Raw genomic sequence first — 43377 nt, 5'->3', positions numbered from 1 at the left:
AGACTGTCACTCCTTTTACATGTTCCAAGTGTGGCTTAAGCCATGATGCAGTGTCGAAATACGAGATATATTGTTGAATTTATCCCCAAACCCCCGCAGGTCGAAAACAAAAAAAGTATGAACAACGGAAAATTGTTCACAACTTTATCCACAGGCTGTTGATAATATTATGGGTCAGATCACATATTCACATCCAAAAGTAATACAATCATAGCAAAAGAAACCCCGCATTTCAACGTATCGCGTGATTTTATCCACAAATTCAATAACTTGTGTATAATTTTTAGTCACAACACAATATATTGTTTATAAACTGTTTAATTTTCGACAGAATGACCCAAAAACCAAAAATGTTTTATACACAGGTTATCCGTCAAATGATGCCAAATTGTGTGTAAAAGTATTCTTCGTTTGTGAATAACCTGTCTGTGGATAACCGTGAAGTGAAAATGAAGCATGATCAAGATCGGAAAAAGAGCGACCTCTCACTCTCGTGTTTTTCTTGCCAATGGGGCGATGATGAAAGCGACAAATTCAGTGTCGGGATGAGAGACGGAGAGGGGAGTAAACTCATGCCTTTAATTGAACAAGATCAGTGGTGTATTTTCTGGGCAGATGGTAATTCTGTGATGGCAATGTATAAGAATAATGGACCAAGAGGACTTCATTTTAAGACATATGTAATGTGAATTATCCGGAATTAAGAGGTAAGGTGATAATCAAATATGGAGGTTGAAGTATATGATTTTATAATATGAATTCAAAGGATAGATTATGCGTGTATAGCAAAAGAGGGTGTCGCCCAAAACCGATTTCTGGTTTTGGGCGACACCCTCTTTTTTTGGTGCAGACACGAACTATGGATTGATGATTTAGAGACGGGGAAGGGACATTTTACGCTGGAATTCAGCGATATCTGCGTATTCCTCTTCCAGTTTGCGAGAGATCCGAATAAAGATGGGCAGCAGCTCCTGGTAGAGAACAGCATTCTCTTTGACAGGGGTATGCCGATGCGTTGTACCCACCATGGAAGAAACGGCATGAAGCGATTGGATTCGCCCTGTAGCGTACAAACCAAGCACGACGGCACCCAGACAGGAACTTTCGAAGCTCTCGGGTACAACCACTTCCTGATTGAAGATATCGGACATCATCTGGCGCCAGAGAGGAGATCGCGCAAACCCACCTGTGGCTTGAATGGAGGTAGGTTGCCCAATCTGTTCTTCCATGGCGAGCAGTACCGTATATAGGTTGAAAATAACCCCTTCCAGAACAGCACGGATCATATGCTCTTTCTGGTGATGGAGTGTTAAGCCAAAAAAGGAACCACGGGCATCCGGATTCCACAATGGGGCACGTTCGCCCGAAAGGTACGGATGAAACAGAAGTCCTTCCGATCCCGGGCGGACACGTTCCGCAATTTTGGTTAGAACATCATAGGAATTGATGCCAAGTCGCTTCGCTGTCTCCACTTCAGACGCGGCGAATTCATCCCGCACCCAGCGAAACAACATGCCACCGTTATTCACAGGCCCACCAATAACCCAAAGATTCTCTGTAAGGGCGTAACAGAACGTACGACCTTTGGGATCGGTAACCGGACGGTCCACGACTGTACGAATGGCCCCGCTGGTTCCGATGGTTGCTGCGACAACACCAGGTTCAATGGCGTTTACGCCGAGATTGGATAAAACCCCGTCACTTGCGCCAATAACAAAGGGCGTGGAGGGGGAGAGAGCCATTTTTTCAGCCGATTCGTGATTCATTCCTTCTAATATATGTGTTGTGGGTACGAGCTTCGATAGATGGTCGGGTGTAATGCCTGCAATCTCAAGGGCTTCTGCGTCCCAGTCCAGTTGTTCCAGATTGAGCAAGCCCGTGCAGGAAGCGATGGAATGGTCGACGACATATTGTCCGAATAGACGGAAGAACAGATATTCTTTAATCGAAATAAATTTGGCGGTACGCTCAAAAAGATCAGGTTCATCGTGGCGCAGCCACATTAATTTGGTCAGCGGTGACATGGGATGGATCGGTGTACCTGTGCGCAGATAGATGCGATGGCCCAATCCATTCTCTTGCAACTGGGCAGAAAATGCCGCACTTCGATTATCCGCCCAGGTAATGCAACGGGTTATGGGTGTGTTGTCCTGTCCCATGGCAATGACACTATGCATAGCTGAGCTGCAGGATACAAACAGGATCTGCTCGGCAGCAACGCCGCTCTGATCCATGACTCCTCGGACAGAGCGGAGGGCCGCTTGTACAATCTCTTCAGGGTCCTGCTCGGCAACATCTGGTGCAGGGGTATACAAAGGGTATTCCTGCGTTGAGGTACTGACGACGGAGCCTTGCTCGGTAAATAATACGGATTTGGTACTGGTGGTACCAATATCGATCCCAATCATGTAGTTGTTCATATATTTAATCCTTCTTTCTCCAGAAAGCGATGAGATTTTAATTTCTTTCTACTATATAGAGTCCATTTATACCACTGTGCTCAGGAGCAAAATAAAGATCAGTCCCACCACGGATAATAGTGTTTCCATAACGGTCCACGTTTTCAATGTCTGGGAAACGCTCATATTAAAGAATTCTTTGATCATCCAGAATCCCGCATCGTTCACATGGGACAAGATGAGTGACCCTGCACCTGTGGCGAGTACAACCAGCTCAATATTGGCACCTGGTGTGAGTGCAAGCACTGGAGCGACAATGCCGGCAGCAGTTGTCATAGCTACGGTTGCTGAACCGGTAGCTACACGAATGAGCGCAGCGACAAGCCAGGCAAACAGGATCACGTTGATGTTAGCATGGGTAGCGACATCAGCAATGGCGTTGCCCACACCACTATTGATCAATACCTGTTTGAAGGCACCGCCTCCGCCAATAATGAGAATGATGGTCGCCGTAGGCGCCAGACATTCACTGGTGAAGCGAGAAATATCGTGTTTGGTGAATCCACGTGCAAAGCCGAGTGAAAAGAGGGCAAATACAACTGAAATCAGCAGAGCAATGATCTCATGACCGATAAATTCACTGAAAACGGTGAAGCCGCTTGTTGCATTTGGGTCAATGATGCTTGCTATGGAACCAATCAACATCAAAATAACCGGCAGCAATATGGTAAACAAGGTAATACCAAACCCAGGCATGTTGCTGTTTGTTTTGGTTGCGAATTGTTCAGCCAGTTCAGCTGGCGGTTCGGTGTGTATTCTTTTGCCAATAAATTTACCAAACAAAGGACCTGCAATAATCGCTGTAGGAATACCAACAATAAGGGAGTACAAAATGGTTTTACCCAAATCCGCGCTGTAGGCTTCAATCGCTATCATTGGCGCTGGGTGGGGTGGAACCAAACCGTGTACAGTCGACAGACCTGCCAAAATGGGAATACCAATCTGCAGCAGAGACATATTGGTTTTACGTGCAACGGTGAAAATGATGGGAATCATCAAAATCACGCCGACTTCGAAGAAAACAGGAATACCAACGATAAATCCAACAATCATCATGGCCCAGTGCACACGTTTCACACCAAACCGATCAACCAATGTAGTTGCAATGCGCTCGGCACCGCCAGATTCGGCCATCATCTTACCAAGCATCGTACCGAGAGCAATAACAATTGCAATGGTTCCAAGTGTGCCGCCAAGTCCCCCGGTAATGGAAGAGATTACATCGGCAGGTTTCATGCCTGTAAGCAAACCGAGCATTAATGCGGACAACAGCAGGGTGATGAAGGGATTCCATTTATACTTGGAAATCAAGACGATCAGAAAAACGATCGCAATTAACGTCCAAACCAATAATGTTGCGTTGTGGGATAGTCCAAAAAGAGTGCTCATGATGTTATGTGCTCCTTTATTTCTGATATAGAACGCTTACAAGTGAAATTATCGTCAACAATTGAATTCGTGCAGGTACTGAAAAAGAGGTGTTGGCGAGAAATGTAGTTTTATCATGCCCAAAATGAAAACAAAACGCATTTTGTATACTTGTCGACAAGTTAAGCCGCAATCATTCACGATGGATATGATTGCAAACGCCTTGCTCCTTTAGGAATCAAAGCTTTCGTGCAGTGTTTTACCAGAATCTTGAAAATACGTGCGGACTCCAGCCTGAATGAGCATTTTGTCACCAGACTCCAGTGCTTCAACAAGCAAACGGTGTTTCTCAATTACAGCGCTTACTTTCTGCTCGCCTTGAACGAATACTCTGCGCGTTGTGAGCAGCATAACGGTCATCACAACATATCGAATACTCTTCCATAGATGTGAAATACGGGAATGCTGAGCAGCTTCAATGATGGTCTCGTGGAAAATGAGATCCTGATAGGCGAATTCGACGGCGTCCTGATGCCGTCCAGCAAGTTGCATTTTGTCGATCACGTTACGCAGCTGGGTGATTAATGATTCTGGGACATCACCAGCGAGTCGCTGCTGCACAAAACTTTCAATCAGGAAACGGACATCATACAATTCCTCGACATCCTTGATTCGTAGTCCAATGACAACGACACCCATACGTTCAAGTCGAATAAGTCCTTCATTGGACAAAGTTCGTAACGCTTCACGGACAGGTGAACGACTGCTGTCAAAATCAGCCGCAATTCGATTTTCCGACAAAATCTCTCCAGGTCGAAGGGTACCGCTGATGATCCGCAGCCTTAATTCGCAGGCAATGGCTTCACCACGAGAAGCCCCTTGAAGCCAGGAAGAAGGAAATAACATATGGCTAACGCTCCTATTAATAAGTAATCAGTCCATTACTGATCATAGCATAACTATTTTGCGGACTGGACATTCAGTTCAATCCATAGTCTGTAGCTACAAGCTAACGGCTAATGTTTTTTTCAAAGGACTACTAAAGGCGGGTAAGTAAATCAGCTTCATCCATATACTTGTATACAAGATGTGATGTTTATCCTACACCTTTCTCAAAAGCTTGTAAACCTTAATTGAAGCGGATACAACCTGATTAGAATTCGACGATATTTATAGCCTATAATCATTATCCACATGTGAATAACTTTAAACAGGATGTAATGAAGGAGATAACAGGCATTGGAGGTTGTGGATAACTATAAATGCTGAAATATGGCGATCTGATCAGGGTCTGGGGATAACTTTCAGAACTCTCTTCGGGGCTTGGTAATGGTATTCTAGTGAACGGACTGTGGTCATTACTTTGAGTGGGATGGAGAGTGTATATAAAAGAGGGAGAAGCCTTGCGCCTTGCAGTTGACTTTTCCAGGTGATCATGGTTAAATATATAAAGGTGTTTTCTGTGAAGATGAAAGTGATTCATCACATAAGTATTTCCTTGTGAGGAGGTGCAATACATTGAGACCTACATTCAAACCGAACGTTAGCAAACGTAAAAAAGTTCATGGTTTCCGGAAAAGAATGAGCACGAGCAACGGCCGTAAAATTTTGGCCGCACGTCGCCTTAAAGGCCGTAAAAACCTGAGTGCTTAATGCATTGAAGACCACCGAGGTGGTCTTTTTTTTCTTAATTAGCTCAAATCAGACTGGATGCTGCTACAGATCAGGTCTGAATGGTCTGCGAAAAAGTGCTGAACACATATGATGTATGTTGAGTGAGTTTTCCATTTTTCGAAAACTTACCTTATATAATGATGAATCGTTGATAGGTTTAAAATAGCCAATCAACATTCATCCCGGATGAATGCGGATCAGTTCAAGTAGCTGGTTAACAATCATCCCAAATGAAGTTGTCGCCAAGACGGTTTACCGTCATTCAAGAAAGCCTATACTAAATCAGTAATGAGGCCTCCGTCAATAACATTGGTGGAGAACAGCAAGGAGAAGCGCCGTGTATAAAAGACTGCGTCTACGAAACCGGGCGGACTTTAGCCGCGTATACCGGTATGGGAAATCGTTTGCCAATCATCAATTCGTGGTGTATGGCTGTCGCCGTAAAGATACGGAACAATTTCGGGTCGGCGTATCATGCAGCAAGAAAATCGGAAACGCTGTCGTACGCAACCGGATGAGACGCATGATCAAGGAAATTGTTCGTCATCATGAGCATGAGATCGTCACGCAGATGGATCTGATTTTTATCGTCAGAAAAGGTGCACTGGACATGCCCTATAAGGAAATGGAAAAAAGCCTGCTACATGCGATGCGAAAGGGCTCTCTTTTGAAGTCGAGCAAGCGGTAAGCTTCGGTTTATTTGTCCTCCTAATTATGGTATGATTTACGGTGGAATGGAATGGTTAAGAGAGGGGTTATGAAGTGTCGCGATTGAAGACATCAAAGGGGAAGTGGATTCTCCTCATTGCAGTCATTGCAATGGTCACTGTACTCGCCGGATGTACTCCACAAGGAGCCGGGGTTACTACGGAAGATCTAAAGAATAGTGATTCTTTTTGGCAAGCCAATGTTGTGTACTGGTTCTCACTGGCGCTGGATACATTCGCCAACTGGTTCAAAGGTGAATATGGACTGGCCGTCCTCGTGATGGTGCTTATTGTACGGACATTGATTTTACCATTAACAATGAAACAAGTCCGTAGCTCCAAAGCTATGCAGGCCATTCAGCCGCAGCTGAAGGAGATTCAAGCCAAGTTTAAAGATACACCTGAGAAAGTTCAGCAAGAAACAATGAAGTTGTTTCAGGAGAACAAAGTTAATCCGATGGCGGGTTGTCTGCCACTTCTGATTCAGATGCCGATTTACATCGCACTTTATAACTCAATTTACGGAAACTCCAGTCTGAGAACACATGATTTCTTGTGGCTTCAGCTCGGGGAACCGGATCACCTGTTTATTTTGCCAGTGCTGGCTGCCATCACAACATTCATTCAAACATGGATGATGATGCGTATGAATCCTGCACAGCAAGTTGGTCCGATGCAGTTTATGCTATGGGTATACCCAATTTTGATCTTTGTGATGTCTTACCAGTTCCCGTCAGCACTTCCGCTGTACTGGTTCTACAGTAACATCTACACGATCGTGCAAAACTATTTCCTTTACCGGAATAATGATAAAATCGTGGCTGAGGTCAACGTGAAGCAGAATAGCTCTTCCAAAAATGGAGCTAAACGCAAAAACGGTGGCAAAGCGACCGTCTCTGGAAAAGGGTCGAAAGGGGCCAAAAAATCGAAATGACCAAAGTCATTACGTCAGGAAAAACCGTTGAAGATGCTGTAAACCAAGGATTGACCGAGCTTGGCGTAAGTCGGGACAAGGTCGAGATACAAGTGTTAGAGCAGCCGTCAAAAGGATTCCTGGGTTTGTTCGGGGTGAGGGCGGCCAAAGTTGAAGTGAAATTATTGCCTGTGCCGGAAGTTGTTCCACAGCCGATCAAGCCAGCTGCATACAAACCTGAAGTAGATGCATTACTTGAGGATGTTGCAGCTAAAAATCCCTATGAAGAAGCGGCTGCTTTCTTGAAAGAGGTCGCAGCAGGTATGGGACTGGATGTTGAAGTGCATATCAAAAAACAGCGGGATGGACATATCTTCAATATTGCCGGTGAAGATCTGGGCATGATTATTGGCAGACGTGGACAGACGCTGGATGCGCTTCAGTATCTAACGAACATTGTAGCGAACCGATATTCGGAAAGCTTCGTTCGAATTGTGCTCGACGCGGAGAATTTCCGTCAACGTCGGCGGAAGACGCTGGAGGACTTGGCTGAAAGGTTGGCTGGACAAGCAATCCGTACCGGCAAGGAAGTTGTACTGGAACCAATGCCTCCGCTCGAACGAAAAGTCATTCATGCAAAACTGCAAAACCACCCGCAGATTAAGACGTTAAGTAAGGGTGAAGAGCCTAATCGGCGTGTGGTTATTACGACGAAATAACACGAAATTGAAGACGCAATGGCTTCCTGCCCGGTGCAGAAGCCATTGCTTTTTTCGTACAGAAGCAATTTGGTAAGCTGCATAGAGCAAGTGAAGAGCGAGTAAAGAGTGAACTTAATACGATTAGTGGCATGTCATATGTTATATCATTAATAGATTTGAAAATGGATATGGCGTCCCCCTGAGGGGCGGCAATTTTAAAATAGAGCAAGGAGAGATAACCATGATCAGTGATACGATCACAGCGATATCAACAGCTGTTGGAGAGGCGGGTATCGCCGTGATCCGGGTCAGCGGCCCGGATGCAGTGTCGGAGACGGAAAAGATTTTTCGCAGCAAAACCCCTTTAACTCAGGCGGCATCTCACACAGTTCATTATGGTCATATCATAGATCCCGTTAATGGGGAAAAGATTGAGGAAGTACTGGTTACGGTAATGCGAGCACCACGCTCGTTCACAACAGAAGATGTCGTGGAGATCAGTGCGCATGGCGGTGTAGTGTCTGTAAAACGGGTCATGGACCTGCTATTACAGCTTGATATTCGTCTGGCTGAACCCGGTGAATTCACGAAGCGTGCTTTCCTTAATGGGCGGATTGACCTGTCTCAGGCGGAAGGTGTCATGGATCTTATTCGTTCCAAATCGGACAGAGCTTTCTCGGTTGCATTGAAACAGGTTGAAGGCAAACTATCCTCCAAATTGCGTGATCTACGATATACACTGGTGGAAACACTGGCTCATATTGAAGTAAATATCGATTACCCTGAGCATGATGTGGAGTCGTTAACGTCTGATTTTATTAAAGAAAAGTCCAGTCAGGTTATGACTGAAATTGATAAATTGCTGACTACAGCAGAGCAAGGTAAGATCCTGCGAGAAGGTATCACGACGGCTATTGTTGGACGACCTAACGTAGGCAAATCCTCATTGATGAATACACTTGCCCAAGACAATCGGGCCATCGTCACGGACATTCCAGGAACAACTCGTGATGTGATCGAGGAGTTCATTACGATTAATAATATCCCGCTGAAATTGCTGGATACGGCAGGAATCCGGGAAACAATGGACGTTGTAGAGAAGATCGGGGTAGAACGCTCTCGCTCTGCGGTAAGTGAAGCCGATCTGATCTTAATGGTTGTGAATGCTGCGGAGCCACTTCATCCCGATGAGATTGAATTATTGGAACAAATCCGCGGTAGACAATCAATAATCATTATGAATAAAATGGACTTAACGCCACAGGTAGAACGTGACGTGCTGCTTCGTTACATTCCGGAAGAACGACTTGTACCGATGTCGGTGAAAGATGATCTGGGTGTGGATCGACTGGAAGATGCCATCTCTACGCTATTCTTCAGTGGTAAACTGGAGTCCGCAGATCTGACCTATGTCAGCAATGTGCGTCATATTGCTTTGCTCAAAAAAGCGAAGCAGTCCCTCGTGGATGCCTATGAAGCAGCAGAGCAGTTCATTCCGATCGATATGATTCAGATTGATGTTCGTTTGGCGTGGGAGCATTTGGGCGAGATTGTTGGAGATACGGCACATGATGCATTAATTGATCAGATTTTCTCCCAGTTCTGTCTAGGAAAGTAAAAAAAATATACTGCGGATTGACTTGAATCGTAGTGTATGATGGAAAGGTACAATTTCTGCCTGTTGTCAAAGGATGGAATGATGTTGTAGCCATTACGTGTTGGTTTCATATAGATAGGAATGCAAGTTCCGATGAACGGTTAGAAGTAGTTTCATTATTGTAGAACATGATCCGTCTGTGTGAGTTACACCAAATGCAGCGGAATAAGGAGGTAAACGGGAATGGCTTTTGATGGCGGCAGTTATGATGTAATCGTCGTTGGTGCAGGACATGCTGGTGTGGAATCCGCGCTGGCCGCAGCTCGTATGGGGTCCAAAACACTAATGATTACGATCAATCTGGATATGGTGGCCTTTATGCCTTGTAACCCATCTATTGGGGGACCGGCCAAAGGACATGTTGTTCGTGAGATTGATGCTCTTGGTGGAGAAATGGGACGGAATATCGATAAAACCTTTATTCAGATGCGGATGCTCAACACAGGTAAAGGCCCTGCTGTTCACGCGCTTCGTGCTCAGGCAGATAAATTCTCCTACCAGCACAAAATGAAGGAAACGATGGAGAATGAACGTAATCTGACGATGCGTCAGGGTATGGTTGATCGCCTGATCGTTGAAGACGGAAAATGTGTAGGCGTTGTGACTCAGACCGGAACAGAGTATCGGGCTAAAGCGGTTGTTCTGACAACAGGCACATACTTGCGCGGTAAAGTGATCATGGGTGAGTTGATGTATGAGAGTGGACCAAACAATCAACAACCATCTCTTAAATTGTCAGAGCATCTGCGTGAACTTGGCTTTGATCTGGTTCGTTTCAAAACAGGTACACCACCACGTGTGCACAAGGATACGATTGATTTTAGCAAAACTGAAATTCAGCCTGGCGATGATGAGCCGAAGTTCTTTTCCTATGAAACAGAATCTTCTGATAATGAGCAGCTGCCTTGCTGGTTGACGTATACATCCGTGGAAACACATCAGATTATTAATGATAATCTGCATCGTGCACCGATGTTTTCCGGTGTAATTGAAGGGACTGGACCGCGTTATTGTCCATCCATTGAGGATAAAATTGTCCGGTTTAGCGACAAACCGAAACATCAGATTTTCCTGGAGCCGGAAGGCAAAAATACATCCGAGTATTATGTGCAGGGACTATCTACAAGTCTGCCAGAAGATGTTCAACTTGCGGTTCTGCGCTCCATTCCGGGTATGGAAAAAGTGGAAATGATGCGTAACGGTTATGCGATTGAATACGATGCGATGGTACCTACACAATTGTGGCCATCACTTGAAACCAAACGTCTGCCAGGTCTGTTCACAGCAGGTCAGATTAATGGTACTTCCGGTTACGAAGAAGCGGCTGGACAAGGCGTTATGGCCGGCATTAATGCAGCACGGAAAGTACAAGATAAAGAGCCGATTGTGCTTGATCGTTCCCAAGGTTATATTGGTGTGCTGATTGATGATTTGGTAACGAAGGGTACTAATGAGCCATATCGTCTGTTGACTTCACGCGCTGAATATCGTCTGTTGCTTCGCCATGATAATGCAGATATGCGTTTGACGGAAATCGGACATGACATTGGCCTGATCCCTGAAGATCGTTATGCGAAATTCCTGGATAAAAAGGCAAAAGTCGAGCAGGAAGTCGCGCGTCTGAAAGTGGCTAAAGCTCGCCCAGTTGAAGTGAACGCCAAGCTGGAAGAGTATGGATCTACACCTATTCAGGATGGCAGTACGTTGCTTACCTTGCTGCGTCGCCCGGAGCTGGGGTATGAACTGATTGAACAGATCTCACCATCTGAGGTAGAACTGACAGCAGATATGAAAGAACAAGTCGAAATACAAATTAAATATGCGGGTTATATTGAGAAACAATTGATCCACGTGGAACGTTTGCAAAAGATGGAGAAAAAGAAAATTCCGGACACTATCGTATATGATGAGATTCATGGTCTTGCTATGGAAGCCAAACAGAAGCTCGCTACGATTCGTCCAATCTCGATTGGTCAGGCTTCTCGTATTGCTGGAGTTACTCCTGCCGACATCTCCATTCTGCTGGTCTACTTGGAGCATTATAACCGTGTAACCGCAGCAAGGGGACAATAATGGACGATATTCAACAGCAACTGCAGCGGCGCTTAAAGAAACATGGATTAGAGCTGGGAGAACTCCAATTGGAGCAATTCGAACTGTATTATCAGGAGCTGGTATCATGGAATGAAAAGATGAATCTGACGGGCATAACGGATCGGGAGCAAGTGTATACCAAACATTTCTATGATTCGGTATCACTGGCTTTTTATACTGACATGACCAAAGTGAATATGCTTGCTGACATTGGATCAGGAGCGGGTTTTCCGGGATTGCCACTGAAGATCTGTTTCCCGCATATTAAGCTTACGATCATTGATTCATTAAATAAACGTATTGGCTTTCTACAGCATGTGGTAGATATCCTTGGCCTGACTGATGTGGAATTGGTCCATGGACGTGCTGAAGAGATTGGACGCAAAGAAGGGTATCGTGACAGCTACGATCTCGTTACGGCGCGTGCAGTAGCCAAGCTGGCTGTGCTGAATGAATTCTGCCTTCCGTTTGTTCGTAAAAGTGGAATATTCGCTGCCATGAAGGGCGGAGACCCGCGTGAAGAAATGAAGGAAGCGGAGTTCAGCTTCAATCAGCTGAAAGGACGGGTTAAGGCCGTTCATCCTTTCCAGCTGCCGGTTGAAGAATCAGAGCGTCACATCATTCTGATTCAGAAATTTGATAAGACACCATATAAGTATCCGCGTAAACCAGGTACTCCAATGAAGACTCCGCTGATATAGTTGCGTGATGGTTTTGAAGTGAGTCAAAACAAAATAGAAATTTAGACATAGATAAAGAGGATGTTTCACGTGAAACATTCTCTTTTTTGTTTTCTGAAATGGAGGACTGGATCAACATTGCGGATACTCCGTATTACATATCTCTTAAAGAAACTATAATGATGAATTTCACGCACAGTAACTCATGGACAATTTCATTAATTGAATGTGTGCAAGTCGTCATATTTCCAATATTCACAAAGAAAAAGCAGGAAAATTAGCAGAGTTTAAAGAATAGGTAAGCATAGGATTATGATAGAAAAGATGATAGAATAGAAGTATCCGATCTTGGGTCACAGCGATCATAGATTATATGTATAGATAGATGGATATGCGTTCGATGTTGCATGACAGAAAGCATTATGAAAGGCAAAACTTATTCCAAGAACGATGCATGTGAAAGGTCGCTTATTGAATAAGAAGCACCTGCAAAGACTGTGGGAGCTATTACGAAACTAGGTGGTAATCTGCGGAATGAAAGAACAATTTTCGAAGTTGTTTGGTTTGGCGGAGCGCAATAACGGAGATGAGATCAAACAGATTCCGGTCAATGAAATTGTGAGCAGCCCATATCAACCCCGTACTATTTTTGATGATGATAAAATTGATGAGTTGTTGCAGACGATCAAAACACATGGCGTAATTCAGCCTATTGTCGTTCGCGTGCGAAATGGATCATATGAGATTATTGCCGGGGAACGTCGCTGGCGTGCAGTTCGAAAACTGGGTTTGGATACGATTCCGGCTATTGTGCGTGAATTCAACGATTCTCAGGCCGCATCCATTGCACTGATTGAGAACTTGCAGCGTGAAGGATTGACTTCAATTGAAGAAGCTGTCGCTTATCAGAAGCTGATCGACTTGCATCAATTGACACAGGAAAGTCTGGCACAACGACTCGGCAAAAGCCAGTCAACCATCGCGAACAAAATTCGATTGTTACAGCTTCCAGAAGGTATTAAGGCCGCATTGATGGAACGAAAAATTTCTGAACGGCATGCAAGAGCATTACTTTCTCTCGATACGGAAGAACTGCAGATGAAGTTGCTCGGTGAGATTATTGAAAAAGAATTGAACGTCAAACAGACAGAGGCGCGTGTTGCCTTTTATAAGGAATCTTCCAAAATCAAAAAATCCAAACGTGTTTCCTTTACCAAGGATGTAAGACTTGCACTTAATACGATTCGCCAATCCATTGATATGGTAACTGGCTCAGGTCTGGACATCAAAACAAAAGAAGCAGACCATGAGGATCATTATGAGATCGTTATCCATATTCCAAAACGCAAATAATTGAAGCTTATGGCGGCAATGGGCCGCTTTTTATGTCTATAAATCAAGTTAGGTCTGACATTTTTAAAGAACAGTCGGTATATTGATGGAACGGTAGTTGTTGTTTGTGTGGACGATAGCCGCCTGCTTTTTGTTAACAATATCTCACAACCTACAAGAAAAGACTCCTATTTTATTTGAGGTGAAGTAATTGTCTAAGATTATGGCCGTAGCAAATCAAAAGGGCGGTGTGGGGAAAACGACGACATCTGTTAACTTGGGTGCAGGACTGGCTTCACTCGGGAAAAGAGTATTGCTTGTCGATATTGACCCTCAGGGGAATACAACCAGCGGAGTCGGAATCAATAAAGCAGATGTGGCTAATTGTATATATGATGTCATTATTAATGAGGTTCCTCCTCAAGAAGCGATTGTGGAGACTCAGATTGAAGGCCTTCATATCATACCTGCAACGATTCAGCTTGCCGGAGCCGAGATCGAATTGGTGTCCACGATATCACGGGAAGTTCGCTTGAAAAAATCACTCGCCATGGTGAAAAAAAACTATGATTACATACTGATCGATTGTCCACCATCCCTTGGTATGTTAACGATTAATTCGTTGACTGCTTCCGATTCGGTGATCATTCCGATTCAGTGTGAGTATTATGCACTTGAAGGATTAAGCCAGTTGCTTAATACGGTTCGTCTGGTACAGAAACATCTGAATACATCCCTGCAGATTGAAGGGGTATTGCTGACGATGTTTGATGCGCGGACCAATCTGGGAATTCAGGTTATTGAAGAAGTGAAAAAGTATTTTCAACAAAAAGTATATCAAACAATTATTCCGCGTAATGTACGGCTTAGTGAAGCACCATCTCATGGTCAATCCATTATCACGTATGACCCTCGTTCAAGAGGGGCGGAAGTGTATTTAGAGCTCGCAAAGGAAGTGATTTCTTATGAGTAAGCGGCTTGGAAAAGGTCTTGATGCCCTCATTCCTTCGCTTTCAATTAATGACGATGATAAAGTCGTAGAAATCCCGATTAGTCAACTGCGGGCTAACCCCTATCAACCACGTAAAGTATTTGATGAGGGCGCAATACATGAACTGGCTGAGTCTATTCGTCAGCATGGTGTCATACAACCCATTATTGTTCGTCCGGTGTTACGAGGTTATGAGATTATTGCCGGAGAACGACGGTTTAGAGCTTCGCAATATTGTGGTAATGCCACCGTACCGGCTGTAGTCCGTAACTTCAGTGATCAGCAGGTAATGGAGATTGCGTTGATTGAGAACCTGCAGCGGGAGAATCTGAACGCCATGGAAGTTGCAGTTGCTTATCAGGGGTTAATGGATCAATTCGCGTTGACTCAGGAAGAGTTGTCTGTAAAAGTAGGTAAATCACGTTCTCACATTGCTAACTTCTTGCGTCTGTTATCATTGCCAGATGAAGTTAAAGACCATGTTTCACGTGGAACATTATCTATGGGACATGCACGTGCCATCGTGGGTGTGAAGGACGAGGTTATGGTGAAGCAACTTGCAAAACAAACCATTGATCAGCAATGGAGTGTACGTGAGTTGGAGGAAGCTGTTCAACAATTGGATCGATCCAAAACAGGTGAGGCTAAAGCCAAATCGAAGTTAAAAAAGAAAGATCCATTCATTGATACATTGGAAGAATCTCTTCGTGAACGTTTCAAAACAACAGTGAAAATCAAGCACAATAAAGATAAAGGTAAAATTGAGCTCAACTACTACAGTCAACAGGATCTGGAACGGCTATTGGAATTGTTACAATAACAGTCGGGTCTATGATTCATTAACAACATGCGGGGCTTACTCATGTCATGACATATCGCCTCTGTACCATGGAGAAACGATATGTCATTCTTTGTTTATAGGGTTATATGTGCGATATGTGCAGGCGAATTATTAATTTATGGGACAGAGGTGGTTGTGAGGTGGAGGGAGTTATCTATCTAGATCATGCAGCAACATCTTGGCCCAAACCACCTGCTGTCGGTGATGCGATGTTGAGTGCATTGGAGATTGCCGGAGCCAATCCTGGCAGAGGAAGTCACCGCATGGCTGTTCAGGCAAGTCGTGTATTGTTCGAGGCGAGAAAATCCTTATCCGATATTTTTGGAATCAAAAATGCGAACGATATTGCATTCGGATCAAATACGACAGAAGCGCTAAATCTAGCTATTCAAGGCTCGCTTAGAGAGGGCGACCATGTGATTGCCACCATGGCTGAACATAACTCAGTCAGACGACCACTGGAGTACATGCGAAGACTCCGAAATGTAGAGATTGATTATGTACCTGTTAATGCTGCGGGAGCCATTGATCTGATGCAAATGGAACGTATGTTTCGTTCGAATACCAGATTGGTGGTATGTACACATAGTTCCAATCTGCTTGGCAGTATTCTTCCTATTGGAGAAATTTCGCTCCTGTGTCGTAAACATCGGGCGATCTTATTGGTAGATGCGGCTCAGAGTGCTGGGGTTATGCCTGTGAATGTACAACAATTGGGCATTGATATGTTGGCTTTTCCAGGGCATAAAGGACTGCTTGGTCCTCAGGGTACAGGGGGCTTGTACATTGCGCCAGAGCTCGATATAGAGCCTTTACTTCATGGAGGAACAGGAAGTCAGTCAGAAGCTCTGGAGCAGCCAAAGGTGCGTCCTGATCGGTATGAAGCGGGGACGCCGAATACAGTCGGGATCGCAGGGCTGAATGCGGGTGTGAAGCATGTACTTGAGATGACACCCGCGTTCATCTACCAACACGATTGGGAACTGACCCAACACATAATGGATGGGCTGTCATCCGTTAAAGGCATTCGAATGCTTGGTCCAGAGATTGGACAGCCTCGTACCGGATTAGTATCTTTTACTGTAGATGGGTATGATTCGGCGCAACTCGCCTTCCGATTAGATCGGAATTATGGGATTGCGGTACGCTCCGGTTTTCATTGTACACCGCTTGCACACGAATCTGCTGGTACAACCGCTACCGGAGCAGTAAGGGCCAGTGTGGGATACAATTCAACTAGAGTACATGTGGAAGCACTCGTTAAGGCAGTGTTGGAATTGACTGGGGCAGACTAGATTAGAGTTGAAATGATGAACTCATTTGATACAGGATTGCTTGATTAAGCTTATGGATATCGGGTTGATTTATAATGAATGATAATATTACAGGACAGACGTTAATCTGATCAAAAATATAGAGGGGTAGTTGCAATTACATGGCTGAATTAAACGAGCTGATTCTGGAGCAGCTGTTATGGATTATTGGCGGAATGGCATTACTTACGGTGATCTTGCTGATTGTGAGTATTGTTCAAGGGGCAAAGTTACGAAAGTTTAAACGTAAATATGAAGCCATGATGGCTGGCAGTGGAGTAGAGGACCTGGAATCGTTGCTGATTAATCTGAAAATTCAGATGGACAGCATTGAGGATGAACACAAACTGCAAACGAATCAGCTGCAAGTTGTCATGCAAAAGCTGACCCGCATTCAAGGTAAAGTTGGCGTGAAAAGATACAATGCTTATGGAGAGCGTGGCAGTGATCTGAGCTTCTCAATGGCCATGATTAATGATAGCCAGGATGGCATGATCCTTACGGGGATATATAACCGTGACGGTTCTTACGTATATGCCAAACCTCTTAAAGGGGGAGAGTCCACGTATACTCTGTCCCCAGAGGAAAAGGAAGCTATTACTCTGGCACAGCAAGCAGAGTAGAACGTGTATGCCATTCCCGAATGGCCGAGTACAGACTGCTGGATATAATCTCGGACATGCGCATAACAAGACTGAGCCGTGTGTTCTGTAGAACAAAGTATTCCATAAAGCCGCCGACGTTAACGATACCTGTCAGATGGATATCGCCGACCGGCGGTAATTCTTTATTTACCCCCGCACCCGGCTTGAGTGGACCATTTACAACTTGAATGCATCCCACACTGGATGATTGTCCGAGACAGGCATCAATGCCAATCACATAAGGGTTATGGTGTGTTTTCTGTATGTTGTGGAGTGTATCTTGCAGGTTCATCGCATGGACTGGTTCATCCAAGGTACCATATAGATGGAATAAAGGGCTGTCCCACTTGGAAAGGGCTGATCCGACCAGAGGACCAAGGCAGTCGCCTGTTGAGCGATCTGTGCCGATGCAGACAATCACTACATTTTGCAGAGAATGGGCTTTATAGAGATGGAACATTAAACGATGGGTAATGGCCGAGTGAATACCTGGATCGGTATGGGGGATTTTCAAACTGGTCATGTCTTGTGATGAAAAGGAACGCGAAGTAGGATTCATAGGATCTATCCTTTCCCTTGGAATAGTAGTAACAGTATATGGAAAGGTAGAGCGTTTTATACTTCACGAGGACAAGCTTTTTCTCTAGGGTTGGACGTATGGCGAAAGGAGACGAACATGGACGAATGGATTAACGATTGGATGCTGATTGCATTTGATTCAACCCAGCAGGCACTGCGTGCTGAAATGCTGCTGGAGTTTGCCGAGATAGAAATTGATTTGTTCCCTACGCCAAAAGAAATTACAGCAGGGTGTGCGCTATGTATCCAGTTTCCAAAAGAGGATCTGGAGCGAGTGCAAAAGATCATTCGTAACGAGTTCGTAGAGATCCGAGGCCTCTATTTCAAAACAGAAGACAGCTATGATAACATACCGATGTAGAGGAGGCATGATGAATGTTGTCATTTCAGTTTGCTCAAGGGGATGAGACCGGTGCTGCTGGTGCTGTAAATGAAGCCCTTCGTTGGACGGATAAAGTCTGGAACAAAATTGCAGATCCGGATATGTGGCTTAACATTATGTTCAGCTCAATTCGGATTATCATTATTTTTATCATCACCCGTATTGTCATTAAGGTGGTATATCGGATTATAGATCGTTCCATGGAACGCAAGCAGGAAGGCAAGATTCGCGTGAATCCGCGCAGATTCGTAACCGTAGGGGAACTGTTGAAAAATGCGACCTCCATAACATGTAATTTTATTATGATTCTGCTACTGTTATCTGAGATCAATATCCAAGTTGGGCCGCTACTCGCGAGTGCCGGTGTGCTCGGGCTTGCCATTGGTTTCGGTGCACAGGGTTTGGTCAAGGATGTTATTACGGGTTTCTTCATTATATTGGAGGATCAATTCGCTGTGGGGGATGTTATTCAGACGGGAACCTACAAGGGAACGGTTGAGGTGATTGGTCTTAGAACTACCAAACTGGTCAGCTGGCAAGGTGAGGTGCACATTATCCCGAACGGGGCGATTGCAAGTGTAACGAACTACTCCATGTCAAATTCGCTGGCTGTAGTGGATATTCCGATGAAGGCGGACTTGAGTCTCGATGAGTCTGTACACCTGGTGAAGAAGTCTTTGGTTGGGATTGAAGAGCGTGATCTAAATATTGTGAAGGTACCGGATGTACTCGGTATACAGTCGATGTCTACGTCAGAGTATGTGGTTCGAATTGTAGCCGAATGTATGCCTAACTCTCGTGCGTCTGTGGAACGTCAGATTCAGGGCGATGTGAAGAAAACGCTGGAGTATCATGAGATGAGTCATCAAGCAGCATTGGAACAGGCAGTAGCTTTGGAGAAAGATGAGGGGGATGGCACAGGTGGAGCGTAAAAGTTTCCAGCTTGGGGATATCGTGCAGATGAAGAAGCAGCATCCCTGTGGCAGCAATGAGATGGAGATCATTCGTATGGGTATGGATATTCGGATCAAGTGTGTCGGATGTAAACATAGCGTGTTGATTCCAAGAGCGAAATTTGAGAAAAACATGAAGAAGGTATTGCGCTCAGCCGAAGATTCCACTGAATCCTGATCTTGCAATAATTCGGTATGCAGTACGCGTAATAACGTTTACATGTAGGCTCCGTAGGAGTATTGCGTTCTGTAAATGATCATGCTATAATCAATATTGCTGCGGAAAGGTACCCAAGAGGCCCAAGGGGGCTGACTCGAAATCAGTTAGGCGTGTCACAGCGTGCGTGGGTTCGAATCCCACCCTTTCCGCCACTTCAATTGTAACTTACTCAATACACATTGAGCTTAATAAAAAGATCGATAAGAAGACTTTCCATTAGGAAAGTCTTTTTTTGTATAACGTTTTATTGAACATGTATTGAACATGTAGCCATATCAAAGGCATCATTAATGACCAAAACAAAAAATAAAGAGCCCCTAAGGGCTCTTTATCCGGCGGTGCATTTGTTTGTTAGGAAACAATCGGTCGTAACAATCAGAAACTTGGTGTACTGCACGTAGCAATACGCGTGCTTCAGACGAAGGGCCTTACAACACATAACCACTTGCTTCTTAGATTACGTGATGAATCTCCAACAGCGAATGATCGGCTTCGTTGTCCAACGGAACCACACCTCTCTCGTGCACCGCCTGATTGTATTATGTGCTTTATTTCGTTTTATATACATGGATCGTAAAAAGTATTGCGATTAATGGACGCGGGCTTTGGTCAGTTTCTTCCACTTGCGATTATGATTGCTTGTTTCGGGAAAAGCTTCACCTTTTTGCAGCGTTACCCGCTTAGGGTTCTGAATTTCCGTGACAAAGCTTTTTTCCCCAACTTCCGTGTACTCTCCATCGTTTGGGGCTTTGTCTCCTGGTTCAAACTCGGTTTTTTCACCCATGATAAAACCTCCTCTGCAGATTATGTTACTTTGTTGCTTCTGTAGTGTGCTCCATAGCCGGGCTGATCATGTGCCAATATGTACAGGGAACGTTTGCTTGCACTTTAACTCGGTATTTGTTATATTAATATAGTTCGAGTTTGTGCTCGTTCCTTGCTCTCAACCTAGATTGAGGGCCAGAGTCCATAAGGAGGTGAAAATTATGCGCAAATATGAAGTGATGTACATTATTCGTCCTGACATTGAGCAAGAAGTTGTTCAAGCTACAGTCGATAAATTCCAAGGCATCATCTCCAACGGCGGTGGTGAAGTTACAGCTCACGACGTTATGGGTAAACGCCGTCTTGCGTATGAGATCAAGAAATTCCGTGATGGTTTTTATGTTCTGGTACATTTCACTGCTGAACCAGCAGTTGTAACTGAACTTGAGCGTCTCATGAAGATTTCTGACGAAGTAATTCGTTATCTCATTACCAACGACGTTAAGTCTGCTTAAGACTACTCGTGATTAACGCACCAATACGCTCTGAAGGAGGGGATTACATTGTTGAACCGTGTCATTCTGATCGGCCGGTTAACCCGGGATCCTGAGTTGCGTTACACTCCAGCAGGAGTGGCAGTTACGCAATTTACTTTGGCAGTGGACAGACCGTTTACAAGCCAAGGGGGAGAAAAGGAAGCCGATTTCATTCCGGTCGTAACCTGGAGACAGCTTGCCGAGACCTGTGCGAACTACTTGCGCAAAGGACGCCTGGCTGCAGTCGAAGGACGCATTCAAGTACGGAACTACGAGAATAACGAAGGAAAACGTGTATACGTGACCGAAGTCATTGCCGATAATGTCCGTTTCTTGGAGTCAGCTAACCGTGATAATAGCGGTGGCGGCGGTGGGCAACCAATGCGTGAAGAGCCTTCTTATGGAGGCGGCGGACGCGCGAACAATAACAATAATTCGCGTAGCAACAATCAGGATCCTTTTTCCGATGACGGAAAACCGATTGATATATCGGATGATGATTTGCCATTTTAACATGAACTGATACTCTTAGGAGATATGGGTTACATGATAGGAAAGGACTGAAAAGCATGGGCTTCAAGCAAAGAGAAGGCGGAGACAACGATAAAAGACCGGCACGTCGTGGCGGCCGTAATAAACGTCGTAAAGTGTGCTTCTTCACAGCTAACAAAATTACTCACATCGATTATAAAGATACGGACTTGCTTCGTAAATTTATCAGCGAACGTGGAAAAATTTTGCCACGCCGTGTAACAGGTACTAGCGCTAAATATCAACGCATGCTGACGATTGCAATCAAACGCTCCCGTCAAATCGCATTATTGCCATACACAACTGAGTAGTTTTTACTCAGCTTGCATACGAAGCAGTCGGCTTATAGCCGGCTGCTTTTTTGTATATATCAATAGAAGTAATAGAAATAATAGATTCACTCTAACAAATGGAAGAATTCAATACTATGGTGATAGAAGCATTCAAGGCTCAAATGAATTATAATAGAGTCTAATCTACTGAAAAGGTTCAGGCAGCAGGAATAGCTGTTTATTTCAGAATAAACACCAGGAGTGGATATGAATACATCAAAACGTAAAGGCAAACAGAGAAAAAAGAGCAGTCTGAAAACCTGGATTATAGCTACTCTTTTACTTTCCATTATATATGTATGGTTACAGCAAAAAGGTGATATAGATAACATGTGGCCCGGGACAACAATCCAAGAAGCTCTGCCAATTACCGGCCTACATCCTGTGGTAGCAGAGAATGAGAGTTTATTGGTACGTAAGGCAGCCAGACGTGGAATAGAGATTATCATCACCCACGGCTATCGAAGTTCCGAGGAACAAGATGCACTATTCAACCAAGGACGCTCAAGCGCAGGCAATATCGTTACTAATGCACGTGGTGGTGAGTCATATCATAACTACGGATTAGCAATTGATTTTGCACTGAGGACGCCTGACGGTGATGTGGTGTGGGATATGGAACGTGATGATAACGGGAATGGCAAGGCAGACTGGATGGAAGTTGTGGATCTCGCCAAAGAGTTAGGTTTCACTTGGGGGGGAGACTGGGCAAACTTTCCGGACTATCCTCACTTGCAGATGGATTTTGGCTTGAGTATCAATGAGTTAAAACGTGGTAAAAGACCTCCTGATTCTCAGTAAAGAGTATTTTATATACATTTAAATGAATAATTATTAGATAAGCTCTGCATTTTGCAGGGCTTTTTTCTTTCTTTTGTAAAATAAATGATAAAAGATGACAATTTGGTCTTTACATTAGCAAATAAATAAAACTATACTAGATTAACTAGATTTTTTACTTTGCTCGCACAGATTATTTCATTTGTAAGCATAATGGCTCCGATTAAATAAAATTCAGCTATAGATCGAGATATAATCACCACTCATATATGTAACATTTACCTCACGCAAAATTAAGAATGTCTACTTAAATTAAAACATACACATACACTAGATGTAACCACTATGTTATGTATATGTTATTTTGACCAATTGCCTATGTCCACCTCCCAGCCAAAAACAAGATAACACCTCTCAAAATCCCTGCTATATGCCTTTATAGTATTACTAATATCCAAATCTGTAGTATAAAAAACATTTATACCAAAAATCTCAAAATAAGCATTGACGTTAGCTAAAATTACACGTATGATTACATTAATTATTTTGATATATAATTCCGCTAGGAATTATCAACATTAATTGACCAATGGTCTAAATATAAGTCTCTTAAACTTGTTTCTCCTAACAATTTGGTATTTTGTATAAGCTATTGTTCGTTATCTTCAAGAACTTGGAAATATACAGTGGATGCATTCCTCTACACACGAATACAATCTACGGAAATTATGGGGTTAGGGTGATTGATTTGAATACAGAGCTATTGGAAGTCAGAAATCTAACAACATCATTCAGAATTGAAGATGACTATTATGCAGCAGTGGATCACGTTAACCTTACGGTGAAGAAAAATGAAGTGTTGGCGATTGTAGGTGAATCCGGGTCAGGTAAAAGTGCTTTTGCATTCTCTCTTATGGGTTTGCATAACAAAGCAAAAATCGAAGGCCAGATTCTCTATAAAGGACAAGATATTGCCAACATCTCCCCAAGCAAGTTGAACAAGCTACGCGGCAAAGAAATGGGTATGATTTTTCAGGACCCATTGTCCGCACTAAATCCTCTAATGATTATTGGTGAACAGATTGAAGAGATTCTCACACTTCATCAGTCCAAGCTGTCTTCCAGAGAGAAGAGAGAAAAGGTCATTCACTTATTGAATCAGGTAGGGATTCCACGTCCCGAACAAATATACAAGCAGTATCCCCACGAATTATCTGGTGGTATGAGACAGAGAATTGTTATCGCCATTGCGATTGCCAACAAACCGGAACTACTTATAGCCGATGAACCAACGACGGCGCTTGACGTTACGATTCAACTACAGATTCTGGAGCTGATCCGTGATCTGAAGAATGAAATTAACGCAGGCATTATTCTGATTACACATGATCTGGGTGTCGTAGCTGAGATGGCTGATCGCGTTGCAGTTATGTATGCAGGCGAAATTGTTGAGATCGCAGATATCTTCACATTGATGAACGATGCGAAGCATCCATATACCCGCTCACTGTTGAATTCTATTCCCACCCTGTCTGAAGAAAGATCCAAATTGCATGTCATCCAAGGTATTGTACCATCGCTCAAAAATCTTCCTCGCAAAGGGTGCAGATTCAAAGCCCGAATTCCATGGATTACTGAATCGGCTCATGAAGAGAACCCACAGATGCATGAAATTGCACCAGGTCACTTTGTACGGTGTACCTGTTACCAGCACTTTCATTTCCCTGACCAAAGCTGAGGAGGAATAACATAATGGCATTACTCGAAGTAGAAGGGCTCAAGATACACTTTCCGATTCGCGGTGGATTGCTTAAACGGGAAATTGGCAGTGTAAAGGCTGTTGATGATGTTAGTTTCTCCATTGAACAAGGGCAGACCTATGGTCTGGTTGGCGAATCAGGTTCAGGTAAGACAACAACAGGCAGAGCCATTATTGGGCTAAACCATGTCACTGACGGAAAGATACTGTTTAACGGCAAAAATCTGGCTACGGAGCGACGTAAGAACAGGCAGCTCCAACGGGATGTACAAATGATTTTTCAAGACCCATATTCATCACTGAATCCAAAGAAGCGGGTTATCGATATTATCGCTGAGCCGTTTCGTAACTATGAGCGTCTGACAGCTACTGAGGAGAAAAGACAAGTAAGAGAATTACTTGAAAAGGTTGGCTTGAGTCCGGAATCAATCTATAAATATCCGCATGAATTCTCCGGCGGACAGCGTCAACGGATTGGCATTGCACGGGCTATTGCACTGAAGCCGAAGCTAATTATCGCGGATGAACCTGTATCTGCACTCGATGTATCGGTACAGGCCCAGGTACTCAACTTCATGCAGGAAATTCAAAAAGAATTAAATCTGACCTATCTGTTCATCAGTCACGATCTGGGCATCATCCGTCATATGTGTGATCAGATTGGAATTATGTATAAAGGTCGATATGTGGAACAGGGCACAACAAATGATATTTTTGAGAATCCACAACACATCTATACCAAACGTCTCATTGCAGCCATTCCGGATATGGACCCAACCAAACGAGAGGAAATGGTAGCCTTCCGTCAACAGGTCAAATCCGAGTATGAACATTCATACCGAAATTTCTTTGATGAGGAAGGGCTTGCATACTCGCTCAAATCCATTTCCGATACTCACCGAGTAGCTCTACCTCAGAAAGGTTGAAGGCCATATGTGGAAAACGATAGTACGCAGAATTATCATAATGATCCCTCAGATCTTTTTACTAAGTCTTTTGGTCTTTCTGATGGCCAAGGCCATGCCGGGCGACGCGCTAACCGGATTGCTTGATCCAAGCGTTGATCCCAAAGCATTGGAAGCCCAGCGAGAGAGACTGGGATTGAATAATCCCTGGTACGTGCAATATTGGGACTGGATCAAAAACGCCGTCCAAGGTGATTTTGGACAATCCTTCCGTTTCAAAATGCCGGTTACCGACTTGATCGGTCAGCGTGTAGCAAATACATTCTGGCTGGCACTGGCGACACTTGTACTGACTTACCTGATCGCTATTCCGCTGGGTATCATCAGTGGTCGTTACAACGATACCTGGTCTGATCGGTTGATCACGGGATACACCTACCTGGGCTTTGCCGCACCATTGTTCATTTTCGCACTGGTGATGGTATGGATCTTCGGATTTCACTTCGGCTGGTTCCCGACAGGAGGTAGCGTTGCGCCAGGACTTACACCAGGCACATTCAGCTACATAATGAGTAAGTTCTATCATCTATTATTGCCGGCACTATCCATGGCACTGATTACTACGGTATCAACGGTTCAATATTTGCGTAGTGAAATCATTGATATCAAGCATAAGGAATTTGTTATTACTGCCAGAGCCAAAGGTGCCTCGGAATCCCGGATATACAACAGGCATATCTTGAGGAATTCACTATTACCTATCGCCGCGTTCTTTGGATATGAGATCACAGGACTTATCGGAGGTACGGTATTTATTGAAAGTATATTCAGTTATCCAGGTATGGGGCAGTTGTTCCTGAGTTCCATCTCATTGCGTGACTTCAGCGTTGTGACTGCACTCGTATTGTTGTATGGCGTAGCTTCCATTCTCGGGGCATTGCTGTCTGACATAATTCTAGGAATTGTAGATCCACGTATACGGATCAAGTAAGAACTTGAAGATTTCGGGGTGAAAACAAGATGAGCAAGGCCAACGAGGTAGTTGTAACTTCACAAAAGGTTGATAAAAGCCCCTCCAGCTTGAGTATTTTATGGAGGGAGCTTGTCAGAGATAAGGTGGCACTAATCTCGCTCATTTTCTTGGGCTTGGTCATGTTGCTAGTATATGGCACGTCTCTCATTCTGAATCAGGATGATATCGTACGCGTGGATCTGTTTGCCTTATATGAACCACCATCCGCGAAATATTGGTTAGGAACGGACTATGGAGGTCGCGATGTATTTGGCCAGCTGGTCATCGGTACACGTAACTCCCTGACCATTGGAATTATCGTAACGTTAATGACTGGCTTCATAGGTATCTTAATTGGCCTTTTATCCGGTTATTTCGGTGGAATGATAGACAACCTGTTTATGCGTGTTGTTGATTTCTTCATGATCCTTCCGATGTTGATGATTGTTATCGCGTTTGTTACCGCAGTACCGAAATACAATATCATCTCGTTCTCTCTAATCATGACGGCATTTCTTTGGATGGGTATCGCCAGATTGATTCGCTCCAAAGCATTACAGGAACGGGAACTGGATTATGTAAAAGCTTCAAAAACATTGGGCTCTTCTCATCTGAAGATTATGCTCTCACAGGTTCTTCCAAATCTGAGCTCCATTATCATCGTAACGATGACCTTAAATCTCGCTGCCAACATTGGCCTCGAATCAGGGTTATCTTTCCTTGGATTTGGTTTTCCGGAAAGTACGCCTAGTCTTGGAACACTCGTAAGTTATGCACGTAATCCGCAAACCCTGGAATCCAGATGGTGGATATGGCTACCCGCATCGGTACTGATTCTGGTATTGATGTTGAGTATAAATAATGTCGGTCAAGCCCTAAAGCGTGCGACTGATGCAAGACAAAGAAGAGGTTAAAAAAAGGGAGGAAAGGTTCATGAAAAAGGGATTATTTTCACGGGGACTATTTTTCACGATGATGTTGGTCTTTGTATTGGTGCTCGCAGCGTGCTCTGAGAAAGAAGCAGCTACTCCAGCTCCAGCTTCCAACACAGAAGAGGGAAAAACGGAGGAAAAACCTGCTAATGAAGAGGGCGTTTACTCCATTGAAGACTTCAACAATGTCAAAACGAATGAGGGTACTGCGATCGAGGGTGGATCGATTACATTCGGACTTGTATCGGATACTGCTTTTGAAGGTACACTGAACTACAATTTCTATTCCGGTAATCCGGATGTACAGGTTCTTCAATGGTTCGATGAAGGCTTGCTGACTTGGGATAAAGACTATGTGTATACCAACGATGGTGCGGCAACGTATGAGACATCTGAAGATGGCAAAACGTTCACACTGACCATTCGTGACAATGTGAACTGGCATGATGGTAAGCCAGTAACGGCTGAAGATCTGCAATTTGCTTATGAAGTAATCGGTAGTAAAGGCTATGATGGTCCTCGTTACGACTCCAACTTCACTAGTGTAGTAGGTATGGACGAGTATCATGCTGGAAAAGCAAAAACAATCTCTGGTATTAAAGTGCTGAGCGACAAACAAATCAGCATTACGTATAAAGAATCTACTCCGTCCCTGCTGACAGGTGGCGTATGGACGTATCCACTGGCTAAACATATCTTCGGAGATATGGATGTAGCAAAAATGTCTTCTTCCAAAGAAGTACGTGAAAAACCAATTGGTTTTGGTCCATTTAAAGTGGATGTCATCACTCCGGGTGAGTCTGTAACTTATGTTAAGAACGAAGACTACTGGCGTGGAGCTCCTAAACTGGACAAAGTGACTCTGAAAGTTATCAACCCGACAACGGTTGTTCAAGAACTGAAATCTGGCGGGGTAGACCTCGTGGATGCATTCCCGACAGATCAATACAAAGATAATGCTAACCTGTCCAATGTAGAATTCCTGGGCGCAATCGATCGTGCTTATACGTACATCGGTTTCAAACTGGGTACGTGGGATGAAGAGAACGGAAAAGTTGTAAGCAATGCCGAAGCAAAAATGGGCGACAAAAACTTGCGTAAAGCAATGTGGATGGCTGTAGATAACGATCAAGTAGGTAAACGTTTCTATAATGGCCTCCGTTGGAATGCAACAACCCTGATTCCACCATCTCACCCAGAATTCCATGATTCCAACAATCCGGGTGTAGCATATGATCCAGAAGCAGCGAAAGCATTGCTCGACGAAGCTGGTTACAAACTGGATGGTGAATTCCGTACGAATCCGGATGGAACACCACTCGAAATCAACTTTGTATCCATGACAGGTGGCGACACAGCTGAACCATTGGCTCGTTATTATGTTCAATCATGGGCAGCTATTGGTTTGAAAGTAAACCTGGAAATGGTTGAGTTCAACAGCTTCTATGACCGTGTAGGTAACACAGGTAAAGATGATCCAAACATTGATGTGTATCAAGCCGCATGGGGCGTTGGTATTGACGTAGATCCATCTGGTCTGTATGGTCGTGATGCACTCTACAACTTCTCCAGATTCTCCAGCGAAGAGAATGACAAATTGCTGGCACAAGGTATCTCTGCTGAAGCATTCGATGTAGACAAGCGTAAAGAGATCTACAATCAATGGCAGCAATACATGGTAGATGAAGTGCCTGTATTCCCTACACTGTATCGTGCAGTTGTAGCGCCAGTTAACAAACGTGTAATGAACTATGCGATTGGTGATGGAACAGGCGTTTACCTGAGCGACCTGCAAGTTAATGCAGACAAAGCAGTTGTAGCTCAGTAAAACATTCTTAAATTAGCAGCTGTAAGGATTGGGGTCCTTTAAGAAGCCGGTTGCTAGATTATAATGAAGAAATCTCCTGGGAAATTGAAAAAAGTGTCTTTAAAAACATGGATTCTGTACACTCTGGCATGGGTGTATGGGGTTCATGTTTTTTTTGTAACCAAAAAATAAAAAAAATTTAACTTTTTTTCAAAAAAGTGCAGACAAAATGCCTCTTTACTTCGTCTATATAGGTAAGAGGTGATCATCTTATGAAAAAATGGTGGAAACGGGCAGGAATGCTGCTGGCTCTGCTGCTCATTATATATTTGGGTGTGAAACCGGACATGCTGGTAGGCAAACCGGGAATTAAAGCTGAATCTGCGGTATTAATGGATATGAACTCTGAACAGATCTTAATGGACTTTAACGGCTCCGAGGAGATCGCTCCGGCAGGCGTCAGTAAGTTGATGACAGAATTACTTGTGATGGAGGCTGTGATCAATGGTGATATAAGCTGGAATGATCTTGTGAATGTGAGTCTATATGCTAGCTCCGTTGGGGGCAGTCAATTGACCCTGAAACAGGGAGAGCAATTCACCGTTCAGGAGTTGTTTGAGATCGTAGCTGTCTATTCAGCCAATGATGCAACTGTTGCTTTGGCTGAACATATCAGTGGTACAGAGCAGAAGTTCGTTCAACAGATGAATCAGAAGGCAACTCAGATTGGACTTTCTGAGGATACACAATTCACGAATTCAACGGGCCTCAGTGAAAAGCTGCTTGGTCCTAACCGTCCGATGGATATACAAGGGCAGACCTTAATGACGGCTATAGATGCATGCAAGCTTGCGCGATATCTGCTGAATAACCATCCCGAGATTTTAAGAATCTCCAGTCAAATGCAAGTATCAATGCACCAAAAAGGGATGTACATGAGTAACACGAACTGGATGTTGTCCTCCATTGGTGGGCCGTATGCTTATGATGGAAATGACGGATTGAAGACAGGGTATGATGAAGATTCCGGATATCATTTTGTGGGGACAGCTGAACGTGATGGCAAAAGACTGATATCAGTTGTATTTGGAACAGATACTCGTGAAGGGCGTTTTGTGGAGACTCGGAAGTTGTTCAACTATGGGTTTTCGGGCTCAAAATGAGAGGGCGTACATAGGCATCATCAAAGAGACCTTCAGGGCGCCATTGATCCACGTGTCAAACAAACCGAGTCAGACCAGATTATTGAAGCATTACGCAAGCGTTAGTACGTTAGATAAGATATGAGGGCTGTCCGCAGGTTCGACTGAACCTATGGCAGCTCTATTTTATCGAATAAGAGGAAAAATTTGATCCTTACAACCATATTATTAAATTGACATATGGTTTTCTTTTGTTTTAAAATGACCAGTGAGTCATTATTATTCAATTCGGTTTAATATATATGTACCAAACCAACTGTACGATACTGAATTTACGATCTGATCGGGAGGTAACATGTGATGCAAAAACAAATGAAATGGCCGCTAATCCTGTTTGCCATAGGGGTATTTATGGCGGCGCTGGATAACGGGATCATCACCTCTTCACTGACCACCTTAAATGCATCATTTGGTGTGTCGCCAACGTGGGGGGCATGGACGATTACGCTCTACACGCTGGGGCTTGCAGTGAGTGTTCCTATTGCCGGCAAACTGTCGGACCGTTATGGTCGCAAGAAACTATTTTTGATTGAAGTGGCGTTGTTTGGGATCGGGTCCCTGCTCGTCGCGCTGAGCACATCGTTTACCTTTTTCCTGATTGCTCGTGTCATTCAAGCTTTGGGCGGCGGGGGGATCTTTATCATTGCCAGCTCATACGTATTAAGCAAGTTCCCGGCGGAGCGTCAGGGTACAGCTTTGGGTCTGCTCGGAGGTATGAATGGTGTTGCCGCTATTTTGGGACCCAATGTCGGTGCTTTTATACTGGATCTTACTGGCAACTGGCATTGGTTATTTCTGATCAATGTACCTATCGCTATTCTGCTATTCATAGCAGGTATTCGATTCATTCAGGAAGAGCAGGAACTGAATCGTGCAGCAGTGGACTGGAGCGGTATTGCTGTCCTAACGTTGGGTGTACTCAGTTTAATGTATAGCTTCAGCAATCTGGACGGTGTGAACATGCTTCAAAGCCTGGGATCACCGATGTTCTACGGCTTTTTCTTGGCAGGTGTGATCATTCTGGTGCTCTTTTACTTCATGGAAAAAAGGCTGGAAGGATCTGAACGTGAACCTGTTGTATCGACACAGCTTCTGGGCATTGCGTCCTTTCGCTGGACGCTGTTAATTGCCTTTTTCTCCGGAGCCATTCTGGCCTCGGTGATCTTTATTCCCGGATTTGTTGAGCAATATCTCGGCGTATCCAATACAGCTTCCGGGTACTGGTTTACTCCGCTTGCGCTGGCATCCGGCATCGGGGCAGGTGGAGGTGGATACCTCGTTGACCGCAAAGGTCCAATCTGGACGTTATCGGTTGCGGGGCTGCTATCTGCGATTGGATTCCTGCTGTTCCCGCTATGGGTGGAGCATATCTGGCAATTTGTCATCGCGAGTACGCTCGTAGGTATCGGCTTCGGCATGATGCTTGGTGCGCCAGTTAACGTACTTGTCACAGAACAGGCAGGGGAGAACAACAAAGGCATCGCGGTAGCGACCAGCTCGTTATTCCGCCAGATGGCGATGGCTATTGCACCTACCATTTTTGCCGGATTCCTGGCACGTTCTTTCATTAATCTGGGGTCCAACATTCAGGCAGGATTCGCTGACAAAGGAATTCAGGTGCCGCCCGAGATGCTGGAGCAATATGCGTCAGGTGGAGCTTCAGGGAGTGATGTCTCCAGTCTGACAGAGGGCCTGTCCCAGATTCCTGATGAAGGTATCCGTGATGTGTTGCTCCAGGCAGTGCATCAAACGACAGGGCAGGGTTATAATGGCCTTTTCTGGTCTGCGGTGGTATTCAGTGTGCTTACGCTGGTAGCTGCGCTTATAACGGGACGTCTGCGTCAAAAAGAGAAGAGCCAACATGTGGAAAGTGTGTCCACGAACGGATAGGATCGCATGTGAAAATGAAGAGAACAGTGTACCTTTTGAAACTAAAAAGGAGTCGCTGTTCTTTTCAATTTAACCGGATTGTAACTTTTCTTGCTCCTGCAATGATTACAATAGAACGAGCGTAAGCGGTGTCTTGATTCCAGAGAGAGAAAACTTCAGTGAACACCGAGTCACAAGGCATCCCAGACGTTTAATTGGTATTATATAAGTTGAACGAATCGTTACACTTCATCACTGCGAGTTCAGAATAACCTTCCGATCGCTGTTATCCCCAGATTTTTTGATTTCCTTTCCAAAGGTAAAAATCCGGTGATAAAGGCGAAGCGTGTGCTTTCGATGCAGCTTTCTTTCAGAAAGCTTTTAGCTACACTTCTTCAGGTTTTTTCTGACCTCTCCGTTATTAGTGTAAATATTAGATGAAACTTATATAGTAGGCAGTATCATTTTGACAGTGAAGAAGGAATCAATGGATGAAAAGCAGAACTAAAGATAAGAAGAAAAGAAGAAAAGGCCTATATATAACGCTCGTTTCACTTGTTGTTTTGTTAATCGGAGGTTATTTGTTCCGTCAGCAACTGGCTGTAGCGGCATTTGATCTGTTTCTCGCCGGTTCGGTAGAAGATCAGTTATCCCGTTCTTATGTACCGCAAGAAGGCAACAATACGCCTGATCCAACGGTATATCGTAAGGAACCTTTCTCCGTGTTACTGCTGGGTTCGGACAAACGAGCCTATGAGAAGACGCGCGGACGTTCGGATACGGTTATCTATGCTGTAGTACGTCCCAAGGAATCCCGCGTGCTTCTGGTATCCATTCCACGTGATACGTATGTGCAGATTGTGGGACGGGATGCTAACAAGGACGGCGTAGATGATTATGATAAGCTGGCGCATGCCTATGCTTTTGGTGGGGAGAATATGTCCATCAATACCGTGGAGAAATTTCTTGATGCTGATGTGGGTTACTATGCAACGATCAACTTCGACGGAATCAAAAAAGTGGTTGATGCGCTTGGTGGTGTAAAACTGCCAATTGATGAGGACATTGTAAACAAGAACCCGGATCATGTGCAATTCACGATTGAAGGCGGTAAGCCGATCTATGACGGGCAGGAAGCACTGTATTATGTAAGATATCGTGAGGATAGCGATTTTAATCGTACCAAGCGGCAGCAGATTTTCCTGAACGCGATGGCGAATGAGATGCTGAATTTGAATCAAATCGCCAAAATCCCGGAATTGATTCAGATCATGGGAGACAGCTTCCAGACGGATATGCGAGCTTCTTTCATTATTGATCTGGCTAAACAAGTGCTTACTCAGGAGAAACCGCAGATTTCAAGCTTCACCATTCTGGGTGAGGGGATGAAAAAAGACGGTATCTATTATGGTCAGGCTGACGAGAAAGATGTCCAATATGCCAAAGAGCTGATTAACAACTGGATGGATCAATCGACCCCAGCCGGTGAAGTAATGATCCCTGACCGGCAAAAGATTGAATAACCAATTCCATACCAATGATGTGTTGTAGACCACAATCAGCAGTACGTTTATTCGCGGGCTGCTGTTTTTTTTCTTTGTAGTGAGAACTATTATCCTTTTGGAACATCCTGCGTTCTGATCCGTATAATATAAGTTGAGCGAGATAAGTTGAACGAAGAAATTCACAAGGAGGATACACAAGGGTATGAACATCGCATTTTTTTTGCTACCCAAACAAGAGGTTACGTGCGTGACGTCGGATTCTACGCTGCGGCAAACGTTGGAACGGATGGAATATCATCGTTTTACAGCGGTACCCATTTTGAATAAAGAGGGCAAATATATTGGTACGGTTACCGAAGGCGACTTACTGTGGTATATGAAGAATGCCGAGGGAAAGATTTCATTTGAAAACGCTTCAAAGTTCTTGCTCAAGGACGTTCCCCTTCGCTTGGATATTAAACCCGTATCCATTGATGCCAACATGGAGGACCTGATTAATCTGGCTAAAGTTCAGAACTTTGTTCCTGTGGTCGATGATATGGATCGGTTCATTGGTATTGTCAGACGGAGTCAGATTATTGAGTACTGCGAGGGCATTGTAGCCAAAGAATCGATCAAGGCTAAGTAAGGATGTTACGAATTTAAACATTATTGTGTCATTAGGGATAATCACAGCCGTCCGGTATCATGTTAAACTTAAGAAGTCCTGAACCAAGGGCGCATTCGAAGTTTTTTACATTTATATAGGTCGATAGGATGTACGGAGGACTCCGCATAAGTACCTGACATCAGTTTCGGAGAACTTCTCCGCTTTTTGGGGTAATTTTGCGGGCCCTCTTTTTATGCTATAATCGAGAATAAAGCTTTTTCGGGGGAGAGTGACTTTCGCCAAATGCCTAAAGAACTGGATGTAGCCAAACGCGCTAAAGTGATTGAATGGCTGAAAACCGAAGTGCTTGATCAGGTATCCCGATTATTCAAGGCGTTATGGGAAGGCAGTACAACTCGAATCGGGGACAGTCTTGCCAGTTTGATTATGAGTAGTTACATATTGGGCCGCAGGCTCGGTATTCCTTTCAAGGATCTGGATGCACTGCTAGTTGAGAAGTTGAAAAAGCATAAACAGGAAGGTCACCAGCTTGAAGACTGGTACCAGGATATTTCCTCGCTAGAAGATCATATGCGTAAGAGGTGAATTTGTTGAAATTTAGCTTTAAATCAGCTGTTTGGAGCGCAGTTTATCTGCTCTTGCTACTTTCGCTGTTAACTCCTTTATCGGTACTTGCCATATTTTTTATGATGATTCCGGGAGTTATTTTGTATGCTTCATTATCTTTAAAATCATTTATATGGCATCTCGTGCCCGTAGCCGTTATTTTGGTCGTATTCCACCCCATCTATCTGCTACTACTGCTCATCTTTACCCTGCCTGCGATCGTTATGGGTCACGCGTATAAAACACGCAAATCGGCCCTGTTTGCCCTGATGGCGGGAAGTGGCATGATGTTGGCAGAATACTTGTTGTTGCTCTTGGTCGGCAGTGTCATTTTCCAATTCGACCTGTCCAGTTATATTGAAGATGTGGTCAAATTGACCATTGAACCGTTAACCAATACATCGAATCAGATGATCAACGGGTTTGCATGGACACCTGAGATGACCGAGGATGTTGCCAAACAAACACAGCTTATGATTCCGTTTGCTCTCGTTGTTACATCGATGGTAATGGCCTTTATTACACACGCCATTGCTCGTCCGATTCTGAACGTGATGGGTATGGTGGTATCGAAACTTCCACCAGCGAGAGAATGGCGTATGCCGCGTGCGTTGATCTGGTATTATTTCCTCGCACTGTTGATTGAAGTGATCTCCAGACAAAGTGATGGAACATACTGGACTATGATTGCCATGAATCTGTCGCCGTTAATCAATCTGGGCTTCATGATTCAAGCGATCGGTTTCTTCTTCTTTCTCTCACATACAAAGAAATGGAATCCGGTTATACCATATTTCCTGGCGGCTGCGGTCTTCTTCATTGGTCCGCTTCGGATTATCGGAATTATCGATCTGGCGTTCCCGCTTCGTGAGGCAATATCGAAATCAAAACGATAGGGTGATGAGTCATGCCTAAATTTCTGAAGAAACGCTGGCACGGCTACTATACCGTATGGGCGTTCATACTGCTGCTGTTGCTCGTTATGTTCGTTACCATTTATAACTGGACGCTTGGTTTGATTAGTCTGATACTGGCTTCGGCGCTGGGAATCGTCATGATTAAGGCGGAGCTCGCGTTCCGCCGTGAGCTTAACGACTACATTAATGGCCTATCTATTCGGATCAAACGGATGGAGGGGGAAGCGGTCAGCATGCTTCCATTCGGAATTGTGCTGTACAGCGAAGATCGTACGGTAGAGTGGCATAACCGCTTTGTCGCGGAGATGTTCCAGGAGAAGACAATGGTGGGTAATCCGCTACTTAATTTGTTTCCCAAACTTCCTCAGCCTAAAGAGAAGAAGGATGGGACGAAGGAACATTCATCCAAGGAGTTGCATGACGAATTCCAGTTGGATGATCGGCATTATGGAGTTATTCATAACCCGCAGGAGCGGTATGTATATGTATACGAGATTACAGAGCTAGCCATTCTTCGTGATAAATATGAAAATGAACGCCTTGCATTGGGAATTCTCGTTCTTGATAATCTGGACGAGGCTGCCCAAGGCATGGACGATCAACAGCGTACAGCGCTGATTGCTCGAGTGACTAGCGAGATTACGTCATGGGCCAAGCGGTACGAAGTGTACCTGCGCCGTCTGTCTTCTGATCGTTATCTGTTGATGCTGAATCATAAGTCTTTGCAGGAACTGGAACAGAGCCGATTTGTCATTTTGGATGAAGTTCGGGAGATGACTGCTGACCTCAAAGTGCCAATGACACTCAGTGTTGGACTGGCGTTTGGATCGGATAGCATCAGCGAGATGGGAGAACTGGCACAGTCCAGTCTGGACATGGCGCTTGGACGTGGTGGTGATCAGGCTGCCGTGAAGTCCGGACAACGCCTGTCTTTCTATGGCGGTAAGTCTAACGCAGTGGAGAAACGGACACGGGTAAGAGCCCGCGTTATTGCGCACGCGCTGCGTGATCTCATGCAGGAGAGCGATCGGGTGCTCATCATGGGGCACAAAATTCCGGATATGGACGCGATCGGCGCATCCATCGGAGTGTGGAAAGCGGCCAGTCTGTACAATGTGGAAGCACGGATTGTTTTGGATGGAATTAATCCATCTATTGAACGCATGATGGAGCAAGTGAACAAGGACGAGAAGTTATCCAAAGCATTTGTATCACCGGAACAGGCAACCCAGATGATGACCGAGCACACGTTGTTGGTGGTGGTGGATACTCATAAGGCCTCCATGACCATGGAACCGAAACTGGTACAGTCTGCTACCCGTGTCGTAGTTGTGGATCACCATCGCCGTGGCGAAGAGTTCATCAATGACGCAGTGTTGATCTATCTGGAACCTTATGCGTCTTCTGCTGCCGAATTGGTAACCGAACTCTTGCAATACATTCATGATAAGGTACAATTCACTCCGCTAGAAGCTACGGCTCTACTTGCCGGGATTACGGTGGATACGAAGCATTTTGCACTGCACACGGGGTCCAGAACGTTCGAAGCGGCAGGCTTCTTGCGCCGTAGCGGTGCGGACACCATTATGATCCAGCGGTTGATGAAAGAGGATCTGTCAGAATATATTGCTAAGGCAGAAATCATAAAGCATGCTAAAATGGTATATGGAAACATTGCGCTGGCGGTCACAGACCCTGGCAGCAAGATTTCACAGATGATGATCGCCCAGGTGGCGGACACATTGCTGAACATGACTGACGTGGTCGCTTCATTTGTGATTAGTGAGCGTCCTGATGGACTGATTGGCATCAGCGCGAGATCGCTGGGGCGCATGAATGTTCAGGTTGTCATGGAACGACTGGGCGGTGGCGGACATTTGACGAATGCTGCCGTGCAGCTTGAAGGAACGCTTGGAGAGGCAGAAAAACGGCTGACGAACGTACTGGCTGAAATCGAAAAGGAAGAGGGGCTGTTCGAATGAAAGTCATTTTTATAAAAGATATGAAGGGTCAAGGCAAGAAAGGGCAAGTGAAAGAAGTATCTGAGGGTTACGCACAGAACTTCCTATTGCCACGGGGAATCGCACGTCTGGCAACGGACGGCAACATGAAGACACTGGACAACCAGAAGGCGGCTGAGGAAAGACTCAAACAGGAAGAGAAAGCGGAAGCGGAAGCACTTGCGAAAAAGCTGGAAGCAGAAGTGACTGAACTGAAAGCCAAGTCCGGCGAAGGTGGTCGTCTGTTCGGCGCCATTACCAGCAAACAGATCGCAGAAGCTTTGTCTAAAAAGGGTCTGAAAGTAGACAAACGCAAAATTGAGCTGGACGAGCCTATTCGTACACTCGGCGTAACACAAGTAACTGTCAAGGTTCACCCTGAAGTGAAGGCAACCTTGAAGGTACAGGTAACGGAAGAGTAAGATGGGCGGAGAAATGTTATTCGACCGGATTCCCCCGCAGAACCTGGAAGCCGAACAGGCCGTGCTGGGTGCAATCCTGTTGCAGGGCGAGGCCCTGATTACAGCGATGGAACGGGTGCAAACCGAGGATTTCTATGATAAGCCCCATCAATTAATCTTTGAAGCGATGATCCAGCTTGGTGAGGGAAATCAACCGATTGACCTCGTGACACTGACTTCGCTTCTGAAGGATAAAGGTGAGCTGGAGGACATCGGGGGCGTTAGTTATCTGGCTAAGCTAGCCCATGGTGTACCTACAGCCGCGAACGTAGACTATTACGCTCAGATTATCGAAGAGAAATCGATGCTGCGTCGCCTGATTCGTACGGCAACACAGATCGTGAGTGAAGGATATACAGGCGGCGAAGATGTTGCAGCGATGCTTGGAGAAGCTGAACGTCGCATTCTGGAGATCTCCAACCGTCGCTCCAGTAGTGGTTTTATAGCCATTCAGGACGTACTGATGGAAGTATTTGATCGTGTGGAAACACTTCATCAGAATAAGGGGACAACGACAGGTATTCCCTCCGGGTTTATTGATCTGGACAAAATGACTGCCGGATTCCAGCGCAGTGACTTGATCATTGTAGCGGCCCGTCCTTCCGTAGGTAAGACGGCCTTTGCCCTGAATATCGCTCAGAACGTTGCCATTCGAGCACAGGAGACGGTAGCCATCTTCAGTCTGGAGATGTCAGCTGCCCAGTTGGTGCAACGTATGATCTGTGCGGAAGCCAACCTGGATGCCAGCGTGATGCGTATGGGTGATTTCAAGGGTGATGAAGACTGGCAGAAGCTGACGATGGGTATTGCAGCTTTGTCAGAAGCCAACATCTTCATAGATGATACGCCAGGGATTACCGTAGCGGATATTCGTGCCAAATGCCGTCGCCTGAAGAAAGAGAAAGGCCTTGGCATGATCCTGATCGACTATCTTCAACTGATTAGTGGACGTGGTAAAGCAGGGGAGAACCGTCAACAAGAGGTATCCGAGATTTCACGTACACTGAAACAGATTGGCCGGGAACTGGAAGTTCCAGTTATTGCCTTGTCCCAGCTGAGCCGGGGTGTAGAGCAACGTCAGGACAAACGTCCGATGATGAGTGACTTGCGGGAATCGGGTTCGATCGAGCAAGATGCCGACATCGTAGCGTTCCTGTACCGGGATGACTACTACAACCAAGAGACCGAGAAGAAAAATATTATCGAGATCATTATCGCTAAACAGCGTAACGGTCCGGTAGGTACGGTGGAACTGGTCTTCCTGAAAAACTTTAATAAATTCGTCAATTACGAGAGGGCGCACAATGACGCCTTCGCGATGTAACGGGCAGGTGCTGACGGCTTTGGTCATGAAGCAAAATCGTCTGTCCCGAAGATCAACCATTAGAGCCACTAAACTCAAACATGTCTTATAAATACCAGATATAGATTCACATTGAAATGGGTATCCTTGAACCGGTGATAGCAGTCAAGCAAGCTTGGACTGTAGTCTCCGGTTTTTTGTGTCGAAATAGTGGGTAAATCCCGAACATTACAGTTGTACTATATCTAATTGTTCGCCATTTGATTTGACTTTGAAAAAGGGTACTGGTACACTAATACTGCTGCGTTAAAGCAGCGCAAACCTTCCCTTGAATGTAACGGAAGGACATTTTTACTGTCCGTTAGCACGCTTCTCAGTCGGTTTATTGCGTAACACGCCTGCCGGGATAGAGGACGGACAGACCAATACAAAGGTGCGCAAGGCACCCACGGAGGAATGTTAACTATGTCAACGGTAGTTGTAGTGGGAACGCAATGGGGAGACGAAGGAAAAGGTAAAATCACGGATTATTTGGCGGAGAGCGCTGATGTGGTGGCTCGTTATCAAGGTGGTAACAATGCGGGTCATACAATTCTGATTGATAACAAAAAATATAAACTGACGATGATTCCATCAGGGATTTTCTACACGGATAAAGCGTGTGTTATTGGTAACGGAATGGTTATCAACCCGAAGGCTCTCATCGAAGAAATTAATTATATTCATGACAATGATTTCACAACCAAGAACCTGTCCATCAGTGAGCGCGCACATATCATCCTGCCATATCACATGGTACTGGATGCACTCGAAGAAGAGAGCAAGGGTCCGAACAAAATCGGTACGACTGGCAAAGGAATTGGCCCATGTTACATGGACAAATCAGCTCGTATTGGTATTCGGATGGTTGACCTGCTGGATGCTGAAGATTTCGAACTGAAACTGCGTCATCTGGTCAAAGAAAAGAACCGTGTCATCGAGCAAGTCTACGGCGGTCAGCCTGTTGATGTGGAAGAGATTCTGCAAGATTACCTCGGATATGCTGAAATTCTGCGTCCTTACGTACGTGATACATCTGTTGTTCTTAATGAATATATTGATGAGGACAAAAAGGTATTGTTTGAAGGCGCACAAGGCGTTATGTTGGACCTTGATCAAGGAACTTATCCATTTGTTACATCATCCAATCCGTCCGCAGGTGGCGTATGTATCGGTTCTGGCGTAGGCCCGGCTCGTATTCAGCAAGTCATTGGGGTAGCGAAAGCATACACAACCCGTGTAGGAGATGGCCCATTCCCTACGGAATTGCATGATGCAATCGGTGACCAAATCCGTGAGACAGGACATGAGTACGGTACGGTAACTGGACGTCCACGTCGTGTAGGTTGGTTCGATAGTGTTGTTGTTCGCCACGCGCGTCGTGTCAGTGGAATCACAGGTCTGTCCCTGAACTCTCTGGACGTAATGACAGGTCTGGAAACCGTAAAAATCTGCACAGGATACAAATTCCGCGGCGAGGTCATCACACACTATCCGGCAAGCCTCAAAATGCTGGCAGAATGTGAAGCGGTATACGAAGAGATGCCAGGCTGGAGCGAAGATATCACTGGAGCGAAGAAACTCGAAGACCTGCCAGTGAACACACAGAATTATGTAAAACGTGTTTCCGAACTGACAGGCATTCCAATTGCCATCTTCTCCGTTGGTCGTAACCGTGAGCAAACGAATCAAGTACTTCCAATCTACGAGTAATCGAAGAAATAGAGAGATTGTTTCTTGAATTATAAAATAGAATCCTCTGCTGACTTAGGCATGTTAAGCCTCCAGTTGTTGCTTTTATAGCGATGACTGGAGGTTTTTTGTATGTTTTTCGGATATAATCCCGAGATTTCCGTCAATACTGGTTAACAGTAGAGTCACAGACCCCGACATGCGCATGTTAGACGGGTGGGATAATCGGAGGGAGAGAACGGAATGAAGTTGCTTGTGTGGTTTGTTAAAATCTTGCTAACCGTGGTGCTGGTCAGTTCATTAACACTGCTCACGACCGGATTAATTGTACAGTCATATGCGAAGTCGCTACTCGCGAGTTTCAATATTCAGTGGGAAGGTCAACCCATGGGGTTAACCGCCATGTTCCAAGGTGCCTTGGGCGGTAAAACCAGCGAGGGGAATAAATCGGGAAATGGGAAGACAGATCAGCCGACAGGAGCGGACGAAGAGCAGGTTCCGGAAGATGCTGTTTCAGTTATGGGGAACGGGACAGAGAGCGGTCAATCTGACGTAGATGCAGGCAACAATGCGTCCCAAGGGAGCGGCTCAAACGAGGGCACAGGGGAAGGTTCAGGTACAGATACGACCGTAGGATCAAACTCAGGCACAAGTGCAGGCAATGGGACGGATACGGGCACGGGTAATGAATCAGGAACAGATCAGGGTAGTGGTTCAGCTTCGGGGAACGGAACCGGATCGACCAGCGGCGGTGCTTCTTCAGGCAGTGACGCCATTGTAGTATCGCCGGATGACATCACAGGAGCGAAGGACAAGCTGCCAGCAGAGGAGAAAGAAAAAATCTTCAGCCTGCTCATGAACAAGCTGCCACAGAAAGAAATGCAACAGATCTCAGGCGCCATGGAAGGTGGCCTAACGGAACAGGAACTGCGTGAGATTGAACAGGTGATCTCGAAGTACCTGACCAGTGAAGAGTACGACAACCTGATGGAAGTACTGCAAACAGAATAAGATTGGTAGGTAAAGCAGGCGTACTCATAGACGGGTATCGCCTGATTCATAATGTAATGGACTTGTCGATGGTGATTGAATATAATTTATTTAAATAAATACTGGAAATGCCTGTAGGAGGGAACAGTGTATGAAATATAAAGGTAAAGAGCACAACATATAAAAACGTTCAGGCAACATTGCAGAAACCTCCAATCCAATTCGTGGACCTCCGTTCATAGGTGCATTCAAGAGATCCGATGGACTTGTGTTTATGAATACACTAATTGGAGGTTTTATTGGACATGAACTTATATCATTCTAATTCAGAACCATCAGTAAAAAAGTTTACCGAGGCGACGAATGAGCGATACGAGCAAGGGTTGCAAGAGGCGGATCAGCCGTTTAGTGGCTGGGATTTTAGCTATGTAACAGGAAGTGAGCGACTTCAGAGCGGAATGTTGCCTTGGTCCTATGGAACGATGGCGCGCCGATTGATGAATCAGACAGAGCGAATGCTCGACATGGGGACGGGTGGAGGAGAAATGCTGTCCAGACTCCTTCCACTTCCTCCATACACATGTGCGACCGAAGGTTATCTTCCGAATATACCTATTGCAGAGGAACGTTTACAGCCGTTAGGTGTGAAGGTGCTTCCGGTGACTGATGATTCGCAACTTCCTTTTGTAGACGGGGAATTCGATCTGATTCTTAATCGGCATGAGTCGTATGATGAGCAGGAAGTTAGGCGGATTCTATCGGTAGGTGGACTGTTTCTGACTCAACAGGTAGGTTGGTCAGATTGCAGGGAGATCAATGATCGGCTCGGCATTCCTATGCCCGTGGATTACGCTGGATGGGAGCTGGATCGTGCTGTTCTTCAGCTGGAACAGTGTGGATTCCGTATTCTGGAGCAACGGGAAGCAACTCCCGCGCAGCGTTTCTATGATATAGGGGCACTGGTCTATTATCTAAAGACCATCCCGTGGCAAGTACCTGATTTCAAGGTAGAACAGTTCCGTGAGCCATTAATGTATATTCATACGGAGATGGAGCACAATGGATTCTGGGAAGTACAGCAGAAGCGATTTGTAATTCTTGCAGTCAAAGAATAGAGACATAAAAGTTAATTTCTATTGTGGCATGGGATGAAATCCAGTTTAAGATAAACCACAATCAGGTTGTTTACGTAATCCCTTATCAGAGTTGATCTGGTGAGGGATTTTATTTGTATTTTTATGAAAAATAAAGCATATTTCACTGGGTCTTAGAACCTAGTCTTAAATTGCAGGCAAAAGTACATAGTACAGCGGATG

The 43377-nt window shown here is 44.9% G+C and carries 41 protein-coding genes and 1 tRNA gene; 37 read left to right on the top strand and 5 right to left on the bottom strand.

What is annotated here, in order from left to right; genetic code table 11:
• Positions 1–872: 872 nt before the first annotated feature.
• The 3 genes from gntK to QNO02_RS30240 all read right to left on the bottom strand — a co-directional run bounded on the left by gntK (position 873) and on the right by QNO02_RS30240 (position 4733).
• The gene (gene gntK, locus QNO02_RS30250) at positions 873–2420 is read right to left on the bottom strand and encodes a gluconokinase (protein WP_289390797.1); all 1548 of its coding nucleotides are present in this window, start codon (positions 2418–2420) and stop codon (positions 873–875) included.
• A 66-nt stretch (positions 2421–2486) separates the two neighbouring features.
• Entirely contained in the window at positions 2487–3848 is a 1362-nt protein-coding gene (locus QNO02_RS30245) for a GntT/GntP/DsdX family permease (protein ID WP_289390796.1), read from the bottom strand.
• 210 nt (positions 3849–4058) lie between these two features.
• Positions 4059–4733: a GntR family transcriptional regulator gene (locus tag QNO02_RS30240; RefSeq protein WP_133386409.1), complete on the bottom strand. Its 675-nt coding sequence runs from the start codon at positions 4731–4733 to the stop codon at positions 4059–4061.
• Positions 4734–5345: 612 nt separating this feature from the next.
• Between QNO02_RS30240 and rpmH the strand changes: the two genes are divergently transcribed.
• The 12 genes from rpmH to QNO02_RS30180 all read left to right on the top strand — a co-directional run bounded on the left by rpmH (position 5346) and on the right by QNO02_RS30180 (position 17353).
• Entirely contained in the window at positions 5346–5480 is a 135-nt protein-coding gene (gene rpmH, locus QNO02_RS30235) for a 50S ribosomal protein L34 (RefSeq protein ID WP_017691413.1), read from the top strand.
• A gap of 358 nt (positions 5481–5838) precedes the next feature.
• The gene (rnpA, locus tag QNO02_RS30230) at positions 5839–6189 is read left to right on the top strand and encodes a ribonuclease P protein component (RefSeq protein WP_036611981.1); all 351 of its coding nucleotides are present in this window, start codon (positions 5839–5841) and stop codon (positions 6187–6189) included.
• 74 nt (positions 6190–6263) lie between these two features.
• Positions 6264–7142 carry a YidC/Oxa1 family membrane protein insertase gene (locus QNO02_RS30225; RefSeq protein ID WP_062836519.1) on the top strand — a complete coding sequence of 293 codons (879 nt, stop codon included), beginning with the start codon at positions 6264–6266 and terminating at the stop codon, positions 7140–7142.
• A complete protein-coding gene (gene jag / locus QNO02_RS30220) occupies positions 7139–7840 on the top strand; it encodes an RNA-binding cell elongation regulator Jag/EloR (protein ID WP_017691417.1) in 702 nt (233 codons plus the stop codon). The genes QNO02_RS30225 and jag overlap by 4 nt, the downstream gene beginning before the upstream one ends.
• A 223-nt stretch (positions 7841–8063) precedes the next feature.
• A complete protein-coding gene (gene mnmE / locus QNO02_RS30215; protein ID WP_124118699.1) occupies positions 8064–9440 on the top strand; it encodes a tRNA uridine-5-carboxymethylaminomethyl(34) synthesis GTPase MnmE in 1377 nt (458 codons plus the stop codon).
• Between the two features lie 222 nt (positions 9441–9662).
• A complete protein-coding gene (gene mnmG, locus QNO02_RS30210; protein WP_289390795.1) occupies positions 9663–11552 on the top strand; it encodes a tRNA uridine-5-carboxymethylaminomethyl(34) synthesis enzyme MnmG in 1890 nt (629 codons plus the stop codon).
• Positions 11552–12274 carry a 16S rRNA (guanine(527)-N(7))-methyltransferase RsmG gene (gene rsmG / locus QNO02_RS30205; protein ID WP_289390794.1) on the top strand — a complete coding sequence of 241 codons (723 nt, stop codon included), beginning with the start codon at positions 11552–11554 and terminating at the stop codon, positions 12272–12274. Before mnmG ends, rsmG begins: the two co-directional genes overlap by 1 nt.
• 513 nt (positions 12275–12787) lie before the next feature.
• On the top strand, positions 12788–13606 hold the full coding sequence (gene noc, locus QNO02_RS30200) for a nucleoid occlusion protein (RefSeq protein ID WP_062836524.1): 819 nt from the start codon (positions 12788–12790) through the stop codon (positions 13604–13606).
• A 190-nt stretch (positions 13607–13796) separates the two neighbouring features.
• Positions 13797–14558: a ParA family protein gene (locus QNO02_RS30195; protein ID WP_024629525.1), complete on the top strand. Its 762-nt coding sequence runs from the start codon at positions 13797–13799 to the stop codon at positions 14556–14558.
• Positions 14551–15396, top strand: coding sequence for a ParB/RepB/Spo0J family partition protein (locus tag QNO02_RS30190; protein WP_091035230.1), 846 nt, complete (start codon positions 14551–14553; stop codon positions 15394–15396). The genes QNO02_RS30195 and QNO02_RS30190 overlap by 8 nt, the downstream gene beginning before the upstream one ends.
• 161 nt (positions 15397–15557) lie before the next feature.
• On the top strand, positions 15558–16712 hold the full coding sequence (locus QNO02_RS30185; protein ID WP_289390793.1) for an aminotransferase class V-fold PLP-dependent enzyme: 1155 nt from the start codon (positions 15558–15560) through the stop codon (positions 16710–16712).
• Positions 16713–16852: 140 nt separating this feature from the next.
• Complete coding sequence (locus QNO02_RS30180; protein ID WP_036671879.1) at positions 16853–17353, top strand: DUF4446 family protein; 501 nt, start codon at positions 16853–16855, stop codon at positions 17351–17353.
• Here QNO02_RS30180 and yyaC read toward each other — a convergent pair.
• The gene (yyaC, locus tag QNO02_RS30175) at positions 17328–17933 is read right to left on the bottom strand and encodes a spore protease YyaC (protein ID WP_036611957.1); all 606 of its coding nucleotides are present in this window, start codon (positions 17931–17933) and stop codon (positions 17328–17330) included. The two genes, QNO02_RS30180 and yyaC, sit on opposite strands and share 26 nt — an antisense overlap.
• Before the next feature lie 117 nt (positions 17934–18050).
• Between yyaC and QNO02_RS30170 the strand changes: the two genes are divergently transcribed.
• From QNO02_RS30170 to QNO02_RS30155, 4 genes are all read left to right on the top strand, one after another.
• Positions 18051–18314: a putative Se/S carrier protein gene (locus QNO02_RS30170; protein ID WP_017691427.1), complete on the top strand. Its 264-nt coding sequence runs from the start codon at positions 18051–18053 to the stop codon at positions 18312–18314.
• A gap of 14 nt (positions 18315–18328) precedes the next feature.
• Entirely contained in the window at positions 18329–19267 is a 939-nt protein-coding gene (locus QNO02_RS30165; RefSeq protein ID WP_289390792.1) for a mechanosensitive ion channel family protein, read from the top strand.
• Positions 19257–19466, top strand: coding sequence for a DUF951 domain-containing protein (locus QNO02_RS30160; RefSeq protein WP_036611950.1), 210 nt, complete (start codon positions 19257–19259; stop codon positions 19464–19466). Before QNO02_RS30165 ends, QNO02_RS30160 begins: the two co-directional genes overlap by 11 nt.
• Before the next feature lie 103 nt (positions 19467–19569).
• Positions 19570–19660 (top strand) — tRNA-Ser (locus QNO02_RS30155).
• Positions 19661–20097: 437 nt separating this feature from the next.
• On the opposite strand, the gene QNO02_RS30150 is transcribed toward QNO02_RS30155, so the two are convergent.
• Positions 20098–20292 (bottom strand): YjzC family protein, encoded by a 195-nt coding sequence (locus QNO02_RS30150; protein WP_036671877.1) that lies wholly within the window; start codon positions 20290–20292, stop codon positions 20098–20100.
• A gap of 202 nt (positions 20293–20494) precedes the next feature.
• Here QNO02_RS30150 and rpsF point away from each other — a divergent pair, with 202 nt between their 5' ends.
• The 21 genes from rpsF to QNO02_RS30045 all read left to right on the top strand — a co-directional run bounded on the left by rpsF (position 20495) and on the right by QNO02_RS30045 (position 43176).
• Positions 20495–20788, top strand: a complete 294-nt coding sequence (rpsF, locus tag QNO02_RS30145; protein ID WP_036611944.1) for a 30S ribosomal protein S6 — start codon at positions 20495–20497, stop codon at positions 20786–20788.
• Between the two features lie 48 nt (positions 20789–20836).
• Positions 20837–21322, top strand: a complete 486-nt coding sequence (gene ssb, locus QNO02_RS30140) for a single-stranded DNA-binding protein (protein ID WP_017691432.1) — start codon at positions 20837–20839, stop codon at positions 21320–21322.
• A gap of 56 nt (positions 21323–21378) precedes the next feature.
• Entirely contained in the window at positions 21379–21651 is a 273-nt protein-coding gene (gene rpsR, locus QNO02_RS30135; RefSeq protein WP_017691433.1) for a 30S ribosomal protein S18, read from the top strand.
• A gap of 228 nt (positions 21652–21879) precedes the next feature.
• Positions 21880–22473, top strand: a complete 594-nt coding sequence (locus tag QNO02_RS30130) for a M15 family metallopeptidase (RefSeq protein WP_289390791.1) — start codon at positions 21880–21882, stop codon at positions 22471–22473.
• 727 nt (positions 22474–23200) lie between these two features.
• Positions 23201–24190 (top strand): ABC transporter ATP-binding protein, encoded by a 990-nt coding sequence (locus tag QNO02_RS30125; protein ID WP_289390790.1) that lies wholly within the window; start codon positions 23201–23203, stop codon positions 24188–24190.
• 14 nt (positions 24191–24204) lie between these two features.
• Positions 24205–25137: an ABC transporter ATP-binding protein gene (locus QNO02_RS30120; RefSeq protein WP_074092894.1), complete on the top strand. Its 933-nt coding sequence runs from the start codon at positions 24205–24207 to the stop codon at positions 25135–25137.
• A 7-nt stretch (positions 25138–25144) separates the two neighbouring features.
• Positions 25145–26107 (top strand): oligopeptide ABC transporter permease, encoded by a 963-nt coding sequence (opp4B, locus tag QNO02_RS30115; protein WP_221820232.1) that lies wholly within the window; start codon positions 25145–25147, stop codon positions 26105–26107.
• A 29-nt stretch (positions 26108–26136) separates the two neighbouring features.
• Positions 26137–27042, top strand: a complete 906-nt coding sequence (locus QNO02_RS30110; protein WP_036611941.1) for an ABC transporter permease — start codon at positions 26137–26139, stop codon at positions 27040–27042.
• Positions 27043–27061: 19 nt separating this feature from the next.
• Positions 27062–28888, top strand: coding sequence for an oligopeptide ABC transporter substrate-binding protein (locus tag QNO02_RS30105; protein ID WP_289390789.1), 1827 nt, complete (start codon positions 27062–27064; stop codon positions 28886–28888).
• 251 nt (positions 28889–29139) lie between these two features.
• A complete protein-coding gene (locus QNO02_RS30100; protein ID WP_091035257.1) occupies positions 29140–30030 on the top strand; it encodes a D-alanyl-D-alanine carboxypeptidase family protein in 891 nt (296 codons plus the stop codon).
• 339 nt (positions 30031–30369) lie between these two features.
• On the top strand, positions 30370–31959 hold the full coding sequence (locus QNO02_RS30095) for an MFS transporter (RefSeq protein ID WP_289390788.1): 1590 nt from the start codon (positions 30370–30372) through the stop codon (positions 31957–31959).
• 470 nt (positions 31960–32429) lie between these two features.
• A complete protein-coding gene (locus tag QNO02_RS30090) occupies positions 32430–33461 on the top strand; it encodes an LCP family protein (protein WP_289390787.1) in 1032 nt (343 codons plus the stop codon).
• Between the two features lie 184 nt (positions 33462–33645).
• Entirely contained in the window at positions 33646–34071 is a 426-nt protein-coding gene (locus tag QNO02_RS30085; RefSeq protein WP_091035263.1) for a CBS domain-containing protein, read from the top strand.
• Positions 34072–34335: 264 nt separating this feature from the next.
• Positions 34336–34638 carry a MazG-like family protein gene (locus QNO02_RS30080; RefSeq protein WP_036611930.1) on the top strand — a complete coding sequence of 101 codons (303 nt, stop codon included), beginning with the start codon at positions 34336–34338 and terminating at the stop codon, positions 34636–34638.
• A 5-nt stretch (positions 34639–34643) separates the two neighbouring features.
• Positions 34644–35555, top strand: coding sequence for a DUF2232 domain-containing protein (locus QNO02_RS30075; RefSeq protein WP_289390786.1), 912 nt, complete (start codon positions 34644–34646; stop codon positions 35553–35555).
• A gap of 11 nt (positions 35556–35566) precedes the next feature.
• On the top strand, positions 35567–37558 hold the full coding sequence (locus QNO02_RS30070; RefSeq protein WP_076252179.1) for a DHH family phosphoesterase: 1992 nt from the start codon (positions 35567–35569) through the stop codon (positions 37556–37558).
• Positions 37555–37998 (top strand): 50S ribosomal protein L9, encoded by a 444-nt coding sequence (rplI, locus tag QNO02_RS30065; RefSeq protein ID WP_036611925.1) that lies wholly within the window; start codon positions 37555–37557, stop codon positions 37996–37998. Before QNO02_RS30070 ends, rplI begins: the two co-directional genes overlap by 4 nt.
• A 1-nt stretch (position 37999) precedes the next feature.
• Positions 38000–39361, top strand: a complete 1362-nt coding sequence (gene dnaB, locus QNO02_RS30060) for a replicative DNA helicase (protein WP_036611922.1) — start codon at positions 38000–38002, stop codon at positions 39359–39361.
• A gap of 444 nt (positions 39362–39805) precedes the next feature.
• Positions 39806–41092, top strand: a complete 1287-nt coding sequence (locus QNO02_RS30055; protein ID WP_036671866.1) for an adenylosuccinate synthase — start codon at positions 39806–39808, stop codon at positions 41090–41092.
• A 222-nt stretch (positions 41093–41314) separates the two neighbouring features.
• Positions 41315–42082 carry a hypothetical protein gene (locus QNO02_RS30050; protein ID WP_249913155.1) on the top strand — a complete coding sequence of 256 codons (768 nt, stop codon included), beginning with the start codon at positions 41315–41317 and terminating at the stop codon, positions 42080–42082.
• 284 nt (positions 42083–42366) lie between these two features.
• The gene (locus QNO02_RS30045; RefSeq protein WP_289390785.1) at positions 42367–43176 is read left to right on the top strand and encodes a class I SAM-dependent methyltransferase; all 810 of its coding nucleotides are present in this window, start codon (positions 42367–42369) and stop codon (positions 43174–43176) included.
• The last annotated feature ends 201 nt before the right edge of the window (positions 43177–43377 follow it).

This window comes from Paenibacillus sp. PK1-4R (assembly GCF_030369595.1).
GTDB lineage: Bacteria > Bacillota > Bacilli > Paenibacillales > Paenibacillaceae > Paenibacillus.
Note: the sequence above shows the minus strand (reverse complement) of the source record. Positions and strands in the feature narration are given on the sequence as shown.

What these genes read in the sequence shown, in the direction of transcription:
- gntK (WP_289390797.1), bottom strand. Translation starts at nt 2,420, where the DNA reads ATGAACAACTACATGATTGGGATCGATATTGGTACCACCAGTACCAAA.
- QNO02_RS30245 (WP_289390796.1), bottom strand. Translation starts at nt 3,848, where the DNA reads ATGAGCACTCTTTTTGGACTATCCCACAACGCAACATTATTGGTTTGG.
- QNO02_RS30240 (WP_133386409.1), bottom strand. Translation starts at nt 4,733, where the DNA reads ATGTTATTTCCTTCTTCCTGGCTTCAAGGGGCTTCTCGTGGTGAAGCC.
- jag (WP_017691417.1), top strand. Translation starts at nt 7,139, where the DNA reads ATGACCAAAGTCATTACGTCAGGAAAAACCGTTGAAGATGCTGTAAAC.
- mnmE (WP_124118699.1), top strand. Translation starts at nt 8,064, where the DNA reads ATGATCAGTGATACGATCACAGCGATATCAACAGCTGTTGGAGAGGCG.
- mnmG (WP_289390795.1), top strand. Translation starts at nt 9,663, where the DNA reads ATGGCTTTTGATGGCGGCAGTTATGATGTAATCGTCGTTGGTGCAGGA.
- rsmG (WP_289390794.1), top strand. Translation starts at nt 11,552, where the DNA reads ATGGACGATATTCAACAGCAACTGCAGCGGCGCTTAAAGAAACATGGA.
- noc (WP_062836524.1), top strand. Translation starts at nt 12,788, where the DNA reads ATGAAAGAACAATTTTCGAAGTTGTTTGGTTTGGCGGAGCGCAATAAC.
- QNO02_RS30190 (WP_091035230.1), top strand. Translation starts at nt 14,551, where the DNA reads ATGAGTAAGCGGCTTGGAAAAGGTCTTGATGCCCTCATTCCTTCGCTT.
- QNO02_RS30180 (WP_036671879.1), top strand. Translation starts at nt 16,853, where the DNA reads ATGGCTGAATTAAACGAGCTGATTCTGGAGCAGCTGTTATGGATTATT.
- yyaC (WP_036611957.1), bottom strand. Translation starts at nt 17,933, where the DNA reads ATGAATCCTACTTCGCGTTCCTTTTCATCACAAGACATGACCAGTTTG.
- QNO02_RS30170 (WP_017691427.1), top strand. Translation starts at nt 18,051, where the DNA reads ATGGACGAATGGATTAACGATTGGATGCTGATTGCATTTGATTCAACC.
- QNO02_RS30165 (WP_289390792.1), top strand. Translation starts at nt 18,329, where the DNA reads ATGTTGTCATTTCAGTTTGCTCAAGGGGATGAGACCGGTGCTGCTGGT.
- QNO02_RS30150 (WP_036671877.1), bottom strand. Translation starts at nt 20,292, where the DNA reads ATGGGTGAAAAAACCGAGTTTGAACCAGGAGACAAAGCCCCAAACGAT.
- rpsF (WP_036611944.1), top strand. Translation starts at nt 20,495, where the DNA reads ATGCGCAAATATGAAGTGATGTACATTATTCGTCCTGACATTGAGCAA.
- rpsR (WP_017691433.1), top strand. Translation starts at nt 21,379, where the DNA reads ATGGGCTTCAAGCAAAGAGAAGGCGGAGACAACGATAAAAGACCGGCA.
- QNO02_RS30130 (WP_289390791.1), top strand. Translation starts at nt 21,880, where the DNA reads ATGAATACATCAAAACGTAAAGGCAAACAGAGAAAAAAGAGCAGTCTG.
- QNO02_RS30120 (WP_074092894.1), top strand. Translation starts at nt 24,205, where the DNA reads ATGGCATTACTCGAAGTAGAAGGGCTCAAGATACACTTTCCGATTCGC.
- opp4B (WP_221820232.1), top strand. Translation starts at nt 25,145, where the DNA reads ATGTGGAAAACGATAGTACGCAGAATTATCATAATGATCCCTCAGATC.
- QNO02_RS30110 (WP_036611941.1), top strand. Translation starts at nt 26,137, where the DNA reads ATGAGCAAGGCCAACGAGGTAGTTGTAACTTCACAAAAGGTTGATAAA.
- QNO02_RS30105 (WP_289390789.1), top strand. Translation starts at nt 27,062, where the DNA reads ATGAAAAAGGGATTATTTTCACGGGGACTATTTTTCACGATGATGTTG.
- QNO02_RS30100 (WP_091035257.1), top strand. Translation starts at nt 29,140, where the DNA reads ATGAAAAAATGGTGGAAACGGGCAGGAATGCTGCTGGCTCTGCTGCTC.
- QNO02_RS30095 (WP_289390788.1), top strand. Translation starts at nt 30,370, where the DNA reads ATGCAAAAACAAATGAAATGGCCGCTAATCCTGTTTGCCATAGGGGTA.
- QNO02_RS30090 (WP_289390787.1), top strand. Translation starts at nt 32,430, where the DNA reads ATGAAAAGCAGAACTAAAGATAAGAAGAAAAGAAGAAAAGGCCTATAT.
- QNO02_RS30085 (WP_091035263.1), top strand. Translation starts at nt 33,646, where the DNA reads ATGAACATCGCATTTTTTTTGCTACCCAAACAAGAGGTTACGTGCGTG.
- QNO02_RS30080 (WP_036611930.1), top strand. Translation starts at nt 34,336, where the DNA reads ATGCCTAAAGAACTGGATGTAGCCAAACGCGCTAAAGTGATTGAATGG.
- QNO02_RS30070 (WP_076252179.1), top strand. Translation starts at nt 35,567, where the DNA reads ATGCCTAAATTTCTGAAGAAACGCTGGCACGGCTACTATACCGTATGG.
- rplI (WP_036611925.1), top strand. Translation starts at nt 37,555, where the DNA reads ATGAAAGTCATTTTTATAAAAGATATGAAGGGTCAAGGCAAGAAAGGG.
- dnaB (WP_036611922.1), top strand. Translation starts at nt 38,000, where the DNA reads ATGGGCGGAGAAATGTTATTCGACCGGATTCCCCCGCAGAACCTGGAA.
- QNO02_RS30055 (WP_036671866.1), top strand. Translation starts at nt 39,806, where the DNA reads ATGTCAACGGTAGTTGTAGTGGGAACGCAATGGGGAGACGAAGGAAAA.
- QNO02_RS30050 (WP_249913155.1), top strand. Translation starts at nt 41,315, where the DNA reads ATGAAGTTGCTTGTGTGGTTTGTTAAAATCTTGCTAACCGTGGTGCTG.
- QNO02_RS30045 (WP_289390785.1), top strand. Translation starts at nt 42,367, where the DNA reads ATGAACTTATATCATTCTAATTCAGAACCATCAGTAAAAAAGTTTACC.